Origin of the sequence: Paenibacillus sp. MSJ-34, assembly GCF_018918005.1 — a bacterium.
Taxonomy (GTDB): Bacteria; Bacillota; Bacilli; order Paenibacillales; family Paenibacillaceae; genus MSJ-34.
Genome location: NZ_JAHLPR010000001.1, coordinates 1 through 57,671 on the forward strand (window position 1 = coordinate 1; position 57,671 = coordinate 57,671).

At 52.0% G+C, this 57,671-nt stretch carries 52 protein-coding genes (1 of these 52 running past the window's edge); 47 read left to right on the forward strand and 5 right to left on the reverse strand.

The window, feature by feature from the left end:
- Positions 1–800 precede the first annotated feature (800 nt).
- Positions 801–1,268, forward strand: coding sequence for an N-acetyltransferase (locus KQI79_RS00005; protein ID WP_216536160.1), 468 nt, complete (start codon positions 801–803; stop codon positions 1,266–1,268).
- A gap of 176 nt (positions 1,269–1,444) precedes the next feature.
- On the opposite strand, the gene KQI79_RS00010 is transcribed toward KQI79_RS00005, so the two are convergent.
- Positions 1,445–2,650, reverse strand: coding sequence for a macrolide family glycosyltransferase (locus KQI79_RS00010; RefSeq protein ID WP_216536161.1), 1,206 nt, complete (start codon positions 2,648–2,650; stop codon positions 1,445–1,447).
- Positions 2,593–3,459 carry a helix-turn-helix domain-containing protein gene (locus KQI79_RS00015; RefSeq protein WP_216536162.1) on the reverse strand — a complete coding sequence of 289 codons (867 nt, stop codon included), beginning with the start codon at positions 3,457–3,459 and terminating at the stop codon, positions 2,593–2,595. Before KQI79_RS00015 ends, KQI79_RS00010 begins: the two co-directional genes overlap by 58 nt.
- A gap of 152 nt (positions 3,460–3,611) precedes the next feature.
- Here KQI79_RS00015 and KQI79_RS00020 point away from each other — a divergent pair, with 152 nt between their 5' ends.
- From KQI79_RS00020 to KQI79_RS00070, 11 genes are read left to right on the forward strand one after another with little or no spacing between them, the layout of a single operon-like run.
- A complete protein-coding gene (locus KQI79_RS00020; protein WP_216536163.1) occupies positions 3,612–4,868 on the forward strand; it encodes an AMP-binding protein in 1,257 nt (418 codons plus the stop codon).
- Positions 4,869–4,874: 6 nt separating this feature from the next.
- On the forward strand, positions 4,875–5,135 hold the full coding sequence (locus KQI79_RS00025) for a phosphopantetheine-binding protein (protein WP_216536164.1): 261 nt from the start codon (positions 4,875–4,877) through the stop codon (positions 5,133–5,135).
- 2 nt (positions 5,136–5,137) lie between these two features.
- Complete coding sequence (locus KQI79_RS00030; RefSeq protein WP_216536165.1) at positions 5,138–6,169, forward strand: Gfo/Idh/MocA family protein; 1,032 nt, start codon at positions 5,138–5,140, stop codon at positions 6,167–6,169.
- A complete protein-coding gene (locus KQI79_RS00035; protein ID WP_216536166.1) occupies positions 6,138–7,265 on the forward strand; it encodes a DegT/DnrJ/EryC1/StrS family aminotransferase in 1,128 nt (375 codons plus the stop codon). Before KQI79_RS00030 ends, KQI79_RS00035 begins: the two co-directional genes overlap by 32 nt.
- An 8-nt stretch (positions 7,266–7,273) precedes the next feature.
- Positions 7,274–7,582 carry an acyl carrier protein gene (locus tag KQI79_RS00040; RefSeq protein ID WP_216536167.1) on the forward strand — a complete coding sequence of 103 codons (309 nt, stop codon included), beginning with the start codon at positions 7,274–7,276 and terminating at the stop codon, positions 7,580–7,582.
- A 34-nt stretch (positions 7,583–7,616) separates the two neighbouring features.
- Positions 7,617–9,383: an ABC transporter ATP-binding protein gene (locus KQI79_RS00045; protein ID WP_216536168.1), complete on the forward strand. Its 1,767-nt coding sequence runs from the start codon at positions 7,617–7,619 to the stop codon at positions 9,381–9,383.
- 35 nt (positions 9,384–9,418) lie between these two features.
- On the forward strand, positions 9,419–10,474 hold the full coding sequence (locus tag KQI79_RS00050; RefSeq protein WP_216536169.1) for a BtrH N-terminal domain-containing protein: 1,056 nt from the start codon (positions 9,419–9,421) through the stop codon (positions 10,472–10,474).
- The gene (locus KQI79_RS00055) at positions 10,464–10,742 is read left to right on the forward strand and encodes an acyl carrier protein (RefSeq protein WP_216536170.1); all 279 of its coding nucleotides are present in this window, start codon (positions 10,464–10,466) and stop codon (positions 10,740–10,742) included. Before KQI79_RS00050 ends, KQI79_RS00055 begins: the two co-directional genes overlap by 11 nt.
- 24 nt (positions 10,743–10,766) lie before the next feature.
- Entirely contained in the window at positions 10,767–12,098 is a 1,332-nt protein-coding gene (locus KQI79_RS00060; RefSeq protein ID WP_216536171.1) for an ANL family adenylate-forming protein, read from the forward strand.
- A gap of 44 nt (positions 12,099–12,142) precedes the next feature.
- Positions 12,143–12,676 carry a chorismate pyruvate-lyase family protein gene (locus tag KQI79_RS00065; RefSeq protein WP_216536172.1) on the forward strand — a complete coding sequence of 178 codons (534 nt, stop codon included), beginning with the start codon at positions 12,143–12,145 and terminating at the stop codon, positions 12,674–12,676.
- A 47-nt stretch (positions 12,677–12,723) separates the two neighbouring features.
- Positions 12,724–13,665 (forward strand): BtrH N-terminal domain-containing protein, encoded by a 942-nt coding sequence (locus tag KQI79_RS00070; RefSeq protein ID WP_216536173.1) that lies wholly within the window; start codon positions 12,724–12,726, stop codon positions 13,663–13,665.
- Between the two features lie 35 nt (positions 13,666–13,700).
- On the opposite strand, the gene KQI79_RS00075 is transcribed toward KQI79_RS00070, so the two are convergent.
- Together KQI79_RS00075 and KQI79_RS00080 are read right to left on the reverse strand one after the other, a co-directional pair.
- A complete protein-coding gene (locus tag KQI79_RS00075) occupies positions 13,701–14,702 on the reverse strand; it encodes an N-acetylglucosamine kinase (protein ID WP_216536174.1) in 1,002 nt (333 codons plus the stop codon).
- Positions 14,699–16,003: a 6-phospho-beta-glucosidase gene (locus tag KQI79_RS00080; RefSeq protein WP_216536175.1), complete on the reverse strand. Its 1,305-nt coding sequence runs from the start codon at positions 16,001–16,003 to the stop codon at positions 14,699–14,701. The genes KQI79_RS00075 and KQI79_RS00080 overlap by 4 nt, the downstream gene beginning before the upstream one ends.
- A 268-nt stretch (positions 16,004–16,271) precedes the next feature.
- On the opposite strand from KQI79_RS00080, the gene KQI79_RS00085 reads away from it, so the two are divergent.
- From KQI79_RS00085 to KQI79_RS28430, 19 genes are all read left to right on the forward strand, one after another.
- Complete coding sequence (locus tag KQI79_RS00085; protein ID WP_216536176.1) at positions 16,272–17,135, forward strand: MurR/RpiR family transcriptional regulator; 864 nt, start codon at positions 16,272–16,274, stop codon at positions 17,133–17,135.
- Between the two features lie 201 nt (positions 17,136–17,336).
- Positions 17,337–18,251, forward strand: coding sequence for an N-acetylmuramic acid 6-phosphate etherase (gene murQ / locus KQI79_RS00090; RefSeq protein WP_216536177.1), 915 nt, complete (start codon positions 17,337–17,339; stop codon positions 18,249–18,251).
- A gap of 51 nt (positions 18,252–18,302) precedes the next feature.
- Positions 18,303–19,790 (forward strand): ABC transporter substrate-binding protein, encoded by a 1,488-nt coding sequence (locus KQI79_RS00095; protein WP_216536178.1) that lies wholly within the window; start codon positions 18,303–18,305, stop codon positions 19,788–19,790.
- An 82-nt stretch (positions 19,791–19,872) separates the two neighbouring features.
- The gene (locus tag KQI79_RS00100) at positions 19,873–20,775 is read left to right on the forward strand and encodes a carbohydrate ABC transporter permease (RefSeq protein ID WP_216536179.1); all 903 of its coding nucleotides are present in this window, start codon (positions 19,873–19,875) and stop codon (positions 20,773–20,775) included.
- A gap of 25 nt (positions 20,776–20,800) precedes the next feature.
- Entirely contained in the window at positions 20,801–21,661 is an 861-nt protein-coding gene (locus tag KQI79_RS00105; RefSeq protein WP_216536180.1) for a carbohydrate ABC transporter permease, read from the forward strand.
- A gap of 147 nt (positions 21,662–21,808) precedes the next feature.
- Positions 21,809–22,834: a heat-inducible transcriptional repressor HrcA gene (gene hrcA / locus KQI79_RS00110; protein ID WP_216536181.1), complete on the forward strand. Its 1,026-nt coding sequence runs from the start codon at positions 21,809–21,811 to the stop codon at positions 22,832–22,834.
- 22 nt (positions 22,835–22,856) lie between these two features.
- On the forward strand, positions 22,857–24,413 hold the full coding sequence (locus tag KQI79_RS00115; RefSeq protein WP_216536182.1) for a TCP-1/cpn60 chaperonin family protein: 1,557 nt from the start codon (positions 22,857–22,859) through the stop codon (positions 24,411–24,413).
- A 36-nt stretch (positions 24,414–24,449) separates the two neighbouring features.
- A complete protein-coding gene (grpE, locus tag KQI79_RS00120) occupies positions 24,450–25,019 on the forward strand; it encodes a nucleotide exchange factor GrpE (protein WP_483311359.1) in 570 nt (189 codons plus the stop codon).
- A 44-nt stretch (positions 25,020–25,063) separates the two neighbouring features.
- Positions 25,064–26,917, forward strand: a complete 1,854-nt coding sequence (dnaK, locus tag KQI79_RS00125) for a molecular chaperone DnaK (protein ID WP_216536183.1) — start codon at positions 25,064–25,066, stop codon at positions 26,915–26,917.
- Between the two features lie 99 nt (positions 26,918–27,016).
- Positions 27,017–28,135, forward strand: coding sequence for a molecular chaperone DnaJ (gene dnaJ / locus KQI79_RS00130; protein ID WP_216536184.1), 1,119 nt, complete (start codon positions 27,017–27,019; stop codon positions 28,133–28,135).
- A 157-nt stretch (positions 28,136–28,292) separates the two neighbouring features.
- The gene (locus tag KQI79_RS00135; RefSeq protein WP_216536185.1) at positions 28,293–29,486 is read left to right on the forward strand and encodes an MFS transporter; all 1,194 of its coding nucleotides are present in this window, start codon (positions 28,293–28,295) and stop codon (positions 29,484–29,486) included.
- A gap of 525 nt (positions 29,487–30,011) precedes the next feature.
- Positions 30,012–30,170, forward strand: coding sequence for a YfhD family protein (locus tag KQI79_RS00140; RefSeq protein WP_216536186.1), 159 nt, complete (start codon positions 30,012–30,014; stop codon positions 30,168–30,170).
- Positions 30,171–30,175: 5 nt separating this feature from the next.
- Positions 30,176–30,556: a hypothetical protein gene (locus tag KQI79_RS00145; RefSeq protein WP_216536187.1), complete on the forward strand. Its 381-nt coding sequence runs from the start codon at positions 30,176–30,178 to the stop codon at positions 30,554–30,556.
- 120 nt (positions 30,557–30,676) lie between these two features.
- Positions 30,677–31,654 (forward strand): 50S ribosomal protein L11 methyltransferase, encoded by a 978-nt coding sequence (gene prmA, locus KQI79_RS00150; protein ID WP_216536188.1) that lies wholly within the window; start codon positions 30,677–30,679, stop codon positions 31,652–31,654.
- 8 nt (positions 31,655–31,662) lie between these two features.
- Positions 31,663–32,352, forward strand: a complete 690-nt coding sequence (locus KQI79_RS00155) for a site-2 protease family protein (protein ID WP_216536189.1) — start codon at positions 31,663–31,665, stop codon at positions 32,350–32,352.
- Between the two features lie 95 nt (positions 32,353–32,447).
- Positions 32,448–33,212, forward strand: coding sequence for an RsmE family RNA methyltransferase (locus tag KQI79_RS00160; protein ID WP_216536190.1), 765 nt, complete (start codon positions 32,448–32,450; stop codon positions 33,210–33,212).
- Between the two features lie 4 nt (positions 33,213–33,216).
- Positions 33,217–34,569 (forward strand): tRNA (N(6)-L-threonylcarbamoyladenosine(37)-C(2))-methylthiotransferase MtaB, encoded by a 1,353-nt coding sequence (mtaB, locus tag KQI79_RS00165; RefSeq protein ID WP_216536191.1) that lies wholly within the window; start codon positions 33,217–33,219, stop codon positions 34,567–34,569.
- Positions 34,570–34,641: 72 nt separating this feature from the next.
- A complete protein-coding gene (locus KQI79_RS00170) occupies positions 34,642–35,073 on the forward strand; it encodes an NUDIX hydrolase (protein ID WP_216536192.1) in 432 nt (143 codons plus the stop codon).
- A 5-nt stretch (positions 35,074–35,078) separates the two neighbouring features.
- Positions 35,079–35,387 carry a hypothetical protein gene (locus KQI79_RS28430; protein WP_483311355.1) on the forward strand — a complete coding sequence of 103 codons (309 nt, stop codon included), beginning with the start codon at positions 35,079–35,081 and terminating at the stop codon, positions 35,385–35,387.
- Here KQI79_RS28430 and KQI79_RS00180 read toward each other — a convergent pair.
- On the reverse strand, positions 35,320–36,285 hold the full coding sequence (locus tag KQI79_RS00180; protein ID WP_216536193.1) for a Na/Pi cotransporter family protein: 966 nt from the start codon (positions 36,283–36,285) through the stop codon (positions 35,320–35,322). The genes KQI79_RS28430 and KQI79_RS00180 overlap by 68 nt on opposite strands.
- Positions 36,286–36,385: 100 nt before the next feature.
- Between KQI79_RS00180 and KQI79_RS00185 the strand changes: the two genes are divergently transcribed.
- The 16 genes from KQI79_RS00185 to KQI79_RS00260 form a co-directional block, all read left to right on the forward strand.
- Positions 36,386–37,756: a class I SAM-dependent rRNA methyltransferase gene (locus KQI79_RS00185; protein WP_216536194.1), complete on the forward strand. Its 1,371-nt coding sequence runs from the start codon at positions 36,386–36,388 to the stop codon at positions 37,754–37,756.
- A 106-nt stretch (positions 37,757–37,862) separates the two neighbouring features.
- Positions 37,863–38,684 carry an SPL family radical SAM protein gene (locus tag KQI79_RS00190; RefSeq protein ID WP_216536195.1) on the forward strand — a complete coding sequence of 274 codons (822 nt, stop codon included), beginning with the start codon at positions 37,863–37,865 and terminating at the stop codon, positions 38,682–38,684.
- 727 nt (positions 38,685–39,411) lie between these two features.
- Entirely contained in the window at positions 39,412–42,978 is a 3,567-nt protein-coding gene (gene addB, locus KQI79_RS00195) for a helicase-exonuclease AddAB subunit AddB (protein ID WP_216536355.1), read from the forward strand.
- 40 nt (positions 42,979–43,018) lie between these two features.
- A complete protein-coding gene (gene addA / locus KQI79_RS00200) occupies positions 43,019–47,143 on the forward strand; it encodes a helicase-exonuclease AddAB subunit AddA (protein ID WP_216536196.1) in 4,125 nt (1,374 codons plus the stop codon).
- Between the two features lie 101 nt (positions 47,144–47,244).
- Entirely contained in the window at positions 47,245–47,520 is a 276-nt protein-coding gene (locus KQI79_RS00205; RefSeq protein ID WP_216536197.1) for a hypothetical protein, read from the forward strand.
- A 523-nt stretch (positions 47,521–48,043) separates the two neighbouring features.
- Entirely contained in the window at positions 48,044–48,406 is a 363-nt protein-coding gene (locus tag KQI79_RS00210; protein WP_216536198.1) for a histidine triad nucleotide-binding protein, read from the forward strand.
- A 121-nt stretch (positions 48,407–48,527) separates the two neighbouring features.
- Positions 48,528–48,701, forward strand: coding sequence for a 30S ribosomal protein S21 (rpsU, locus tag KQI79_RS00215; protein WP_005547957.1), 174 nt, complete (start codon positions 48,528–48,530; stop codon positions 48,699–48,701).
- 16 nt (positions 48,702–48,717) lie between these two features.
- Entirely contained in the window at positions 48,718–49,161 is a 444-nt protein-coding gene (locus tag KQI79_RS00220; RefSeq protein ID WP_216536199.1) for a GatB/YqeY domain-containing protein, read from the forward strand.
- Between the two features lie 160 nt (positions 49,162–49,321).
- The gene (locus KQI79_RS00225; protein WP_230191667.1) at positions 49,322–50,689 is read left to right on the forward strand and encodes an NfeD family protein; all 1,368 of its coding nucleotides are present in this window, start codon (positions 49,322–49,324) and stop codon (positions 50,687–50,689) included.
- 47 nt (positions 50,690–50,736) lie between these two features.
- Complete coding sequence (floA, locus tag KQI79_RS00230) at positions 50,737–51,738, forward strand: flotillin-like protein FloA (protein WP_216536200.1); 1,002 nt, start codon at positions 50,737–50,739, stop codon at positions 51,736–51,738.
- 8 nt (positions 51,739–51,746) lie between these two features.
- Positions 51,747–52,220 carry a hypothetical protein gene (locus KQI79_RS00235; protein ID WP_216536201.1) on the forward strand — a complete coding sequence of 158 codons (474 nt, stop codon included), beginning with the start codon at positions 51,747–51,749 and terminating at the stop codon, positions 52,218–52,220.
- 91 nt (positions 52,221–52,311) lie between these two features.
- Positions 52,312–52,986 (forward strand): endonuclease domain-containing protein, encoded by a 675-nt coding sequence (locus KQI79_RS00240; RefSeq protein ID WP_216536202.1) that lies wholly within the window; start codon positions 52,312–52,314, stop codon positions 52,984–52,986.
- Positions 52,987–53,583: 597 nt separating this feature from the next.
- Complete coding sequence (yqfC, locus tag KQI79_RS00245) at positions 53,584–53,877, forward strand: sporulation protein YqfC (RefSeq protein WP_216536203.1); 294 nt, start codon at positions 53,584–53,586, stop codon at positions 53,875–53,877.
- Positions 53,874–55,058 (forward strand): sporulation protein YqfD, encoded by a 1,185-nt coding sequence (gene yqfD / locus KQI79_RS00250; RefSeq protein ID WP_216536204.1) that lies wholly within the window; start codon positions 53,874–53,876, stop codon positions 55,056–55,058. Before yqfC ends, yqfD begins: the two co-directional genes overlap by 4 nt.
- A 31-nt stretch (positions 55,059–55,089) precedes the next feature.
- The gene (locus KQI79_RS00255) at positions 55,090–56,058 is read left to right on the forward strand and encodes a PhoH family protein (RefSeq protein WP_216536205.1); all 969 of its coding nucleotides are present in this window, start codon (positions 55,090–55,092) and stop codon (positions 56,056–56,058) included.
- A gap of 15 nt (positions 56,059–56,073) precedes the next feature.
- Positions 56,074–57,671, forward strand: the 5' portion of a protein-coding gene (locus tag KQI79_RS00260) for an HD family phosphohydrolase (RefSeq protein WP_483311356.1). Its footprint extends 649 nt past the window's final position; only the first 1,598 of its 2,247 coding nucleotides appear in the window; it begins with the start codon at positions 56,074–56,076; the stop codon falls past the right edge of the window.

Consider the following 57,671-nt stretch of genomic DNA (forward strand, 5'->3'; position numbering starts at 1 on the left):
CGATATGGCAGAGTTCCTCGAATGGCGCAAGACCAGGAAAAAAGGTGATTCAAAAGTAGTTCGGATTGGCTAGCACAATCTCAACGAGGATCATTTTACACACAATAATGGACTTGACCAGAATCAGGCCTCTTATCGCCAATTTGTGTATGAAATTTCGTATGAAATCGAGCGATTCGATCCGGGCGTCGCACATTATGTATGATTTTTCGTCTACCTTTGCTGGATCATGGCTCAAATCGTGTTTTGTGTATGAAATTTCGAACAAAATCCACTAATTCGTTACGAAGTATCTAAAAGTCCCTATCAGCGCCCCGAAATTCGCTATTTTCGGCTGCCTACCAAGTTTTTGAGCATATTGGGAACGGTTTTACCTTATTAGCGAATTTCCATTCGTTAATAGAGCATATCCGTTCCTAAAACCGGGTTTTCGAAGCGAAATCGGGGTGAAATAGCGCCCAGCGATGTCTTAAGAAGGCACTTTCGTTCCCAAACCGGAAAAAGTACAACTCAGTTCCACGCAAAAGCGAAGCACACCCACCCAAAAGCGAAGCACACCCCAGCCAAAAGCGTAGCTCACTCCCACGCAAAAGCGCAGCGCATCCCCACTCCGCAGGCGCCGCGGTACGCGATGTTTCCTTTCGTTACAACGACACTTATGCAGTTGCCGCGCGACTTGGCGTGTCCGATTAATTTTCACTGCGGTCACGGACAAATTCATCTTGCGATTTTATACCCTCTGTTGTATATTTATTCATATTACTTGAAAATGAACCGGAGCGTTGCGGGAGGGGAACACCATGCCGGCGATATGCAGAAAAGCAACCACGGACGATGTGGAGGCATTATATCAATTAATAGAAGGGTATGCGGAGAAAGGAATTATGCTGCCGAGGTCGCGCAAAGTGCTGCTGGAGCAGATCGACAACTTCGTCGTCGCTGAGAGCGAAGGAACGGTCGTCGGCTGCGGCTCATTATGCCGGCTAGGCAGCGATTTGGTGGAAATACGGTCGCTCGGCATCGTGGAGACCCACAAGGGACAAGGTCTTGGCACACTGTTAGTGGACTACCTGGTCGAAGAAGCGAGAGCGCAGCAAATTCCGAAAGTGATGGCGCTAACGTATGAAGCGAGATTTTTTCAAAAAAACGGATTCGAAGTCGTGCAAAAAGAAATTTTTCCCGAGAAAGTATGGACGGACTGCGTACATTGCAAAAAACAGCATTGCTGCGACGAAATTGCCGTGTTGAAAATATTGAGTCTGACGTAACGCCATTCTTTGTCGACTTGCATATTTTGGGAGAAACGCGTGACTGCCGGTTTTTTGAGGTTGTAAGAGGAGGGGGATCGCAACGGATGAACATCGCCCTCGGCCCAAGCAAACCGCCCCATCATTAGAACATACGAATGACTAATGATGAAGCGGTCTTTTGGCGTTTCAATCGATTACCGCTTAATGTTATGCGCCTCTTTAAACCTCCGAATTTCCTCAATCGCTTTCTTCTGTCCCCCGGCGGCTCGCAAGCCGTCTCCGATCCGGGCGCTATGAACCGCATATTCGGGCGTTTGCAAAATTTCTTCGACGGCATCGCGCAAACGGTCCGCCGTCATCGTGTGCCGATCCAGCATGATTCCCGCGCCCAACTCCGCGACCCGTTCCCCGACCATAGGTTGATCCGCCGCCATCGGAACGACAATTAGCGGAACATGATAGTATAGCGCCTCGTTGACGCTGTTCATCCCGCCATGCGTAATGAACAAATCCGAACGCTGCAATATTTCCAACTGCGGGGCGAATCGAACGACGGTGAAATGAGGCGGGATTTTCCCTTCAAGCGCATTCAGATCCACTTGATTCCCGACCGACATGATCACTCGCCCGTCGAAGGAAGACAACGCTTCGCAACAAAGCTCATACAACGATCTGACGTCATTGTACACCGTACCCATCGAAATATAGATCGTTCGTTTGTCACGGTCACGCTCCTCGGTTTGACAATTCGCCGCCGAATCAAACCGGTTCGTCAAACATGGGCCGATAAATTTAAACCGGCCATCCAACGTCCCGCCGAAAGGTTGGAATTGTTCGGACGTGAAAACGAGATTGATATTTCCTTCGTTGAAAAATACGTTATGAATTTCGATCCTCCGTTTTAGCCCGAATTTACGCTCGATGCCGGCGGCCAAGACCCTGAACCGTTTCAAGAGGAGCAGATTTTCCTGCAACCGATTGGCTTCCTTGTCCGATTTATTTGTAAACCGTTCGGCATGTATAAAGGATGTGCAGGCAGCGATATGCGGAATGCCCAACAAATCGGCGATCGCGGTTCCGCAGCCGTACATGGAATCGTGAATGAAATAATCGAAGGAATGCCGTTCCGCCAATTCCATAACAATTGGCAGTATCACTTCGTATGACTTCAAAATCTTTAGCACGAAAGACATATATAGCTGGGTATCGAAAGGATTGTCCCGGCTCAGAAAATTATCGTAAGCGACGAATGCAACGTTCAACCGTTCCAGTTGGCTGCGAAATTCATGGCTTGATACATAGGTAACTTCCTCCCCAAGGGCCGCCAATTCTTCCACCAAACCTACAGTCGGATAGACATGCCCGCTGGCCGGGCCATTGACAAATAAAACTTTTGCCATATATTTTCTCCTTTGCCGTCCCGTTTTTGCGAAATGAAGCGTCTGAATTCGAGCGGAGTCATGCCTGTGCCGGATTTCACCATTCTGCTTAAGCGGCTGGGATCGGATATGCCAACGAATTTGCAAATTTCCTTCACGGTATATTCGGTTTGAGCGAGCAATCGCAACGTTCGATTCAGCCTTAACCGATTCAGGAAACGGATCGGGGAGACGGCAAATATTTTGCTGAATTCCTGGCAGAAATAGTTGGGATGGTATCCGATCGATTGTGCGATATCGTGCAGAGACAAATGCGGATTGCCCATATTGACTTTCATATAACGGGTAGCGTAAATTATTGATTTTCCGTTGATGAGATCGAGCGGTTTCCGCTTAATATTTGTATCATGCCGGCGGGTTTGCCGCTCAGAAACGATGTATTGCATAAATTCGGACGCTAAGCAAGCAACGAGACTCGATAGCTTAATTTTACAAGATGCGGATAATGGTTGCGCTTTCAAAGATTCGATCAAACGGAGCATATCACGGACATGCGGCGTTGCTTTCATTTCTACGGGCTGCGCCGTTTCCGTCAATTCCTCCATAGAGAGGAACAATTGCGATTCGAAGGATAGACAGGAGTAGTTAGAACAAGTTGTCTTAACACGAATGGGTATACCGGGCGGGGCGAAGAGGAGTTCCGTTTCTTCTCCGGGGCAATCCAGCCATACGATCTGAAAGTACGGGCTGATCCATTCCGGCGACTCCGGCGAATGGAAGGAAATGAATGTAACCGGAAAGGAATGTAATAGAGCTTCAAGCATAATCATGTCACCTCACCTAGTAAAAATCCTGAAGAATAAACAAGAATCTGAAGAATTGTTTATTGTCGGCCTATAGTACAAAGAGTAAAATTATGTCGTGGAATAGTTTTCTTTAACTACTATACCATCACTTGGTTAATTTGTTAAGAGGTGGAATCATGTTGTCGGTTGATAGTCAGAAATTCGACAAGGCTGCATTCGAAGTCCGTTATCGCGAAATGCGCAACAGAGAAGAATACCGTAATCCGGTAGGCCAAAGATATGCCATATGCCTGCATCATGCCTTCGATCTGATCGCCGCTGTTTTATACATGAAGGAGCGTGACGGTTCGGTTCTACTGATGCATGGCAGCACTCCGTTCGAGTCGGCGCTTGAATTGGCCGAACAATCGGGCTGCTCTTACTTGATCTATCGCAAGTGGGACAACCTATATCGTCTATCTGCATCCGCTGCCGATTACGCGCCTTCGATCTTGCAGTATAGTTCGGGCACATCCCGGGCTCCGTCGCTTATCGCGCGGGAATGGAAACAGGTCGATACCGAAGTGGACGGTTATAACGATTTGTTTGCGGAAACGCCGGTTATGCAGCCCGTTATTCTGGTCTCGGTAACGCATTCCTTCGGCTTGATTACAGGCGTGATGGCTTCCGTTGCAAGGGGGGACGAACCGATTATCGTTGAGGATAAAAATCCGAAATTCGCGCTTCATACGATCAGATCGTTGCGCAGACCCATTGTATATGCCGTTCCTTTTCTTTTTCATGTTATGGATGCGCTTTCGAAAGGAGAGGATCGTTTTTACAAGATGGTCGTATCGGGCTCGCCTCCTTCCGAGGTACTCCTGGATCGGATGAAATCGCGAACGGAGGAAGTGTGGCAGCAATACGGCTGCACCGAGGCCGGCTGCATATCGGTCAGCAAACGTCCATGCTCGGCGACCGATGTGGGGATTCCGTTGAAGCATCTTCGCGTTACGATCGATGCAAGCGGCGGCGGCGGGGAAGGAAAAGGGGAAATCGTGGTTGCGAACGCGAACGGCACAAACCTGGTCAGGACGAAAGATATGGGCTGTTACGATCTTCGTACCGATCGGCTGCATGTATTCGGCAGAATGGACGATTTGATTAACGTTTCGGGTTTCAAAGTCATCCCTGCCGAAGTAGAGTCTGTCATTCTGCAAATGCCCGGCGTGAAGGAATGCATTGTGCATAAAACCGGTCATAACATTTGGGGGGAAGCCGTTCAAGCCCTCATTGTCGGAGACGGATATATTGACGAATCAAGCATACGCTCTTGGTGCATAAAGCGTTTGCCTACCTATAAAGTTCCGAATACGATTCGGATCGTGGGGGAAATTCCGAGAACGGCTGCCGGTAAAATCAGTCGAAAACAATTACAAGAAATGGAGATGTGAATCAATATGACGCGAACAGACATAATCGGCGAATTGCGGACGCTAATGGCGGAGAACCTGGAATTGGACGTGCCCGAATCGCTGGAAGAATCGGCGCGATTGTTTGAAGATTTGGCTATTGACTCTATTATGGTGCTGCAATTAGTGGTCTACATCGAGGAACAATTTGATGTGAGCTTTCCTGAGGAAAGCCTGGATCCGGGAGCTTTTATGACCGTAGGCTCGTTAACCGATCTCATTGAATCGCTCCTTCCGTCGGCGGTGTAGCGATGAGCGGTCCGATTCGACTTGGAATGATCGGCTTCGGCAGAATCGTGGAATTGGTGCATTTGCCTTTGCTCAAACAACTATCCCAATTTCAAGTTTGCGGCATATTCGACATTACGCCGCAACGTTTATCGTTAGCGGCCAAGCGCGGGTTTCCCGTCTATCCGCATTTGGAGCAATTGTTGGAATCCTCCGTAGATGCCGTTTTAATCGCGACGCCGCCGGGCAGCCATTTCGAGCTTGCGCAAGCAAGCATGCGGTTCGGCAAACATATTCTGCTGGAAAAGCCTGTCACCGTTACGGCGGAAGAAGCGATTGAACTGCATCGTACGGCAATGCTGGAACAAAGAATTGTAACCGTTTTCCATAATCGGCGATACGATCAAGATTTCCTATTGGTGAAACGGATGATCGAAGAAGGCAGTTTGGGCGTATTAAAATTCGTGGAAAGAAGACATCATATGTTCGGGTCCGGAGCCGCTTTCGGCGTAAAATCATTTCGCCGGCAATGGCGGAATGAAAAAAGTTACGGGGGCGGGGCGCTTCTGGACTGGGGCGTTCATCTCATCGACCAATTACTGCAGCTCAAGTTGGGCCGGATCTCGGGGGTAAGCGCAACGATGGAACATTTATGGGGCGGCGACGATACGGATGTCGAAGACTATGTTCACGCGCTAATGAAAACCGATCGGAACATTCTCCTCTCCATGGACGTCAATTTCGCTTCCTCAGCCGGGGCGCCGATATGGATTGTAGGCGGGGATCAAGCTACCTTAACCGTAGCATCGAATAACGAAGCTTATCTGTACGAAGCGGGCAAAACCGTCAAGCCCGTTCGATACGAACACCCGTTGCGGGAAGGACCGGAACTGATTTATTCTTCCTTTGCCGATGCTGTGACGAATCAAGGAAAACTTGCCGTTACGCTGGAAGAAGCAATCGAAACGATGAAACTATTGGATCGGATCCGCGTTGTTTCGCAACCGAGTAAGGAGTATCCGGATGAGAATCTTATTTTCAGCGCCACAATATGAATATGAGATGATTCGGGAACAGTGGCTTGAAGCTGTGGCCAAAATCGCAAGGCAAGGCGTTTTCGTCGGCGGTCCTCCGGTTTCCGAATTCGAGGCCGCATTTGCCGCTTATCTTCAAGCGGAAGGAACGGTCGGAGTGGGGAACGGAACCGACGCCATTTATTTGGCTTTGCAAGCTTTAGGCGTGGGGCCGGACGACGAAGTGATTACGGCAGCCAATACATTCGTAGCGACGGTCGGCGCGATTCATCATACCGGAGCGCGTCCCGTGCTAGTCGACTGCAACGAACATTATTTAATCGACCTGGAGCGGGTGAAGGAATGCGTAACGTCCCGGACAAAAGCGATTATTCCCGTTCATTTATACGGTAAAATGGCCGATCTGAAAGAGATTGCGCCGTGGGCGGCCGAGAGAGGAATCGCATTGATCGAAGATTGCGCCCAGGCGGCAGGCGCAAGCCTTGACGGAATAGCGGCGGGACGATGGGGGGTGATGGGCTGCTTCAGCTTTTATCCGGATAAAAACTTGGGGGCGCTTGGCGATGGCGGGGCGGTAGTCTCTTCTTCATTCGAAATGATTGCAAAGCTGCGCAAATTAAGAAACCACGGCGGAGAGGTCCGATATCAGCATGAAATTTGCGGATATAATAGCCGGCTGGATCCCATTCAAGCAAGCGCATTGCAATTGAAATTGCGTTACTTGGACGATTGGAATAACCGCCGGAGGGAGATTGCTCGCCATTACCGCTTTTATTTAGGCGCAGTGGAGTTTCTTACGCTTCCGGAATTCGCGGACGACAATTCCCACGTGTTTCACTTGTATGTTGTAAGGGTCAAGTACGGCTTGCGCGATGCATTGAAGAAACATTTGCAGAAGAAAGGCGTACTGACGGCCGTGCAATATCCGGTCCCGGTTCATCGATTGCCCGCATACGCGCATTTAGGCTATAAGGCGGGCGACTTTCCCCATGCCGAACTTTACGCGGGAGAGATTTTGTCGCTTCCGATGCATGTTGCCATGACCGAGAACGAAGTTCGCTTTATCGCATCCGAAATCCGGACATTTTATGAATCTTGCCAAACTGTGGGGAGGTAGCGACCGAGATGACTTCCATGGAAGAAGAAATCAAACGATTTATCCGTGAGATTGTGGCGGATCTCTCTCATCACGCAAGTCTCGTACAGGGACATGAAGATACCAAATCGATTCAAAGCATGGGCATTGATTCGGTCATGCTGATTCATCTGATCGTTCGTCTCGAACTGTATTTCGATATCGTCTTTGAGGACGAGGAAATGCTCTTGGAAAATTTTGAAACCGTTCAAGCGATATCCGGGCGAATCATACCGAAACTGGGGGGAGCTTTAGGAGACCCGGCAAACAAATGGCTGGATTGCACTTTAGGCGCTTAGAACGCCGAGTGCATTCCAAAAGGGAGATAGATCGATGCAAAGCATACGGATGTACAGACGTTTGATCCAATACATGAACCCCAGACGGGGATTAACGGTTCTGGCCTTTCTATTGAACCTCCTCGGTCTGGCTCTCGGCCTGATTCAACCGTTTCTTGTCTCGCGTTTTATCGATCAAGTGCTGATTGATAAAAAGATGGACTTGCTCTTGCCCATTTTAAGCCTATCGATCGGCCTTTCGCTGGCCGCCGCCGCGTTTACGGTCATTGGATTCAGTATTTTTCGCTATCTGGAGGCCCGGACTACGCTTGATTTAAGAAATGTCGTCCTACGCCACATCAGAAAAATTCCTATCCCGGAAATCGAGAAGACAGGGCCCGGCAAATATATGGCGCTTATGGGGATGGATACTGCGACCGCATCGAAGTTCATGAATGTGACGGTCATTGACCTATGCATATTATGGTCGCAGATGTTACTTTCGTTTGTCATTGTTTTTATGCTGGATTGGAGACTGGGCGTGATAGCAGCGATTTCCATTCCGGTCGTGATGGCGATTCCCCGCCTTTACAGCAAGCCCATTCGCTGGGCGGTCGGCAATCTTCGTACGCACAACGAGGAGATCGGATCCTATCTATATGAGAGCATCCAAGGCTCGAGGGAAATTCGATCGTTCGGTCTGGAAGCATGGGAAGAACAACGCAACGAAATCATTTATAAAGACCTTATTAAAGTAAGCGTCAAAGAGGGTATGTTTCGGCAGCTATCCGGCCAGACGGGAACATTCGTCATTGCCCTGTTCGTCGTGCTCGTCTATGGATTCGGCAGCGGTCAAGCGATGTCCGGCGCTTTAAGCGTTGGGCTGATTATCGCTTCCGCCAACTATATCAATGCCGCGCTAAATCCGATTCAAAGAATGAATTACCTTGTTAGCGACTTGCTGGGCAGCGAGGTTGCCATGGGACGAATCGAAGCTTTCCTCCATACGCCGGCGGAAACGGCGTCAACGATTGAGAGCGATATCGCCGTAGTGGAAGAGAGCGTAAGAGAACATGAGCCATTGATCGAAAGCAAGGATCTCTCCGTTTCGTACGACGGAGTTCCGATTCTGACAGGATTGAATCTGGCAATCCGTCAAGGTCAGATGGCGGCGTTTGTAGGGAAAAGCGGCTCGGGCAAATCGACGTTGTTTAAAACGGTTCAGGGCTTCATGCCGATCGCTTCGGGGAATTTGTCTATCAACCGGATTCCGCTGGAGCAATGGCCGAGAAACGAGATTGCGAGGAAGATCAGCTATGTTTCGCAAGAAACGTTTTTATTCAAAGGCACATTGTTCGAAAATGTCGCGCTCGGCAAACTGGATGCTGCGGAAGATGAAGTTTACCGGGCTTTATGCGAGGTGGATCTGAAATCGTTTGTGGATTCGCTGCCTCACGGAATCCATACGCAGATTGATAATCAAGGGTCCCGCTTGTCCGGAGGGCAGCGGCAACGCTTGGCGATCGCTCGGGCATTGATCGGGAGCCCGGACATTCTTATTTTGGACGAGCCTACTTCGGCGCTTGACCGCCAAACCGAATTGCAGGTGCTTTCCAACATTCGGAAGGCGATGAAGGGAAAAACGATTCTTATATCGACTCATCGGCTGGAAAGCATCCGTTCGGCCGATCTCATTTATGTGTTGGAGCATGGGACCGTTCGCGATTCCGGCGGGCACGACGAATTAATGAAACGGTCCAAACTGTACGCCCAAATGGTAAAAACAAGCGAATTATTGGAGAAAGTGGCGCAAACGGGATGAGGGACCACCCGTTTTTCGGGGAAGGAGAGATGGCGTTGACTGGCGAGGCAACGGAAATGCGCGGCCACAAGCATATCTATTTAGGCTATATGGAATGTTTTTCCTCATGTATTCTAACCTACTTGCATATGACCGGCAGGGACGAACGGATCATGCTGCTTGATTACTGGAATTTGAAATACGATCGGCGAACGCTGTTATCCAGCAAAGACGCCAGACATATTGCGCTGAAATATTTATACGGTATCGAGCTGCAATTCGAAAAAGGCGATACGAACCGTTTGATCCATTGGATTCGCCAAGGTTATTCCGTTATCGCTTTTACTACGGCTTCGGGGCTGGACTATTTCCCTAGAGCGTATGTAACGATGGAATCCGCCGGCTTGAATCATGCGATTCTGATTTACGGTTGGAACGAACGCCAACGAACGTTCCTCATATCCGATCCGGTCGTTCATACATGGGCCGAGCTGACGTTGGAGCAAATGCTGCATGCCGGCATGGCGAGAACCGACAGGGAAGAGCTGCATTTTTTTATATTGTCCGGCGATTCTTCCCCCGTTTCTTCTCCCGACACGAACATATGCCTTGCCTATGCTTCCAATCGGAATCTTAAGCACTATCAGGCTACCGGCAACGTCAACCCCGATGTAAACAAGCCGGCGGATAAATGGAGTTCGATTAGCCTGCTGCTGCAAAATCGGAAAATCGGAATCAATGCGTGGACTTGTTTCGGAAATGACGTAAAAAATTCGTTGGATTGGACTCGTTCCAAACGAACGGCCTGGGTCAAGCAAAACAATCTATCGATTTCCTCCATCAAAAAAATCCGTTCCAAGATTTGGGGCGCTTATCGGGAACTGGCTTCGTTGAGCGACGATGCGGAATTAACGGGACAAAGGCATATGAACCAAATTGCCGCGGCTTGGAACCATTTAAATTTCCTGCTTCTTAAATATAATAACAAGCCGGAAGATCGTTCGGCGATGGCGGCATTAATAAAGCAAATTGAATGTTTGAAGGAATTGGAGCTGCGATTTTTAATGTGGCTGGACGAGGCAATGAGAAGAGGGGATGCCAATGCAAACTGATCTCGATGACAAAATTATAGAGCTTCTGCGTCGCAGTACAAGTGTGGGGCGAAATGCGGCGGAGATTGAGCCGGACACGGATCTGATGAACGATCTGGGCCTGGATTCCATTGCAATGGTTCATTTTCTCGCCGACGCGGAGGAAGAGTTTCAGATTACAGTGAAAGAGGAAGAAATAAGTCTCCCTATATTTAGTAACTTTCGTTCCTTGAAGGGCTATATCATACAAAAAATGGGAGCGAACCGTGGGTCATTTGGAAATGATTGAACACTCGCCGAAGGAGGGTCGATAATGGACTGGCTGCTGCGCAAAATGTCCGGCTTTGAACATCGGAACGCGATGATATTTGAAGATAAGCCGATCCGTTTCAAGGACATCGTTGCCGATTACGGACAATGGCTGCAAACGATCGAGGAACATGAAATTCGGCCGAATGAAGTCATCATGTTGGAAGGAGACTACTCTCCGAACGTATGCGCCGCGATCCTCGCATTTGCGGCCAATGGCAACACCGTCGTTCCGTTAACGGCGGGAACAAGATATAAGCAGGATGAAATGATGAGCATCGCCCAAGTCAATCGATGCATTCGCTTCCAAGGGAATCGCTATTCGGTTTCCAACCCGATCGTTCGCGAGCATTCCCCCTTGCTGGCGAATTTTACTTCACAAGGCAAGGCGGGCTTGATCTTGTTTACATCCGGAACGACCGGACAACCGAAAGCGATGCTTCACGATTTCGCCAAATTTCTTGAACGGTACAAGACGTCAAGAGAAACGTTAAGGACGCTAACATTTCTCCTGTTCGATCATATCGGCGGCCTGAATACGTTATTCCATACATTGGCCAACGGAGGGACGATTATTATTCCTTCGAGCCGCAATCCTAACGATATTTGCGCGCTCATCGAAAAATACAACGTCGAATTGCTGCCTACAACGCCGAGTTTTCTGAATTTGTTATTGTTATCGGAGGCCTATACTCGATACAACATCTCTTCATTAAAGATGATTACTTACGGAACGGAAGTGATTCCCGATGTTACGCTGCAACAAGTGCGAAGGGCGCTGCCTAATATCGAGTTGCGTCAAACCTACGGGCTGTCGGAGATCGGAATATTGCGGGCTAAATCGAGGAGTTCCGATTCGCCTTGGCTTATGATCGGCGGCGAAGGGATCGATACCAAGATCGTGAACGGCATCCTTTACATCCGATCCGAGTTTGCAATGGAAGGATATTTGAACGCTCCGAATCCGTTCGACGAAGACGGATGGTTTCATACCGGAGATCGGGTTTGCGAGGACAACGGATATATTAGGCTGCTTGGCAGGCAGTCGGAAATGATCAATGTCGGGGGAAGAAAAGTATACCCGGTCGAGGTCGAGAATGTTTTGATGCAAATGCCCGAATTGGCCGACGTTGCCGTCAAAGGGGAGCCGAATATGCTGCTGGGGCAAATGGTGACAGCGGTTGTAAAGTTGGCGGTACCGATGACGGGACAGGAATTGAAGGGAAAGGTCCGCATGTTTTGCCGGGATAAGCTTGAAGATTTTCAAATCCCCGTCAAACTGTACATTCAAGAAGAACCGTTATTTACAGATCGGTTTAAAAAAATGCGAAGATAGGATGAATGCGGCGAGTTTAATCAAAGAGATGAGGTGGGTTCGGCATGAATGGGATTTTGGACAAATTAAGCCCATACGGAAGATTGCTCTTATATACGAAGTCTTCCATGACCGATTTGTTGGAGTTATATTACGATTCGCAAGTGAAAGTGAATGTCGTTAATCAGGTTACGGGTCATGTACCGGAGAAAGTGCAACATCTGCTAAGCTCAAAAGCGGACTTCGATTCCGCCGGGAACGTCGCCGTAAGAGAAGTGGACATTTATGTCGCGGGAAACGATCGGACGCCTGTGCTGCATGCCATTTCATTAGTCTATTTGGACAACCTTCCTGCGGAAGCCGTTCAAGACTTGAACGACAGTCAATTGCCTATAGGGCGGGTCATCGACAAATACAAATTGGAGACGATTCGCGATATTCTGGAAACGGGAGTGGCCGGCAGCGAAAGCCTGAATTCCCACTTTCGTTCCACATCCGAATTATTGTTTTTCAAAAAATACAGCATTATCCATCGATCGAAACCGATCTTCCTTATTATCGAATTTTTCCCGTGTCAAGAGCTTGTCGAAATTGCCTGAATCCGGCATGTTAAGTTTGTGCAAACGATTATCGAGGAGATGGACCGATGACGATTCCCATTGCCGCCTATCAAGGATCATTGCATTTGAATTGCCGCAAAATGCAATTCATTAGTTATTTAAGCGCGATCAACGCTCCCGTCGAATTGCTTTTTTATAACGCTATGGAAAAAACGGATGAATTATTTCAGCAAATCGTATGCGAGGGGAAATCAAGGTATCAGTATAATAGCAGCCTGCTCGGCAAAGAAGACTTGGAACTGGTAGGCATTCAAGAAAAAGCGATTTTATGCAAAGACATAAAGCAAGCGGAACGTTCCATTAAGGACATGATTGACAGAGGAAAAGTCGTTTTTATTTGGTTGGATCAATTTTATTTTGCACATCGCGTTTACTATTTAAAAAATCACTTTTTTCATTCATTTATTATTTCGGCATATAAACAAGAGGAACGGGAGACGTTCTATTATTTGCATGATTTTGATCCCGATTTTACCGGGTTTGTGGATGAAAATGCAATGGCGAAAGCGTTGGAATATTCGAAATATCCAATCGAGTTGGTTTATTTGGATTATGATCCGTCTGCCTTGCAATTCGCTCAAATACAATCTCTTTTTCAAGATCGGATGGATCGTAATGACGATACGTTTTCTTTATATGAGTGGATTTTTGCGCAAGTAGACGAGGATATGAATGATGAGACATTAACGAAAATAGATCATGCGTTAGCCATGGTCACGGGATCGAGATATTTGCTCTCCAAATATTTGACTCAAGTGAAATCCGGTCAAGCGGTGATTGCGCAGGCGGAATATATCGCGAACTTTGCCCAGTTGATTAAGAACGTGTTTATCAAATATACGATAACAAGGAAAATAAACAAAGAGAAACTGAAAAAGCTGATTCTCAACTTGAAAATGAATGAAGCGAACCTGAAAAATGAATTGCAAAATAGACAACATAAAATCCTAGTGCCAAAGCGGCACTAGGATTTTATCACCTTCGGCGGGATAGAATTTCCCTATTACAAATGCATTATTGTATCAATGATGTTCCGGCGTATCTCCGAATCAACCGGGCGGCCCCACGCCAGTTCCAGCGCCCATAGGACGGCGCCGGTCGCAGGCGGAACTTGGAGGATGACGAAATGGCAGCGATGCCGGGTCAATTGCTCGACATAGTCGGCATATTTTTCAAACAACAAAGGACTTTCCGCTTTGACCCACACGGAACCGGCCAGAATGACATCGACGTCCGTTCCGAAATCGAGATTGTGCATGCATCCTACGGTGGATTGCGCCAATTGTTTGGCAGTATTGTCGATAATGCCGATGGCTGCGCGATCCCCTTGATCCGCCGCGGAGAACATGATTTGCATCAACTCGGTGTTGGGAAGCGAACGCGCGAGCACGTAATCCATGGTTGCCTCGGCGAAGGCTTCTTTATCCGGGATTTGCAATAGCTCCATGACGGGATCGGTCATGGAGGTTTTCGGTCCCGAGCGATAGTAATAGTCGTATACGGCCCGAAGCACTTTGCGGGCTAAATAGTATCCGCCGGCTTCGTCGCCGAAAAGCTCGCTTCCCATGCCCCCTACTTGCAGACGTTTGCCGCTGGGGGAAATGCCGCCCGTACACGTGCCGGAGCCGTTGATGGAGCAGACGCCGAAGCCCTTGTCGCTGCCTGCTTTAATGCCGAGAAAAGAGTCGTTGTCCAAAGCGTAACGGGCAAAGCCGATCCGCTCTACGATTTCGCACAGGCTGGCTTTCTGCGACGGAAGATCCGCGCCGGCCAGACCGAAGGCGCCGGTGGCGACATGATCCATCGTTAATTGATTGCGCGCAAGCAGAAGCTGTATATTCTCGTTCATGACCCGATATGCGCTGGCATACCCGTCGGAGAAACGTTCATGGCTGCATGTGCCGGCATGAATATGATCGATAAAATCGCCCTGCATGTCGAATAGAAAGTAATCCGTCTTGCTATTGCCCCCATCGACCCCGATTATGTATTTTTTGTCGGTCATGATGGCGTAACTCCATGGAAGAACTGCGGCAAATACGCCTTGTGGGCTTCCTTCAATTCATGGAAACTGGCAATGGCCGCATCGTAATCGCCTACCAGCGGATTCATCAGCAGCGCGCGCATGGCGGCGTCTTCGCTGCCGCTTACCGCGGCGGCGACGGTCTCCCGCTCGTACGCTTTGACCATGCGCATATAATCGATAATATGCCGGTTTGTGAAATCGCGAATCGGGATCGGCTTCGCGCCGTCTTTGCCGACTATGGCGCACACCTCGACGGCGTCGCAGTCTTCCATGAAATCCAACGCGCCGCGATTGAGCACATTGACGACATGCACCTCTTGCTTGTCGTTATAGATCGCGTCGACAAGACTGATCGCTACTTCAGAGTAGTTGGCCCCGCCGCGGGAAGAGAGCTGTTCGGGCTTGCTATGAAGCCTGGAATCGGCGTAAATTTGCAGCAATTCCTCTTCGATTTGCATGCATTTTTCGCCTCGCGACAACTCGCTTTCCATCAAAACTTTCAATTTTTTATTTTTGAAATAATAGTATTCCAAATAAGAGGAAGGGATAGCTCCTACCATTTGCACAAGCTCTTTGCCGAAGCCGCTGGAAGGAATGTTCTTCATCGCTTCGCTGTTGAGTCCCATATGTAACGCTGTCTTCAAATAATCGGTCCCGTCCTGCTCAATCGCGGTAATCCAACTGAGATGATTCAGGCCGACATAAGTAAACTTCGGATCCTTCAACTGAAGTTTTTCGCGAATGCTTTTGAACATATTGAACGGAACGTTGCATAGCCCGAGCATCTTCACTTCGGTATGATTCAGCAGCGCTTCCGTAATGATTCCGGCCGGGTTGGAGAAATTAATGAGCCACGCTTCCGGACATAACGCTTTCATCCGTTCCGCGATTTGCAGCATGACCGGGATGGTGCGCATCGCTTTGAAGAAGCCGCCGATGCCGCAAGTTTCCTGGCCGATCAAGCCGTATTTGAGCGGGATTTTCTCGTCGAGAACTCTTGCGGGCAGCTTGCCTACGCGAATCTGACCCAGCACAAAATCGGCATCCCGGAGCGCTTCGTCCAAGCTTTGCGTCATCACGACGCGGCAAGGGATCTGCTCCGCCCGGATCATGCGCTCGCATAATTTGCCGACGATTTCCTGCTTTCTCTCATCGATATCCATAAGCGCCAATTCGCCTATAGGCAGCGAGTCTTTGCGTTTGATCATGCCTTCGATCAACTCCGGCGTATAGGTGCTGCCCGAGCCGATAATGGCGATCTTCAATTTATTGTTCTTCATCACGTCCACCCTCATGTCCCTTTAGACTGGAATTCCATATCGATTTGGCGCTATTATAGCATGGCGGCCGAATCCTTTACAATAAAATTTAGAATAAAATTTTATTATGATTGATATATTTTGAAATAAAAATTCGGAACCGATGCATATTTTCTTTATTTATTCAACGTTCTCTATCTTGTCATTTGCGAAAAATACGCTTAATATAAAATAGAATTTCAGTTCGGTACGGAAGCGGGGAAATATTCTATGCAAATAGGAGGAAGCTATGGCGATACACGATAATATTTTGATCAAAATTCGGGACATGAAGGATAGCTTGACGCCGGTAGAGAGAATGGTGGCCGAGTATATATTGGCCAATTTGGAGGAAATTCCGCATCTGTCGATTAAAAGCTTGGCGCAATTGAGCAAGACGAGCGACGCGTCCGTCCTTCGTTTCTGCAAAACGATGGGTTACAGTGGTTACCGCAGTTTTATCGTCAGCATTTCCGCTTCTTTAGGTTCGATGGACGAGGAACATAAGAACCAGTACACGGACATCCAGCCGGGAGACGATCTGTCCACGATCATCGCCAATATTTCTCTTAACAATATCAAGTCTATCGAAGATACGCTTAGCGTTATGAATCGCAATGAAGTGGCTCGCGCGGTGAAGATACTGCGAACTTGCAACCGCATCGTCTTTTTCGGCGTCGGCGCTTCCGGGCTCGTATGCAAAGATGCGGAACAGAAATTTTCAAGAATCAATAAAATATGCCATTCGTATACCGACGGACACGGCCAGTTGACTGCCGCTACTTTGATGGGCAAAGGCGACGTGGCGATCTTTATCTCCAATTCCGGCGACACGGTGGAAATTCTCGACTCGCTCGAAATCGCCAAGAAGAACGGCGCAAGCACGATTGCCATTACGAAATACAACAAAAGCGAGTTGGCGGATAAATCGGATATTTTGCTCAGCATCTCTACGCCGGAGATTTCAATCCGCAGCGGCGCAATGGGATCGCGAATCGCGATGCTGACGGTTGTCGACATTTTATTCGCCGGGGTGGCGAGCGCGGAATATCAGAACGTGAAAAAATATTTGACCAAAACCCACAATATATTAGCGAGCAAGCATCGAAAATGAACAATGAAAGACATCGGCTATATCCAAAGACGGTGTCATTTTTTGTCCTAAAAAAGAAATTTAAAACCGATAATTATTTTTATAATAAAATTTTATTTCAAATTGTATTGACGAAATGATAGTGCTTCCATTAATATTAATTCAAACATCTTTATCGAGAGATTGATCAACTCATGCAACATTGAGGGTAGGAGAATAGGTATGAATGAATATTTCGCTGGACTGACAACGGAGAAGATTAACCAGAGTACTCAGATGATAGACGAGTGTACGACAGAGGAAATGCTCCGACTCCTCAACCAGGAAGATGCTAAGGTTCCAGCCGCAGTAGCTGCAGAAATTCCGCAAATTATGAAAGCGGTTGATATTCTGCATCAAGTACTTAAAAACGGCGGCAGAATGTTCTACATAGGCGCTGGGACTTCAGGCAGAATAGGTGTGCTCGACGCATCCGAATGTCCGCCGACGTTCGGCGTTGACCCTAGCATGGTGCAAGGGCATATAGCCGGAGGCGATGTGGCGCTGCGATTGGCTGTCGAGGGTTTCGAAGACAATAAAGAGGAGGGGATAGCGCTCATTGAACGCTGCGGCGTGACGAATCGGGACGCTGTGATCGGAATATCCGCCAGCGGAAGCGCGAATTTCGTCATTGCCGGTTTGCAGAAGGCCGCCGAGATCGGGGCCGAAACGATAGGTGTTACCAATAATAAAAATTCAAAATTGGAGGGTGTCTGCAAAATTTGCATTGCGCCCGTCGTCGGACCGGAGGTCATTGCGGGGTCTACGAGACTGAAGGCAGGCACGGCGCAAAAATTGGTGCTCAACATGCTTACGACCTGCACGATGGTGAAATTGGGAAAAACATATAATAACCTCATGGTAGATTTGAAAGCAAGCAATAACAAATTGTACGACCGCTCGATCCGCATCATCAAAGCTGCTACCGGAGCGGATTCGGAAACGGCGATTCATTTTCTTGAAAAGGCTTCCATGAACTGCAAGCTTGCCATTATGATGATGAAAACCGGGTTGGATGCGGAGAGTGCGGAACGAGCGCTGGGGCAGCATGACGGGAAATTGAAAGCGGCGATTCGTTCTTGCATGAAAGTGCTTTAGGCAGTCATGATTTTTTATATAAATAGATATTTTGAAGAGAGGGTTATTTCGATGAAAAGAAAAATACGTGTTTTCGCATTTATTATGGCTCTCATGATGCTGCTTGGGACGATGGCGGCATGTTCATCCGGCGGAGGCGGCGGCTCCACCACGACGCAAGGCAATGAAAATCCGCCGGCCGCCGCGACGGAACCGGATAATTCGAATTCCGGCGAGACGCCGAAAACGGAAGAGAAAGATACGATTACCGCGCTGCTGCCGCCGGTAACACTTGAATTCCAGGACCGGTTCGAAGAAATTCAAAAGGAATTTACCAAACTATATCCGAACTTGACCTTGAAATTGGAGCCTGCCAGCTGGGACGATATGACGCAGAAGCTCGATACGCAAGTCAATGCGGGCAATCCGCCGGATCTTGCCTTTATTTCGTCCGCGGCGATTGCCAAATACGTTCAGCAAGGCATGCTGATGGATATTTCCGATGCGGCGACGCCGGAAATGTTTGAAGATTTCGACAAAGCTCCGTTAGATTATATGAGAAACGGGGACGGCATTTACGGCTTCCCGGCTTATATGGAAGTTCATGCGATCGGCGGAAACAAAAAGTTTATGGAAGATGCGGGAATCGACTACAAAACCGTGCAGAAAAACGGCTGGACTTATGAAGAATTCCGCGAGGCGATCAAAAAAGGAGTCGTCAAGGACGGCAATAAAACGAGCCGTTACGGATTCGTATTTGCTACGGCCGGCGCCGCCACGGCGAAAGATTATTTGAGCATCTTAGCGAAAAACGCCGGAATGCCGGCCGCATTCGATGAAAACTTGAAATTCGCTTACACCAGCAAAAACTATTTGGTATTATTGAAAGCGATCCGGGAAATGATCGACGACGGTTCGATGCCGAAAGAACTAAGCTCCATCGACGCCGGCAAACGCTGGAACATGTTCCTGACAGGCCAGACGATGATTACGGGCAAAGGACTCGCCACCTTCGAAAACTTGGCCAATAAAAACAACGAAAAGATTAAGGCCAACGACGGCAGCGCGGTGAAAGACAGTATCGAAGTAGAATATATTGTTCTGCCTGTTCCTACGTTCGCGGGACAGAAGCTGCAAGCAAGCACGGTCGTTGACGGATACGTCACTTTCCGCGGCAAGAAGGAACCGACGCCGGAACATAAGGCGAATGTTGTCAAAGCGGCTTATTTCCTGGCTAGCGGCAAAATTGCCGCCCTCACGAATAACGATATCTTCGCGGCTCATATTACGAAGAGCGCCAAAGAAGCCGCCGCAAGCATGGAAACGAATAGAAACCCCGACAATGTCGCTGCAGTCGAATTTATGCTAGCCAATGCAACGCCGGCCCGTCCGGATATTCCGACCGATTTGGGCGCGAAGGCGATCAAAATCGAGGATGAAGTCATCGTTCCGAAATTCCAGGCGCTGCTCGCCAATGAAATTACGCCCGAACAGATGTATGATGCGGTGAAAGAAGCCGCCGTCAAAGCGTTCGGCGAAGACGGAATCGTCAAAGATTAAGATCCGAATCGGATAGCCGCATATCGGATGCGGCTATCCGATCCATGTTCATGAAAAGTGATAAAAAAAGGGGACCGGTGGTATGATTCAACCAATGATATCGACGAGAAAACGGAAAAATAGAGGAGACGTGGCATGGGCCTGGGCGTTTATCGCTGTGGCGTTGGTTGTCTATGCGTTGTTTACGGCGTATCCGGTTGTCAGCGCTTTCATTATCAGTTTTCAGGAATATAATCCGTTAGGGTCCACCTTCACCGGTTTGGCGAATTATGCGAACACGTTTCAAGATTCTTTATTCTGGAAATCGATAGGCAATACGGTCGTTTACACCGCTTTAACCGTGCCGGTCAACCTGATCCTGTCCTTCGGCGTGGCGATTCTGGTTTTGCCTTTGAAGAAATGGGCGCAAACGACGTTCAAGGCCATCTATTACTTGCCTATGGTCGCTTCCGGCGTTACCCTGGCCGTCGTATGGCTTTGGATTTACGACCCGCTGCCTGCCGGCATCCTGAACGAGTTCATCGGGGTATTCGGCGCGGAGAACAAAAACTGGCTCGGCACAAGCGCCTATGCGATGTTCTCGCTTGTTCTGATGTCATGGCTGTCCAGTCACGGCACAAGCATCATTATTTATTTGGCTGCATTGATGGGGATCGACAACAGTTATTATGAAGCCGCCGAACTGGACGGCGCCTCTTTCTTGCAAAAACTATGGTATATCGTTATTCCTTTTCTAAAACCGACGACATTATTTTTGTTGGTAACCGGAGTCATCGGTTCGTTCCAAGTATTTCAGAACGCCTTCCTCATGACGGGCGGCGGGCCCGATAATGCGACAACCATGGTAGGTTTGCTCATTTTCAACAACGCGTTTAAATATTTCGAATTCGGCAAGGCGGCTGCGCAATCGTTGCTGTTGGCGCTCATTATCGCCGGAATCTCATTGGTCCAATTCAAATTCCTCGGCAAAGATGTAGAATATTGATCGGGAAGGAAGGGGAGAACGGCATATGGCCTTGTATCATAATCATGTAGGCAGACCTGCAGTTAAATATATTAGAAACACCGTTATTGTTATCATCCTTCTGCTCTTTGCGTTAGCGACTATTTTTCCTATTTACTTTATGGTGATCTCATCGTTCGGCGATCCCGTTGAAGCGGCAGCAATCAATTATGCAATCTTCCCTGAGAAAATTTCGCTTGCTTCCTATAAATTTTTCTTCGATTACAGCGAACATTCGGTGAGATGGCTTGTTAACTCCCTCATCGTGGCGACCAGCGTTATGGTGACGAACGTCGTCTTCGTCAGTATGGCAGGGTACGCTTTCTCGAAAATTCGCTTCAGGGGAAGCGGCTTGCTGTTTGCGATATTGCTATGCGCCATGATGATCCCGTATCAAGTGACGCAAGTGCCTTTGTACATTTTATTCGTCAATATTTTCGAGCTGCAAAATACGTATGGCGCGTTAATTTTTCCCGGCATTGTTACGGTGTACAATATTTTTCTGGCCAAGCAATTTATGAGCTCCATCCCTTCGGAAATATTGGAATGCGCCAAAGTGGAGGGCTGCAATCAATTTCAAATTTATTTGAAAATTATATTGCCGTTGTCCAAAACGGTCCTCGCCGTGATGGCCATCCTGACCTTTATGGATAGCTGGAACACCTTCTTCTGGCCGCTGCTTGTCACGAATACGATGGATATGCAGACGATTCAGGTCGGGTTAAAAAATTTCCGCTTTGCCAACTCGACGTATTTCGCGCCGATGATGGCCGGGGCTACGATCGCCGCTCTGCCGATGTTCGTGCTCTTCTTCAGTCTGCAAAGATACTTCCTCGAAGGCGTTACGGTAGGGGCGGTCAAAGGATAATCGCCTGATTTATGAAATAGCCGCTGTAAAGATACTGAACCGACTTGACAATCGTCTTGTCAGTTTGGTATTTTTGTATTATCGGTTAGCACTCAGTGGGTAAGAGTGCTAACGAATTGAACGAAACGGGCAGGGGAGGGGTTAGGCATGCTAACGGAACGTCAAAGAATGATTTTAACCGCAATCGTGGACGACTACATTCGTTCTGCAGAGCCGGTAGGCTCCCGAAGCATTTCCAAGCGGGGGGAAGTCGGTTTCAGCCCTGCGACGATTCGCAATGAAATGTCCGACCTGGAAGAACTCGGTTTTCTGGAACAACCGCACACGTCTGCGGGCAGAATTCCTTCTCATAGAGGATACCGCTATTATGTCGATCATTTGGTGAAATTCGGCGAGATCGATGAAGAAGATTTGAACCTGATGAAATCTTTTTTTGCGGAAAAGATAAGTGCGATGGAACAATTGATCCAGCACGCCGCGGCTATTTTGTCCAATATGACTAAATATACGTCGATCGTCCTGGGGCCCGAAGTGTTCGACACTTCGTTGCGCCATTTTCAATTGCTGCCGTTGAGCGAGCATACGGCCGTAGCGATTATCGTGACGAATACGGGCCATGTGGAGAATAAGACGTTAACGTTGCCTGCGGGCGTCTCCGCATCGGAACTGGAGAAAATCGCCAACATATTAAATCATAGGCTGACGGGCGTCCCTTTATATAAATTGAAATCGAAATTAATCAACGAAGTCGGGCGGGAAATGCGCAAATACGTGTCGCATTACGAGGAACTGATCGACGTCGTCGAGCAAGCCTTGGAAGGCGGCGGCGATCATCGCGTCTTCTTGAGCGGAGCGACCAATATGTTGAATCAGCCGGAATTCCGCGACGTCGACAAGGTGAAGACGATTCTCGATTTATTGGAAGAAACGCCGACGATTACGAAAATTATTTCCTCGGTTCCCGACGGCATTCAAGTTCGAATCGGCACGGAAAACAACCACCAGGCATTTAATAACTGTAGTTTGATTACGGCTACGTATACCGTCGAAGGCAAAACGATGGGGACGATCGGCATACTCGGTCCGACGCGAATGGAGTATGGCAAAGTGCTCGGCCTCCTCAATTATTTGTCGAAAGATTTGACAATCGTTTTGGAACGCTGGTTTAAATAAGGTTGAGAGGGGAGCGGCGGGTATGAGTCAAGGGAAACCAAACGCGCTCGATAGCGACGAGCGTTATGCGGCGCTGATTAACAATGCGGGCGCGATCCGGGCCGTATGTTCCGCCGTTGAAGGCACGCTCGGCCCGAAGGGGCTGGATGCGATGCTCGTCGGTACGAACGGGGAGATTATCATTACGAATGACGGGGTCACGATATTGGATAAGATGGATGTGACTCACCCCGCTGCCAAACTGTTGATTCAGGTCGCCCGTTCCCAGCAGCGGGAAGTCGGGGACGGCACGACGACGGCGACCGTGCTCGCGGGCGCCATGGTGCAGGAAGGCGTCTCCCAGGTGACGCGCGGCGTCCCTCCTACCAAAGTCGTGTCCGGTTTGCAGCGCGGCGTCGCTCTGGCGATCGAAGCGCTGCAGCGCCGGGCCCGTCCCGTTACCAGCTTGGACGATCCGCTGTTAAGGCAAACGGCTTACATCGCCGGGCGCGAACAAGCGGACATCGTCCATTTGGTGATGGAAGCGGCGCAGCGGCTCGGCAAGGACAAATTGCTGGACCCGCAATTTCATTTGGCCGACGCCGTATCGGCGCATGAAAAGGCGGACAACGAAGTATGGCCGGGCATACTGCTTCGGTACAAGCCGGTTCACCGCCATGCCGTAACGGCTAGAACGGACGCGCGCGTGTTAGTGCTGCGCGACGCGCTCGAGCCGGAGCAGCTCGGCGAAGAGTTGATGGCGACGGAAGCGGGCTTGGCGCGATATATGGAATTGCGCCAACATTTCGAGGCGCAGCTCGAACGGCTCCGGGCGCTCGATATCGGGCTGATCGTGCTTGAACGGGGCATTCATCCGGATGCCGAGCAGTTCTGCCACGATCATCGAATGATTGTCCTGCAAAGGGTGAACCGGGACGAAATCGCGCGCATATGCCGCCTGACCGGAGCCGTTCCGATGCGCCGTACGGCCTTACATAAGTCGGAAGAAGAAATCGGACGCATGCTAGGCACTGTGGGCAGCGTACACTATGACGAACGGCTCGAACGCGTTCGGCTGGCGGCGAGCGAGCAGCGGATCGAGGGAGCGATAGACGGCCAGACGGTGACGATCATCGTCGGCGCCAGCACCGCCGAAGTGGTAGGCGAGCGCGCGCGGATCGCCGCCGATGCGGCTTCCGCCGTTCAAGCCGCCGTGAAGCGGGGCATTCTGCCCGGCGGAGGCACGACGGAATTGGCCGTCGCCGCCGAGCTCGAGCGTCATCGGGATACGGTCAAAGGAATGGAAACGTTCGGACTGATGGCGGTGGCGCAAGCGCTCAGCAAACCGATGGCGCAAATCGTCTTGAACGCCGGATTTAATCCGCTCGAGAAGGTGGAGGAGGCGCGGGCGGCGCAGCTCGAGCAAAATTGCGATTCGATCGGCGTCGATTGCGATACAGGCGGCTTGATCGATTACGCCGAACTGGGGATCGTCGATCCCGCATTGGTGAAAATACACGCGCTGCAGGCCGCGGGCGAAGTGGCAGCCGCCGTGCTGCGCATTCATAATGTCATCAAAATGCGTCAAGGAGGTGAATGAATCGTGAATCGGAAAGAGAATACGATGGATAAGAAGGTGGACGAGACAATGGAAGAGACGAATGATCAGCAACAAGAAGTTGCTTCTTCACATACAGAATCTCCGGCAGAGGAGCGGACGGAAACGGAAGCGAACGCAGAGCAGCCGACGGAGCAAACGAATGAATTGGAACAGTTGCGCGCATTGGCCGAAGAGAACAATCAACGGCTGCTGAGAGCGCAAGCCGATTTCGATAACTTCCGCAAACGTACGCTGAAGGAAAAAGAAGAATTGGCCAAATACGCTTCGATGAAACTGATCGACCAATTGCTGCCGGTTGTCGACAATTTCGAACGAGCCTTGCAGGCAGGCCAGGACAATCCCGAAATGTCCTCCTTTTCCAAAGGGGTGGACATGATTTTCCGCCAGTTCCTTCAAGTGTTGGAACAGGAAGGACTGCAAGCGATGAACGCGGTCGGCCAGCCTTTCAACCCCGAATTCCATCAGGCGATTATGCAAGTGGAATCGGACGATCATGAAGAAGGCATCGTGGTCGAAGAAGTCCAAAAAGGATATATGTTGAAGGATAAAGTATTGCGCCCGGCTATGGTGAAAGTAAGCGGGTAACCGAGATGTGGAAATAGCTCACAATATATTCAGGAGGTAGTAGTATGGGTAAAGTAATCGGTATCGATTTAGGAACGACAAACTCTTGCGTTGCGGTAATGGAAGGCGGCGAGGCGGTCGTTATTCCGAATCCGGAAGGCAACCGGACGACTCCTTCGGTCGTCGGATTCAAGAAGGACGGCGAGCGTATCGTCGGGGAAACGGCGAAACGCCAGGCGATTACGAATCCCGACCGCACTATCATTTCGATTAAGCGCCACATGGGCACGAATCATAAAGAAACGATCGACGGCAAAGATTATACGCCGCAGGAAATTTCCGCGATTATTCTGCAAAAGCTGAAAAGCGATGCCGAAGCGTATTTGGGCCAACCGGTCACGCAAGCGGTCATTACCGTTCCGGCTTATTTCAACGACAGCCAGCGCCAAGCGACGAAAGACGCCGGCAAAATCGCCGGCCTGGATGTGCTTCGCATCGTGAACGAACCGACGGCGGCCGCTTTGGCATACGGGATGGAAAAAGCGGACGATCAAACGATTCTCGTCTTCGACCTTGGCGGCGGAACGTTCGACGTATCCATTCTGGAGCTTGGCGACGGCTTCTTTGAAGTGAAGGCGACGAGCGGCGACAACCATCTGGGCGGCGACGATTTCGACCAAGCGATTATCGACCATTTGGTAGCCGAGTTTAAAAAGGAACAAGGCATCGACTTAAGCAAAGACAAAGCTGCGGTTCAACGTTTGAAAGACGCGGCGGAAAAAGCGAAGAAAGAATTGTCCGGCGTCATGACGACGACGATCTCGCTTCCGTTCATTACCGTCGTTGACGGAGTTCCGCAACACTTGGAATTGAATTTGACACGCGCCAAATTCGAGGAATTGACCGAATCGCTCGTCGAACGGACAATGGGCCCGACAAGACAAGCGTTAACCGACGCCGGCTTAACGCCGAACGATATTGATAAAGTCGTGTTGGTCGGCGGTTCCACCCGCATTCCGGCCGTACAAGAAGCGATTAAACGTTTGACGGGCAAAGAGCCGCACAAAGGCGTGAACCCGGACGAAGTCGTCGCGCTCGGAGCGGCGGTTCAGGCCGGCGTATTGACAGGGGATGTAAAAGACGTAGTTCTGCTCGACGTGACGCCTCTGTCGCTCGGAATTGAAACGGCCGGCGGCGTATTTACGAAAATGATCGAACGCAACACGACGATTCCGACAAGCAAATCGCAAATTTTCTCCACTTATGCGGACAATCAGCCTAGCGTTGAAATCCACGTATTGCAAGGGGAACGCGAAATGGCTGCGGGCAATAAAACGCTCGGACGCTTCATGTTGGGCGACATTCCGCTCGCACCGCGCGGCGTGCCGCAAATCGAGGTTACTTTCGATATCGACGCGAACGGGATCGTCAACGTATCGGCAACCGATAAAGGAACAGGCAAAAGCCAAAAAATTACGATCACTTCCTCCAGCGGCTTAAGCGACGAAGAAGTCGAGCGCATGATGAAAGACGCCGAGCTGCATGCCGAAGAGGACCGCAAACGCAAAGAGCTCGTCGAAGCGAAAAATAACGCGGACCAACTCGTCTACACGACGGAGAAAACGTTGAAAGATCTCGGAGACAAAGTGGATCAAGGAGAGATCGACAAAGCGAACGCCGCGAAGGACAAAGTGAAAAAAGCGGTCGAATCGGATAACATCGATGAGATCAAATCGGCTTCGGAAGAGTTGACGCAAATCGTGCAGCAATTGTCCGTCAAGCTGTACGAGCAAGCGGCTCAGGCGCAGCAAGCGCAAGGCGGGGCAGACGCGGGGCAAGACGGCGGCGCAGCCAAAGGCAAGGACAATGTCATCGACGCCGATTACGAAGTCGTTGACGATCAGAAAGATCAAAAATAAGTTTCAGCAACGCAAACGTACGTTGAAACGGCATAGTCAAAGCCAGGCGCAAACTTGGCTTTGACTTTCGTTTTGTAATCATAAGATGGGGGTTGACTAATGGCAAACAAGCGGGACTACTACGAAGTGCTCGGCGTCGGGAAGAACGCGTCCGAAGATGAGATTAAGAAAGCGTACCGCAAGTTGGCACGGCAATATCACCCGGACGTCAATAAGGCCGCGGACGCAGAAGAAAAGTTTAAAGAAGTGAAGGAAGCGTACGACGTGCTGAGCGATACGCAAAAACGCGCCACGTACGACCAATACGGCCATATCGATCCGAACCAGGGAATGGGAGGCGGCTTCGGCGGCGCGGATTTCGGCGGCTTCGGCGACATCTTCGACATGTTCTTCGGCGGCGGCGGACGGCGCGATCCGAATGCGCCGCAGCGCGGCAACGATTTGCAATATACGATGACGATCGAGTTCAAGGAAGCGGTATTCGGCAAGGAAACGGACATTAAGATACCGCGTACGGAAAACTGCGACACTTGCTTCGGTACGGGGGCGAAACCGGGCACCAAGCCGGAAACCTGCTCGACATGCCGCGGGACCGGCCAACAGGAAGTGGTGCAGAATACGCCGTTCGGCCGGATGGTCAACCGCAGGGCTTGCTCCACATGCGGCGGAACGGGCAAAATCATCAAAGAACGTTGTACGACATGTCACGGCGCGGGCAAAGTGAAAAAACAACGCACCATTCACGTCAAAATTCCGGCAGGCGTCGACGACGGCGCGCAACTGCGCATGTCCGGCGAAGGGGAGAGCGGTTTGCGCGGCGGACCGCCGGGGGATTTATATATTGTCTTCCGCGTCAAGCCGCATGATTTCTTCGATCGGGAAGGCGACGACATCTATTGCGAAGTGCCGCTCACGTTCGCGCAGGCGGCGCTCGGCGACGAGATTGAGATTCCGACCTTGACCGAGAAGGTGAAGCTGAAGATTCCGGCCGGAACGCAGACAGGAACCTATTTCCGCTTGAAAGGAAAAGGCGTTCCGCGCTTGCGCGGCATCGGGCAAGGCGATCAGCACGTCAAAGTCGTGATCGTTACGCCGACGAAATTAAGCGAGGAGCAGAAGGAATTGCTCCGCCAGTTTGCCGGATTAGACGGCGAACATACGCATGAACAGCAGCAATCATTTTTTGACCGGATGAAAAGAGCGTTTCGCGGCGAATAATTCGCCATCCGTCCCGTTCCACAATGCCATCGTGGAGCGGGATATTTTTTATATGTCGGGCGTTTTCCTAAACAGCAAATTGGAATGATTTGTATTGATTTTCTCGTAAAAAGATTTATAATATGGGGATTACGAATCGAATGCGGGAGCGTAGCCAATGAACAGACTAATTTGGATGGGATGTTTATCGTATTTATTAATCGGATTGGCCCATGTCGTCATCGGATCGGTTTTGGTCGAGATGGTCGGGCGTTACGGCGTCAATTACGGCGTCGGCGGACAACTCGTATTCGCTCAATTCAGCGGTTTCCTTGTGGGAGTGCTGGCGATTCCGTGGTTATCTTCGAGATGGGGCAAGCGCAGCTGTTTAGTCGTCTTGTCCGCTTGCTTAGGCGTTGCCGAACTGGCGTACAGCTTCCTTCCCGCCTGGGAATGGATGTACGCGATCGGATTTGTCGCCGGGTTCGGGTTCGGCGGCATCGAGGCGGTTGTCGGCGCGTTGATCATCGATTATATCGAAGAGAAGAAAGCGGTCGTCATGAGCAGGCTGGAAGTGTTGTTCGGCGTCGGCGCGCTTGTTATGCCGCTGATCGCCAGTTGGTTGATTTTACGGTCGGCCTGGCAGTATTCTTTTATCCTAATTGGCGTATTTTCTTTGATTATGGCTTTATGCTGGGCGCTATTGCCGCTTGGCAAAGTAGACCGCGACATCGCCAAATCGGCCCGCGTTTCCGCGGCTAAGACCGGCACAGCGGCATATGTTCGGCGGGAACTTCCGCTTCTCGTTATATTCGCTTGCTTCTTTCTCGTCTATGTCGGCGTCGAGATGAGCATCGTCAACTTCGTCCCTGCCGTTTTGATCGATCATATTAACATCACGCCGGCCGCCGCATCGCTAAGCGTCACGTTTTTCTGGATTACGATGGCGATCGGGCGCTTATTCGCCGGCTTCATCGCCGAGAAGATCCAATACGCCAATTATTTGCTTTGGAGCACGCTCGGATCGCTCGTCATTTTTATCGCTTTCGGCTTCGCTCCGAACGGATGGAGCTCGTTCGCGGCCATTATGGCGTTGGGCTTGACGATGTCGGGCATTTTCGCGATAGCGCTCATCTACGCCAATGCGCTGCTGCCGGGCAGAACGGAGCGAACGACCAGCATTCTCATCGCTTGCGGCGGGATTGGCGGCGCGCTGCTGCCGCTTGCCACCGGCTGGACGATCGAGCGCCTGACGATGGGCGCCGCGATTGGATTATTGGCAGGAGGATTCGCCATATTGCTCCTGCTTAGCATCGTCGCTTTCCGGTTGAAGAAGCGCGTCGTACCGCAAACGATTACGGAGTCCGCTTAAGCAGACAATCCGGCACTCCCTGAGGGGGCCGGATTGTTTCAATCTTGCCCGTTGCCGATTTGCCCGCCGCCGAATCGCTCGCAGACATGTTGTAAGAAATACAACATTTCGGGCGGAGAGAAGGCGGAATGGGGCGCTATGCTGCATAGAATGCAACATAATCGGGGTTGAAATCGCTTCAAGCCCCGCTCTAAAGGCAAAATGTTGTATAAACTGCAACATTGCCAGCATTTTTATCAGGAGAAGAAACGAAATGTTGTATTTTATACAGTATAGATCCCCGTTTCTGAAGGCAGGCTGAAATTTTGGAACAACGCGGAAGCAAAGCACCCTCAAGCCCTTTCTTCGTTCGCCGAAGTTCGGCCCGCCGTCGAATAAATGCGACGGAAGATCGCCTGCTCAAGCCGGAATCGCCCCGGATGGCGGGCGATCTTCGCCTTCCGGTTAAAATCTTTTTGTTTGAAGCATTCTATAGGATAAGCAAGGCTTACCATCAATAGAATGAAACAGCTAAGGAGAAGACCGATGAACAACAATAACGGAAAAAGACGCGCAAATCCTAACAACCGTTTGCCGGTCGCGAAAAACGAAGATGTCGAGTTTGCGCAAGAGCTCGCGGATCAGGCGGATGTAACGGCGCAGCGCCGCGCGGCGGAAGCGGACCGGCGCCAGGAAGCGGAGTGAGAGCCATGAGCGAAGCGCAGTTGAAAGCGGCGTTCGTGCGGGAGGCCGACGCGGAAGCCGCAGCCAATAAGTTGAAGGCGCTGCGAATCGAGCAAGTGTCGTTCAACCGGACGGGCGGCCGCGCGGACGATGCCGGACTTTCGGACGAAGAAGGGTATTATGCCGCCGCCGCCCTCGGAGGCATGGGCTATATGCCGGGATCGACCGCATCCGCATTGGGCGGAATGATTCCGTTCGCTGCCGTTTCCGAACTGGGAGACGCGCTCGGGGACGACGGCAACGGCGGCGCTCCGCAGCGCCATATCGTACTCTCGGCGAGCGTCAGCGACGAGATGCGTGACAAGGCGGAGCGAATTATCGAACTGGAAGGCGGCACCCTTCTTTAAGCGGTGCTGAAAAGCTGACTTTTGGAACACGCATTTTAACTCCCGACCACGGGAGTTTTTTTGTGAAATATTATATTGTATAGTACAATAAAACGATAAAGCAATTTGGGGGGAACATCGATGTTGTGGCATGAAATAACGATACATACGACCGAGGAAGCGGTGGAGATGATCTCCAATTTTTTGCATGAAGCGGGTGCGGGCGGCGTATCGATTGAAGAATCGGGAACGTTGAACAAAAAGCGGGATACATCGCTCGGGCAATGGTACGAGTTTCCGCTGAACGATATTCCGGAAGGACAAGCAGTCATTCAAGGTTACTTCGCCGAGGAAACCGATATGGACGAAATCGCGGAGCAAATACGGCCTCGCATCGAGCAGCTGCGCGAATTCGACATCGATCCGGGCCAATATACCATTCGTTTTCGCACTGTGAACGAGGAAGATTGGGCGAACGCCTGGAAGCAATATTTCAAGCCGATTCGCGTATCGGATACGTTAACCATTAAGCCGACGTGGGAACAATACGCGCCTAAGAGCCAAGACGAGAAAATGATCGAGCTCGATCCCGGCATGGCGTTCGGAACCGGCACGCATCCGACGACTTCGCTTTGCCTGCGCACATTGGAGAGCGTCATTCAAGGCGGGGAAGAGGTTATCGACGTCGGCACCGGTTCGGGCATTTTGGCGATCGGAGCCGCGAAGCTGGGGGCGAAGCAGGTGCTCGCGCTTGATTTGGACCCGGTGGCGGTGTCGAGCGCCGGGGAGAATGTGCGTTTAAACGGATTGGAACATCAAATTACCGTTCATTTGAGCGATCTGCTTCAAGTGTTGAACGATGCAAACGGCGAGGAAGGTGCCAAGCTCGGCGTTACGCTGCCCGTTCAGGTGGTCGTCGCCAACATTTTGGCCGAGATTATTCTGCTGTTTATTGACGATGTATATCGGGTTCTGCAGCCGGGCGGTACGTACATCGCCTCCGGCATATACAAAAATAAAGAGCAAGTCGTTGCGGACGCTCTGGAAGCAGCGAACTTCACGATCGTGGAACGGTTCCGCGACGAAGACTGGATCGCGTTTGTCGCGAGAAAGAAGTAGGTGAATCTATGGAAATGTTGCAGCAGCTCGTCCGTTTTCCTCTAGAGCATGTACCCTTTATTTTTCTCGTCTTAATGGTCGCATTTACGGTACATGAATTTTCGCATGCTTATTTTGCGTACAAATTCGGCGATCCTACGGCGAAGCTGCTCGGGCGGGTTACGTTAAACCCGCGCGTGCATCTTGACGTGCTCGGTACGATTTTGTTGTTCGTCGCCGGCTTCGGCTGGGCGAAGCCCGTTCCCGTCAATCGGGACAACTTCGCCAATCCGCGCCTGATGGGGATCGTCGTCTCGGCGGCAGGACCGATGAGCAATTTATTCGTCGCGTTCATCGGGACGATGCTCTACTATATTCTATTCCGGTTTCATTTGGCCGAATGGATCTTATCGCAAAATGTCCGCGTATACGAAGCGATCGACATTTTCCTAGGCTATTTGGTCAATATCAATATTTTATTGTTTCTGTTTAATTTGATTCCGCTGCCCCCGCTTGACGGGTACCGGATTTTGGAGGATTTGGCGCCTCGCGGCCTGCGCGGGAAGCTGCAGCAGTTGGAGAAATGGTCTATTTTCATTTTTTTGATTATCGTCTTTATCCCGCCGATCCAGAAGGTGACGCTCGTGCCGCTATTTTCGCTGATTCAGCCGATTCATGTCGGTTTCTACCGTTTCTTCACGACATTGTTCGGCACGTAGATCGTTCTGTGGTAAATGTTATAAACGCTAGATTTTGCGGGGCAAAAGAGTTATGATGTTGTTTGGTGATTTAGAGCGATTAAAGGTTGATGAACATGCAGCGTTATTTTATTGCGCCGGACCAATTCGGCGAACATACGGTGACGATCGTCGGCGACGATGCGCGCCATTTGACGAAAGTGATGCGTGCCCGAAGCGGCGAGAAGATCGTTGTGTGCGACGGGGTATCGCGCGAGGCGGTAGCCGAGATTGCGAATATCGGCACGGGCAGCGTCGAAGCGAAAATTATCGAGCTGCGGCCCGTTACGCAGGAGCCTTGGCTGCAGGTAACGGTTGCGCAAAGCTTGCCCAAAGGCGATAAGATGGAGACCGTCATTCAGAAATGTACGGAAATCGGCGCCGTGCGTTTTATCCCGTTCGTATCCGAACGGACCATCGTCCAGTACGATGCGAAGAAAGAAACGAAGCGTCTGGAGAGATGGAGCAGAATCGCGAAGGAAGCCGCGGAACAAGCGCATCGCGGGCGCATTCCCGAAGTGGAAGAGACGAATGCTTGGAAGCAATTGCTGCATCGTTTCGCGTCGTACGATCTTGTTTTGTTTTGCTATGAAAAAGAACAATCCGGCAAATTGCGCGAATGCATCTCGCCTTTGATCCATAAAAGGGACGGCGGCGGAACGTTAGACGTTCTGCTCGTGATCGGCCCGGAAGGCGGGTTCGCCGAGGGCGAATGCTTGGCCGCGGAAGCGGCAGGGGCGAAGCCGGTAGGGTTGGGAGCGCGAATATTGCGCACGGAAACGGCCGCGATGGTCGGTTTGACGTGCCTATTATATGAATCCGGAGAGATGGGAGGAGTTTGACCAAATGCCGTCGGTAGCATTTTATACATTAGGTTGCAAAGTCAATTTTTACGATACGGAAGCAATATGGCAGTTGTTCAAAAACGAAGGCTACGAGCAAGTCGATTTCGAACAAACGGCCGACGTTTATTTGATCAACACATGCACAGTCACGAATACGGGCGACAAGAAAAGCAGGCAAATTATTCGCCGCGCCGTTCGCCGCAATCCCGACGCGATTATCGCCGTGACGGGCTGCTATGCGCAGACGTCCCCGGCCGAAATTATGGACATCCCGGGTGTCGACCTCGTCATCGGGACCCAAGACCGGGATAAAATGATGCCGTATATCGAGCAAATTCAACGAGAACGCAAACCGGTCAACGCGGTGCGCAACATTATGAAGACGCGCGAATTCGAAGAGCTTGACGTGCCGGATTTTGCGGATCGGACGCGGGCGTTTTTGAAAATTCAGGAAGGCTGCAACAATTTCTGCACGTTTTGTATTATTCCGTGGTCGCGCGGCCTGTCGCGCAGCCGCAATCCGGAAAGCGTCATTGAGCAAGCGAAACAGCTCGTAGCCGCCGGCTACAAGGAAATCGTCCTGACGGGCATCCATACGGGCGGTTACGGCGACGATTTGGAAAATTACCGCCTTGCCAATTTATTGTGGGATTTGGATAAAGTCGACGGGCTGGAGCGCGTGCGCATCAGTTCGATCGAAGCGAGCCAAATTACCGAAGAAGTGCTTGAAGTGCTGAACAAATCGGCCAAAATGTGCCGCCATTTGCACATTCCGCTGCAAGCGGGCGATGACGAAGTGCTGAAGAGAATGCGCCGCAAATATACGGTGGCCGAATTCGCCGAGAAAATCGAACGGATTCGCGAAGCGATGCCGGATGTAGCGATTACGACCGACGTCATCGTCGGGTTTCCGGGGGAAACGGACGAAATGTTCCGGAACGGCTACGAGTTTATGGTAAAAATGAATTTTTCCGAGATGCACGTATTCCCTTATTCGAAACGGACCGGTACGCCGGCGGCGCGGATGGAGGATCAGGTGGACGAAGAAGTGAAGCATGCGCGCGTGCATGAACTGATCGACTTGTCGGAGCGAATGCAGCTTGATTACGCCAAGCGATTCGTCGGACAGGTGGTTGACGTCATTCCGGAACGCGACTATAAAGGGGCGCCGGGAACGGGCAAACTGATGGGTTATTCCGACAATTACTTGCAAGTCGTCTTCGACGGCGACGAGTCGCTCATCGGCAAGCTGTGCCGCGTGAAAATTACCGAGGCGGGAGTCAACGAAAGCGAAGGCCGGTTGGTGCGCGTGATCGACGACGCAGATTACGCTCCGAGGGCGGCCAATAGTTAAACATGGATCTCAACCGCCCCGTCTGGCTAAGACGGGGTGATTGTTATTTCGAGAGGCGAAGGAGGAATTCGAATGCAGGAAATTTCCGCAGGCGGCGTCGTATTCCGCAAACGGGCGGATCGGCTTGAAATTCAACTGATACAGGACCGGTACGGCAAAATTTCTTTGGCTAAAGGGAAAATGGAACCGGGAGAAACGGTGGAGCAAACGGCGCTGCGCGAAATCGCGGAGGAAACCGGGATTACCGGCCGCATTGTCGAGCCGATCGAACGGATTGCCTACCAATACAGCAAGGCGGATGGACAAACGGTCGATAAAATCGTTCATTATTTTTTGGTGGAAGCGGTCGAAGGCTCTTTGCAGGCGCAAACGGAAGAAATTGAGGGCGTAGCGTGGTATGCCCCGGAAGAAGCTTGGGACAAACAGAAGCAACACGGCTATTCGAATAACGATAATGTCTTGCGGAAAGCGTTTGAAAAATTGGGACAAAAGGCGGGACAGTAAAGGATGTGCTTACAAAACAGCTGGAAGCGAAGCGGCACGGCTTCTACAGCGTTTGTGTAAACGCGTCTGGGTGCCGGCACGCCGCGAACTGCCGGTCCGATCCGGGCGCCGTCGCCGCGGCATGCGGGCTTTCCTATCGCGCATATCTGGGGGAAGCGTCCGGCGGCGTGCGCGATACCGACACGGCGGCGCCAACGATCGAAGCGGACGCAATCCGCATCGGCACAAGTTCGGGCGCGGCGATCGTCAACCGAGCTTCTTCCATACCGGGAGGTAGCACAGCGGAAGGGCAAGCAAAGAACATACAATATTGAAGATCGTTTGCGCATGGGCGATTTGCCCGGCGGGATCGGCCGAAATCCAGGCGGAGGCGGCTTGCAAATGTCCGATCAACGGATAGAACAGGATCGCGCCTCCGACGTTGAGGGCGATATGAGACCATGCAACGAAGCTTGCGGATCGGCTCCCCCCGAAGGAGGCCATTAACGCGGTCACGCAAGTGCCGATGTTGGCGCCGAGTACGATCGCAACGCCGAGATCGATAGGAATGGCGCCCATGGCCGCCAGTCCCATCGTCATGCCGATCATCGCCGCGCTGCTGTGGATGATCGCGGTGAGGCAGGCGCCGGCGGCGATGCCCCACAGCAAGCTTTGTCCCGAACGTTCGAGAAACCAGGCGAACATGCCGTAGGATTGCAATACGGAGCCGATGGACTGCATATAGCGGATTCCGATCAGTACGAGCGCGAATCCGGCAACGGCAATCGCCGCATATTGCATCGGCTGAAGCCAATGCGCGATCCGTTCGAACGGACGAGGTGCGATTTCCGCCGCGACGACGGCCAATATCCATAAGGCGACGGCTGCTGACAGGAGCGGCCCGCCCAAATGATTAATATTCAACCCGATTAATTCGGTCGTTAAACAAGTGCCGATATTGCTGCCGAGAATAATGCCGAGCGTGCGCGGAAACGAGAGCAGCCCGGCATTGACAAGTCCGATCGAGATAACGGTAATCGCCGTGCTGCTCTGGAGCAAAGCCGTCGCTCCGGCGCTCACGACCATGCCGTGCACGGGCGTTTGCGTCGAAGAATGGACCAATTGGATCATTCGCGGACCTGCCCATAAATGCAAAGCAAATTCCATCATTTTCATGCCGAACAAAAAAACGGCCAATCCGATGCAGAGGGGTAAAATAATATCATGCAACATTTGCGGGTCTCCTTTGCGGCATAGTTATACATACTTATGAAACAAGCAAGACAACCATGACAAGCATTTCGGCATCGTTCGATGCCGGTTAGGAGGATATATGGCATCCGTCATTTTGCAGCGAAGCCGGAAGAAAAGATTGGAACAAGGGCATCCTTGGATATTCGAGAATGAAATCGAACGGGTGGAAGGGGAGCCGGTTGCCGGCGATTTGGTCGAAGTGTCGAATCATCAAGGGCGATACCTCGCGACAGGTTATTTCAATCCGCAATCGAAAATAACGGTGCGCATCGTCTCGTACGCGCCGATCGAACGGATGGACCGTTCATTTTTTGCCGAACGCTTCCGCCGCTGTCTGGAACATCGTTCGCGCTTTCTCGGCGAGGCGGACGCTTATCGGCTCGTTTACGGGGAAGCCGATTTTTTGCCCGGATTGATCGTGGACCGATTTGCGGATGTGCTGGTCGTGCAACTGCTGACGCTCGGCATGGATCGGCGGCGGGAAGAGATTGTCGGGGCGCTGGTTGACACGGTGCGGCCGAAGGGCATCTATGAGCGCAGCGACGTGGCGATCCGGGAATTGGAAGGCTTGGAGCAGAGAACGGGCGAGTTGTACGGCGAATGTCCGCGCCATGTCACGGTTACCGAGAACGGACTGAAGATCGAGGTAGACATTGTGGAAGGGCAAAAAACGGGCTACTTTTTCGATCAACGCGAAAATCGCGCCTCGATCGCGCCGTTAATGGCCGGCTGGGGAGCGCGCAGCGGGATTGCGCTGCGGGAGGTCGAGGAAGACGGCGTGCTGCAGCGCCGGCCTGTCAATGCGAACGGCAAAACGGTTACGTTCCCTTATTGGGACGGAGCAACCGTTCTGGAATGTTTCTCCCATACGGGCAGCTTTACGCTGCACGCATGCAAATACGGCGCCAAGAAGGTAACCTGTTTGGACATCTCCGAGCATGCGATCGAAAGCGCGCGGCGCAATGTAGAATGGAACGGATTTACGGATCGGGTCGAATTCGTCGTCGCCGACGCATTCGATTATTTGCGCAGCCAGGTGAAAGGCTTGGAGGAACGGACCGAACGCGGGGAGGGACAGCGCGGCAAAGTGGATACTTCCAAGCCGTTGACGGCCGGCGGCGGACGCACTTGGGATGTCGTCATTCTCGATCCGCCCGCGTTTGCCAAGACGAAGAGCGCAGTGGCGGGCGCTTGCCGCGGGTACAAGGACATTAATTTGCATGGCATGAAGCTGGTCAACGAAGGCGGATATTTGGTGACGGCAAGCTGTTCGTACCATATGCGCCCGGACTTGTTCCTGCAGACGATTCAAGAAGCGGCCGCCGACGCGGGCAAAATATTGCGCCTGATCGAATGGCGGGCCGCGGGCAAAGACCATCCGCAAATTCTCGGCGTCAACGAAGGGCATTACTTGAAGTTCGCGATTTTCGAAGTAAGAAGCCGGTTGTAAACGGCGATGCGTCGAAAGCGTCGGTAAGCCGGTAAGGATGTTAGACAATAAGGATGTTAGATGATAACAGACAGTTAGGTTCGAACTTGAATGGGAGGCGGAAAACATGAAAATCGAGGAGACGCGGAAGCCGCCGAGCCGCATTTTGACTGCGACGGGCGGTTTTCTGGCAGGCTATAGCCATTCTCTCAATCCATACGCCGGATGTTCGTACGGATGCTCCTATTGTTATGTGCGCAAGCTGCCGGTCGCCATGTTTCGCGGATTGGAGTGGGGCGAATGGGTCCATGTGAAGGAAGGCGCATCGGAGCGGCTGCGCAAAGAGCTTCTTTCGGCGAAAAAGAAAGGGCCTGTCACGATTTTCATGTCTTCCAGCACCGATCCTTACCAACCGATCGAGCATCGTGAACGATTGACGAGATCGCTGCTGGAGACGTTGGCGGAAAATCCGCCCGAATTTTTATTCGTACAGACGCGCAGTCCGCTCGTTGTAAGAGATATCGATTTATTCGCGCAATTCGGGGACAACATTCGCATTAGCGTGACGATCGAGACCGATTCGGACGAGATGCGGAAGCTGTTTGCGCCGGCGGCGCCACCTATTGCGGCGAGATTTGCCGCTTTGCGGAAATTGTCGGCTGCGGGACTGCAGACCCAAGCGGCGGTCGCCCCGGTGCTTCCAAGCTCCGATCGTTTCGCCTCCAAGCTTGCGGAAGTGACGGAACGGGTGTGCCTGGACGATTATTTCCAAGGCGACGGCAGCTTCGGCAAACGGACGGAGCAGCTCGGCATCCGCGCCATTTACGACCAACACGGCCTGTCGGAATGGTATTCTCCCAAGGCGACGGCCAAAGTGCTGGAACGATTGCAAGCCGTATTCCGCGACGATCAAATCCGTTTGAATCAGGAAGGGTTCGCGCCTTCTTGATCGACCGGAGGCATCCGTCTGCTGGAATCGGTTGCATAATAGATCGTACCTGAACTCCCGTAGATTGTAACGGACTTCGGATACGTTCCCATATGAACGAAACCTGTCAACCCCTAGCTCGTACGACGATTTTTTTACGCTTTAAAGTAAGCCTGTACGTAACGCGCAAAATGACGAGTCGGTTTCGTTCATTGTAACGAATCGACGTGTCAAGGACCTTTCGGCAATGCTAATAAGCGCATCTGTGTGTCCGTGTTAAACGAACAAACGGCTCAAATCCGATTTGTGTACAAAATTTCGAACAAAATCGACTGGTTCGATGCGTGCTCCGCTTGTTTTGTACGATTTTTCGCATACAATTACAGGATGAGGGCACAAATCATCGTTTGTGTATGAAATTTCGAACAAAATCGGCTGATTCGATGCACGCTCCGCTCATGTGTATGATCATTTTGCCCGCTTTTCCAGCAAATCGTTATAATGAACGAAACCGACTCCGATCTAAATGGAGGTCTTTCATTGCCTCAGAATCTACCATCCCGCGAATCTCCTTCGCTCTTATTGACAAACAAACTGCCTGCAACCTTTCGGTCAACCGCTGGATGATTTCCATAGAGTTGCCTTACCAGAATGGAATCCAACTTTCTCCACGCCCAAATACGGTGCATTTTACAGCAATTATGTTAAAATAGGGCTAATCTATTCTATGTCGAAAGAGGGCGGAATGATGTCGATTCAATTTGTCATTGGCCGCTCGGGAAGCGGGAAAACGCGGCATTGCTTGGATCGGATCCGCGATAAGCTGCGAAGCGATCCGGACGGGAAGCCGTTAATTATTCTCGTCCCCGAGCAAGGGACGTTTCAAGTCGAGCATGCGCTCGTCAGCTCGCCGGAATTGCAGGGAACGATCCGGGCGCAAGTGCTCAGCTTCCGCCGTTTGGCGTACCGGGTCATGCAGGAAACCGGGGGAACGGCGTTCGTTCCGATCAATGATGACGGCAAGAAGATGCTGCTGTACAAAATGATTCACCGCTCCAAACGGGAACTGCGTCTTTTCCATACGGCGGCGGATCAGATGGGGTTCATCGACCGCTTGAACGATCTGTTCAATGAATTGAAACGCTATTGCATCGACCCGGAACGTCTGGACGAGCATGCGCAGTTTGCGGCGGAGCATATGAAGGGGCATACGCTGATCCAGGATAAGCTTCACGATATATCGCGAATTTATCGCGAATTTACCGGCGCGCTCTCGCAGCATTACGTCGATTCGGAGGACATGCTCGCCATGCTGGCGCAAGGGATGGAGCATTCGGCATACATACGCGAAGCGGAAATATGGATCGACGGCTTTCACGGTTTTACGCCGCAAGAGCTGCAGGTGCTGGAGCAGTTGATTCGGACCGCTGCCGGCGTAACGGTCACCTGCTGTCTGGACAAGCCGTACGATCACGGGGAGAAGCCTCATGAACTGGAGCTGTTTCACCCGACAGCCACGACGTATATCCAGCTGAAAGAGATGGCGGAACGATCCGGCGTGGCGATCGAGGAACCTGTCGTATTAACGGAGACGCCGCTGCCCCGATTCGCAGACAATGAAGCGCTGGCCCATTTGGAGCGGGCTTACGACCGCCGTATTCCTTGGAAAGCGCCGCATGCGAAGGCATTGACCTTCGGCAGCCCGGAATGCGGAATATCGCTGCATGCCGCGGCAAGCCGCCGGGCGGAAGCGGAGGGCGTCGCGCGCGAGATGCTGCGGCTTTCGCGGGAGCGAGGCGTTCGTTGGCGCGATATGGCCGTTATGGTGCGGAATATCGCCGATTACGAGCCGTTGATCGCAACTGTATTCGCGGATCATGAGATTCCGTATTTTCTCGACCAGAAGAAAAACGTGCTGCACCATCCATTGATCGAATTTATTCGCTCCGCCGTGGAAATTGCGGTTCGCCATTGGCAGTACGACGCGGTGTTCCGCTGCGTGAAGACGGATTTCCTGCTGCCGGAGGACGGTTCGATCGGAAGAGACGATATGGACCGGCTGGAAAACTACGTGCTTGCGGCGGGCATCCGCGGCTCGCGCTGGACGGACGGCAAGCCTTGGCGGCCGCTCTATTCGTCGCTCGATCCTGATCAGCCCGAGGAGCGGGAGCAGGAGGGACAAGCGCCCGAATCGATCGAACGATGCCGCATGCAAATTGTCCGGCCGCTGCATGCGTTCGAGAAAGCGTTGAAACATGCCGCCAACGTTCGCGGAATGTGCGAAGCGGTCTACAGTCTGCTCGTTCGGGTCGAAGCGCCGCAAAGGCTGGACCGGTTGAGCCGCCGCTGTATTGCGGAGGGCCAGCCGCAAAAGGCGAAAGAGCATCGCCAATTATGGGGCGGCGTCTTGGACGTATTGGATCAAATCGTCGAGATGATGGGCGACGAACAACTCGCGCCGGAGTTGTTCGCGGGAATACTGGAAACCGGCTTGGAAAGTTTGAAGCTGGCGCTCGTTCCCCCCGCGCTCGATCAGGTTTTGATCGGAAGCATGGATCGGACGCGTGCCGGGCAGGTGCAATACAGCTTCTTGCTTGGCGTGAACGACGGCGTTATTCCGGCGCGGGCGGTGGAGGACGGAGTGCTGACCGAACAGGAGCGCGAGCGGCTGGCTGGTATCGGTATGGAACTCGCTCCTGGCATTCGCCGCAAGCTGCTAGACGAACGCTTCGTCATCTATAACGCGATTACGGCGCCGAGCCGGCATTTATGGGTCAGCTATCCGCTGGCGGACGAGGAAGGGAAATCGTTGTTGCCGTCGGAGCTGATGCGCCACCTGCGCACGATCTTTCCGGGCATTCGCGAACGATTCCTGGCGGGCGAGCCGCATGCGCAACTGAGCGTGAAAGAACAATTGGATTATATCGCCCATCCGGAACGAGCGCTGTCTTATTTGATTGCGGAACTTCGAGGCTGGCGGCGCGGCATAGCGATGTCCGACGTATGGTGGGAGGCGTACAATTGGTTTTGCAGCCAGCCGGCCTGGCGTCCGAAATTGCGCATGCTGCTGCAGTCGCTGTTTTATAAGAACGGCGCGGAATCTTTGCAGGAGCGGACAAGCCGCAGCTTGTACGGCAAACATTTGCGGGCGAGCGTCTCGCGCATGGAACGGTTCGTCTCGTGTCCGTTCGCGCATTTCGCATCCCATGGACTTCGGTTGAAAGAAAGGCAATTGTACCGGCTGGAAGCGCCGGATATCGGGCAGCTGTTTCACGCGGCGTTAAGCCAAATGGCCGTACGAATGAAGGAGGACAACCGGCGCTGGGGCGATTTGTCGCCGGAAGAGTGCAAGCAGGCCGCAGGGAATGTCGTCGATATGCTGGCTCCGCGTTTGCAGGGCGAAATCTTGAACAGCTCCAAGCGCTATCGCTATATTGCGCGCAAGCTGAAGGATATCGTCGGCCGGGCCGCGATCGTGCTGGGCGAACATGCGCGCCGCGGCTCGTTCGAACCGGTCGGGCTCGAGATCGATTTCGGGCCGGGCAAGCCGTTGCCGCCGCTGCAATTTACGCTCGACAACGGCTGCACGATGGAAATTATCGGCCGCATCGATCGCGTCGACAAGGCGGAAGGCGAACAAGGCGTATTGCTGCGCGTCATCGATTATAAATCGAGCCAGACCGATTTAAGGCTCCATGAAGTTTATTACGGATTGTCGCTGCAAATGCTGACGTATTTGGACGTGCTGCTCACCCACGCCGAGACATGGCTGGGGGAAACGGCGCTGCCTGGGGGCGCGCTCTATTTTCACGTACATAACCCGCTGCTGCAAACCGCGAACGGAATGTCGCGCGATCAGGCGAACGAGCAGTTGTTCAAACGCTTCAAAATGAAAGGGCTCGTGCTTGCGGACCGCGAAGCCGTGTCGCTGATGGACGCGACGCTCGATAAAGGATATTCGCAAGTGATTCCGGTTGCGGTGAAAGCGGATGGCGGCTTTTACAGCAATGCGGCGGTGGCGACGCCGGAACAATGGGATACGCTGCGGCAAGCGGTACGGGGCACGATCCGCCGCATCGGCACCCGAATTACGGACGGCGAGGTTGCGATCGAGCCGTACCGCATCGCGCACAAAACCGCATGCGCCCATTGCTCGTATAAGCCGGTTTGCCAATTCGACGAGTTGATCGAAGGCAATGAGTTCAATTCGCTCTTGAAGCCGGACAAAGAACAAGTGTGGTCGCTGCTGGAAGATGCGGGGAAAGACGGCTCCGCCGCGGCGGCGGAAAGCGCCGAGCGGCCGAAGCGGGAGTAAACCGGCGGTGTCATGTTACAGAAGCGAAGGAGGACCGGCGATGGACATGATCGCAAAACCTGAGAACAGCCAATGGACCGACGACCAGTGGCAAGCGATTGCGCGGCAAGGCGAGAATATTCTGGTTGCGGCGGCGGCGGGATCGGGCAAAACGGCGGTGCTCGTTGAACGGATCATCCGTAAAATATGTTCGGAGGACGAGCCGATCAACGTCGATCAACTGCTCGTGGCGACCTTTACGAAAGCGGCTGCCGCGGAAATGCGCGAACGGATTCGCGAAGCGTTGGAGAAACAGCTCGAGCTGCGGCCGGAAGCGGAGCATTTGCGCCGGCAGCTCGCCTTGATGAACCGCGCCTCGATTACGACGCTGCATTCATTCTGTTTGGAGGTTATCCAGCGTTATTTTCAATTGATCCCTCTCGACCCGGCCTTTCGGATCGCCAACGAGACCGAGGCGGAATTGCTGCGGCAAGAAGTGCTCGAAGAGCTGTTCGAAGACCGTTATGCATCCGAGCCGGAAGAGAGCGGGTTTCGCCGGCTGGTCGACTGGTTTAGCGGGGAGCGCAGCGACGAGGCGATGTTCCGTCTCGTGCAAGGACTGTATGATTTTTCGCGCAGCCATCCGTGGCCGGACGATTGGCTGCGAGCCATGGCGGCGTCTTTCGGCGTCCAAGATGTGGAATCGTTGGGGCGGAGCGCTTGGGCCGCCAGCATTATGGCCGATGTCCGGCTGGCGTTGAACGGCGCGGCCGGCCTGTTGGAACAAGCGAGGCAAATTGCCGGATTGCCCGGCGGCCCTGTTCCTTATACCGAGAATTTAACGGAAGATATGAATGTCGTATCGGCGCTGCGCGCCGCGGCGGAACGGCAGCCGTGGGAGACGATGCACGAAGCGTTCGCCCAAGCCGAATTCGGCAAGCTGAAGGCGTGCAGGGGAGATCAATACGACAAAGAGCTGCAGGACCGGGTCAAGCAATTGCGCGAACAAGCGAAAAAACAAATCGGGGAATTGAAGGAACAGCTGTTCCGGCGGCCGCCTGAGGCGTTTTTGGCGGAAATGCAAACGATAGGCCCGTTAATGGCGGAATTGTCGGAGTTTGTCATCGAATTCGGCAGCCGATACGAACAGGCGAAACGAGATAAAGGTTTTGTCGATTTTTCCGATTTGGAGCATTATTGTTTGAAAATTTTGCGCCATCCGGACTCGACGTTCGAACGAACGCTGCCTTCGGCCGCGGCGCTGGAATACCAGACGCAATTTGCGGAAGTGCTGCTCGACGAATATCAGGACACAAATATGGTGCAGGAAGCGATCGTGGAATTGATTTCCCGGCCCGGGGCGGGCAACCGCTTTATGGTCGGCGACGTGAAGCAGAGCATTTACCGGTTTCGGCTTGCCGAGCCGGGACTGTTTCTGCAGAAATACAAGCAATACCCTACCGTAAGCGAAGGAGTCGGCTTGCGCATCGATTTGGCGCGCAACTTTCGCAGCCGCCAAGAAATTGTCGACAGCGTAAACTGCATATTCCGGCAGACGATGAATGAAAGCGTAGCGGAAATTTCCTACGACGAACGCGCCGAACTCGTATGCGGAGCGAACTATCCGGTCGGGGAGGCGGCATTCGGCCAAAATTACGCGGCGGAGCTTCTGCTCATCGAGCGCGCGGGATCGGGAGATGCCGGCGAAGAGGTCGAACGGGACATCACGGGAGGATCCGAGCCGGAGACGGAAGAAGAAGAGGACGGACAAGGCGCTCCCGCCAAGCTCGATAAGGAGGAGATGGAAACGGCGCGGCTCGAAGCCCGCGCCATAGCGGCCCGGATTCGCAGCCTGACCGGCGAGAACGGGAAGCCGTTCCAGGTGTTCGATAAACAAACGAAATCGATGCGTCCCGTTACGTACCGGGATATCGTCATATTGCTGCGGGCGACGCAGCAATGGGCGCCTCTCATGATCGAGCAGTTGCGGCTCGAAGGCATCCCCGCCTATGCCGAACTGAACACCGGATATTTCCAGGCGACGGAAGTGGAAGTCGTTCTGTCGCTGCTGCAAACGATCGACAATCCGCAGCAGGATATTCCGCTAGCCGGCGTGCTGCGCTCGCCGATGTACGGATTGTCGGCGGAGGAGTTGGCGCAAATCCGCATTCAAGGGAAAGGGATGCCTTTCTATGACGCCGTGCGGCAATGGGTCGACTCGGACGCGATAGCAGCGTCAGGCGGAGTTTCGGAAGAGGCGCGCGCGGATATTGCGTTGGCGGAAGCGGCCGCAGCCGTCGAGGATGCCGGCGCCGCAACGCAGCGTCTTGCCGCAGACGAATTGTCCCGTGCGGCCAAGGAGCGGGCGGCATTCGCTGCGGTTGACGCGGATACGGCCGGCCATGAGAACCTGAGCGGGAAGCTGACGCGGTTTCTGCGGCAGCTCGAAAGATGGCGCGACGAGGCGCGCCAAGGCTCTTTGGCCGAGCTTATTTGGCGCATATACCGGGAGACGGGATATTACGATTGGGTCGGCGGATTGCCGGGCGGGACGCAAAGACAAGCCAATTTAAGAGCGCTCTACGACCGGGCCCGCCAATACGAATCGACCTCGCTGCGCGGATTGTTCCGTTTCTTGCGCTTTATCGAACGAATGCGGGATAGCGGCGGAGACTTGGGTACGGCCAAAGCGCTCGGCGAGCAAGAAGACGTCGTGCGCATTATGACGATCCATAAAAGCAAAGGCTTGGAATTTCCCGTCGTTTTCGTCGCCGGATTAAACAAACGATTTAATCAGCAAGATATTAGCTCCGCCTTTTTGACTCATAAACAGCTTGGATTCGGGCCCAAGTTCGTGGATCAAGAGCTGCGAATCAGCTATCCTACATTGCCGAGTTTGGCGATCGCCCGCCAAATGAAGATGGAACTGCTGGCGGAAGAAATGCGCGTCCTCTATGTTGCGCTGACGAGACCGAAAGAGAAGCTGTATTTGGTCGGTACGGTCAAAAATATGGAGAAAACGGCGCAAGCCTGGGGACAAGCGCTCGACCGCGAGGAGCTGCTGCTCCCGGACTATATGCTGGCGAAAGGACGCAGCTATTTGGATTGGATCGGCCCGTCGCTTGTTCGTCATCGCGACGCCGAACCGTTGCGCCGGTTCGGAGGCATGTCCGGCCCCGGAGCGGCATGCCTTGCCGAGGATCGCTCCTTATGGCGCATCACCGTGCTGCAAGCCGGCGAAGTGCAGCAATGGGACGCTGCGGGAGCCGCAGCCGTCGATCAGGATGAAGAGTATGCGGAGAAGCTGCATGCCGTTATAAATTTGGAGCCGTACGTTGCGGCGCCTATATCGGATCGCGAATCGACAGACCCCTTGGCTGCGGACGATCCAGCGAAGGATCGGACGGAGATCGCGCGCAGGCTCGAATGGACATACCCGCATCGGCGCTGGAGCGGAATCGCCGCAAAGTCGTCGGTGTCGGAGATGAAGAGGCTGCTGGACTGGGAAGACGAAGAAGGAATTCCTAACCTGCTGACGGATATGGCGATGGAGAAGGAAGCGCGGCAAGAAGCTGCGGACGATTCGCTTTCCCTTCATTTGCGGCGGCCGCGTTTTATGGAGAAACGGAAATTGACGCCGGCCGAACGGGGAACGGTGTATCATCTTGTCATGCAGCATATGCCGATTGCGGCGGCTGCGGAGGTGCCTGTCGTCGAGCAAACGATGGATGAGTTGATTCTGAAGAAGATGTTGACGCAAGAGCAGCGGGAGGCGATCGACGCATCCAGTGTGGCCGCGTTTTTCGCGGGCGAAATCGGCCGGAGAATGGCCCGGGCCGAGTGGGTGAAGCGGGAGGTGCCGTTCAGCTGCGGATTGCCGGCGCATATCGTCTATCCTCAAGTCGCTTCGGCGGGCCAGGACGATCCCCGGGCGCAAAATTCGGACCATGAAACGGTGCTGATCCAAGGCGTGATCGACTGTATTTTTGAAAGCGAAGGCTCGTTAGTGCTGTTGGATTATAAAACCGATCGAATCGCCCCGGGCGGGGAAAACGTACAAGCGGCGGCGGAACGCCATCGTTTCCAATTGGAACTGTACGCGCAGGCGATCGGGCAAATCTGGAAGCGGCCCGTACGGGAGAAGATTATATACTTTTTCGACGGTTGCCATATCGTTTCGTTGTAGGGCGCACGACGCTAGCCTATTTCCCTTCGCTCCGGTAGCCGCAGGCCTATAGATGAATATCATAGAGTATCAGAATTCATCTTGGGAGGTTAAACGGTCGTATGGAAAAAAGTCATGCATATGAAATATGCGTCAAACATATTCATCGCTACGTCCGTGTGCAGATGAGGGACGGCTGCTATTACGAAGGGATTATCGAGAAGGTTGACGAGAAATACTTATATTTGGCCGTTCCGATCGGCGGCGAACCGTATCCGATGCCGAGAGCCTTTACTCCTTATGGATACGGATTTTACCCGTATTATCCGATTCGCTTCAGAAGGTTGATTCTTCCCCTTGCGGCTTTGCTGGTGTTATCGTTAATTCCTTATTATTGATTGCGATTTGTTCTGAACCTTTAAGCGTCGAGCTTAAAGGTTTTCTTATAAAGGGGAAGAAGGGGGGAGAAGTCTGTTGTCTGGAAGGGGGGCGAAAATGGCCGATTATCCGTCGCTTATTGGAATTTATCCAACCGAATTACCCTTTTCGACTCCACCCCCCCACTCTCCATTGGAATCTGTCCAATAAAATCTTCTTAAATAGAATGAAAAAACGAAAATTGGCTTGGGTTTATTGGATATTTTCCAACGGTGGCGTATTGTTAATCCTAAAATTTCCAATCATATTGGGCATATTCCAATGATCGACCGCCGCTGTCCGGAAGATTGCCGAAAAGCTGTATTCGACTCACAGCGCCCCGGTTGGCTCGTCTGGATCCGCATGTTAGACGGAGCGAACAGGCAGGACAGCGGTTCTCCCCCTTTTGCTCGATAAGACGTTGCGTCTGCCTTCCTCTTGAATGTGACGATGCAAATTAGGTATGATGGAGGGAAAGAAAATACGAATGGGGGTACATAATTGATGGATTGCATTTTTTGTAAAATTGTCGAAGGTTCGATCCCGTCCCGCAAAGTGTTCGAGAACGAGCTGGTGTTGGCTTTCCACGATATCCAGCCTGCGGCGCCGACGCATGTGCTCATTATTCCGAAGAAGCATATCGCCGCGATGAACGACGTGCAGGACGAAGATTTGGCGTTGATCGGAGAAATTCACCGCGTGGCGAAGCAGATTGCGAAAGAGCTCGGCATCGCGGATTCGGGATACCGTCTCATCAACAATTGCGGCCCGGACAGCGGCCAAGTGGTATTTCACATCCACTACCATCTGCTCGGGGGCGCAAAGCTTGGCGCGCTGGTCGGAACTTCCGCGTCCCATGCGGAGTGATCGGTTCCGAGGAAAACGATGTACGGGCGAGGTTGACACTCTATTTCTTTTTAACATATAATGTAGTTTGATGAACCGTGTTATTCGTCTTGGACGGTCTGGTCGGAGGGAGGGAAAACTGGTGTCTGAAACGAAAGTTCGCAAAAATGAGACAATTGATGCTGCACTTCGTCGCTTTAAGCGCTCCATCGCTAAGGATGGCGTATTGGCTGAGGTGAAGAAACGTAAGCATTATGAAAAGCCAAGCGTAAAGCGCAAGAAAAAGTCCGAGGCTGCTCGTAAGAGAAAGTTTTAGGAGGATCTACACAACGATGAACTTAAGCGAACGATTGAACGAAGATATGAAGCAAGCGATGAAAAGTCAAGACAAGTTCAAACTCTCCACCATTCGAATGGTTCGTTCGGCGATTAAAAATCTTGAAATAGATTTGAAAAGAACTTTGGATGACAATGAAGTGCTTGAAATTCTAGGTCGTGAAATCAAACAGCGAAAAGATGCCCTCCAAGAATTTGAGAAGGCGGGTCGTGACGATCTTGCCGAACCTTTAAAAGCAGAAATCGAAATTATTGGTCAATACCTTCCTGAGCAGCTTTCCGAAGAAGAAATTCAAGTGATCGTACAGCAGACCATCCAGGAAACCGGTGCTTCTTCGAAAGCGGAAATGGGAAAAGTAATGAGCGCCTTGATGCCGAAAGTGAAAGGGCGCGCGGACGGTAAGACGGTGAACCGTTTGGTTCAACAATTTCTGCAATAAACGATTCCAAATTAAAAACACTCCTAGCGATAGGGGTGTTTTTTTCATTTTTTCGCAACTGGACGTTGGAGATTCGCGATGTTGTGATACAATAAACACGAAACGACTTGGGTGATCTTGCGTATTACGTAGTAACTTGAAAGGAGGATCGCGCTTGCATATGATGATGAAACGCCTCGGTTTTGCCGTTGTCGCCGTATTGATGACGCTTCTTGTGACGGCAACCGTTTTTACGGGCCGGCCTGCCGCCGCTTTTGCGGAGGGAGCGAACGGGTCCGTTGACGGATACGTGTATGTGATCCCGGTAAAGCAGGAAATCGATTCCGAATTGCAAAGGTTTATGGAGCGGGCTTTTGCGGAAGCGCATCAAAATAAGGCCGGCCTAATCCTGCTAACGATGGACACGCCCGGAGGCCATTTAACCAATGCTGAGCAGATCGGCGCCTTAGTGGAAAGCTCGAAAATTCCGACCGCTGTATTTATTCAGGGCAAAGCGGCTTCCGCAGGAAGCTATATCGCTTTGAACGCGGATAAAATTATGATGACGCCGGGAAGCGTTATCGGCGCCGCCGCGCTCGTGGACGGCTCGGGCAAGCTTATTGAAGATCCGAAGTTGATCGGGCATTGGTCCGCTGAAATGCAGGCGGCGGCCGAGGCGAACGGACGCAACAAGGCGATCGCCGCAGGCATGGTCGAAGTAAACGCCGTCGTGGAAATGAAAGAAATTAACAAAACGAAACAAAAGGGTGAAATTATTTCGTTAACGGCCGCCGAAGCGCTGCAGGTCGGATTTTCGGACAAAACCGCCAATTCGCTTGAGGAAGCGCTGCAGTGGCTTGGAGCGTCGCCGGATCGGCTCGTTCACGTCGAGTTGACATTTTCGGAGAAATTGGCGGCCTGGCTCACCAGTCCGGTCATTTCGACTCTCTTGTTGTTTCTTGGGATAGCCGGCGTTGCCATTGAGTTGATCGTCCCCGGCTTCGGCGTTCCCGGAATCGTCGGACTGCTGTCGTTCGGCTTATATTTCTTCGGCAATTATGCAGCGGGATTTGCCAAGAACGAATCGCTGCTACTGTTTATCGTCGGCATCGTTCTGCTCGTATGCGAGCTGTTTATCCCCAGCTTCGGCATACTGGGCATACTAGGCTCCGTCAGCTTGATTGCCGGCGTCGTTACGGCGGCCTACAGTACGTCGAACGCGCTCGTATCGCTCAGCATCGCTTTTGCGGCCGCGCTTGTCGTCGTAATCATATTCGCGATTGTGTTTAAACGGCGCGGCGTATGGAATCGATTTATTTTGAAAGACCAGCTAACGAAGGACGCCGGTTATATTCCCGCAGAGTCGAAGGAATCGCTGCTTCACAAAGAAGGGATCAGCGTGACGCCGCTTAGGCCGGCCGGTTCCGCGTTAATCGACGACGAGCGAATCGACGTGGTGACGGACGGAACGTTCGTTCAAGCCAACAAACCGATTATTGTGGTGAAAGTCGAAGGAACCCGCATTGTCGTCAAAGAGCGTAAAGAGTAAGCCGGGAACGGCGTAGAATGAACAATTTTTAGGAGGTATATGTTTGAATGGAGCCGTCAACGATTAGCTTTTTACTTATTGCCGCAGTAGTGATTATCGTTTTGTTCGTGTTTTTAAGCTTTTTCCCGATTATGCTGTGGATTTCGGCGCTTGCGTCCGGCGTGCGCATCGGTATCATTACGCTGGTGGCTATGCGTTTGCGCCGCGTTATTCCGAGCAGAATCGTCAATCCGATGATTAAGGCAACGAAGGCGGGACTTGGTTTATCGATCAACCAGTTGGAAAGCCACTTCCTCGCCGGAGGTAACGTCGACCGCGTCGTCAATGCGTTGATCGCCGCGCAGCGGGCCAATATTCCGCTAGAGTTCGAGCGGGCGGCAGCGATCGATTTGGCGGGCCGCGACGTATTGATGGCGGTGCAGATGAGCGTTAACCCGCGCGTCATCGAGACGCCGACGGTTGCCGCTGTCGCGAAGGACGGCATCGAAGTGAAGGTCAAGGCGCGCGTAACGGTACGCGCTAACATCGACCGCTTGGTCGGGGGCGCCGGGGAAGAAACGATTATCGCCCGCGTCGGCGAGGGAATCGTTACGACCGTCGGTTCCAGCGCATCGCATAAAGACGTATTGGAAAATCCGGATTTGATATCCCGCACCGTTCTCGATAAAGGGCTGGATGCCGGAACGGCGTTCGAAATTTTGTCGATCGATATCGCGGACGTCGACGTAGGCAAAAATATCGGAGCGAACTTGCAAACCGAGCAAGCGGAAGCGGATAAGCGAATCGCGCAAGCGAAGGCGGAGGAGCGCCGCGCGATGGCGGTGGCGCAGGAGCAGGAGATGAGAGCTCGCGTCGTCGAAATGAGAGCGCGAGTGGTCGAATCCGAATCCCAAGTGCCGATTGCGATGGCGGAAGCTTTGCGCACAGGCAAGATTGGCGTAATGGATTACATGAATTTGAAAAACATCGAAGCGGATACGCAAATGAGAGGTTCCTTGGGCAAAATGGGCGAATCGGGCCAAAACAACAGCACGAACGATGAAAGTTAGGCTGCGAGATGGAAAAAATACTCGATTGGATCATTAGCAATCCGTACCTGTTCGTCGTGCTGATCGGCGCGCTGCTCGCATCGTTGTCGAAGAGCAACAAATCGAGAAAACCGACGAACCGTATGCCCACCTTTGGCGGAGACAACGGCCGTATGCAGGAGCCGGACCGGTCCGATGACGCAGGTCCCGGCGGAGAATCGGCGTTTCCCGATCGGTGGGAGAGAGAGCCGGCGGTGCGGCAGCAATCGGTTTTCCGCGACGAGAGACCGAGAGAATTGGAGACGGAGCGCCCTTCGATCTTGTCCCAACCGGTACGAACGTCCGGCCCTATTGCCGCGTTGTCTGACCATGAGGCAACTTCCGGGAGCGTCCGTCCATCCGACATCGCTCCGTCGTCCGAAGAATTGGCCAAAGGAGTGATATGGGCCGAAATTTTAGGCCCGCCTCGCGCCAAGCGCCCTTTCAATGCGAGAAGAAAGTGAGTTTATTTTATAACGTAAAGTGACGAAGAACGTCCTACCATCGTTTTTGATGGATTAGGGCGTTTTTTTATTGTAACGGAGGTGTTTATTTATGGATTTTGAAATTGCCCATGCCGCTTGGATTCGCTCCCATCTCGATCGGAGGGCGGGGGAACGGAAAGGAAGGCTGGAACGCGGACATCGCCATGGGGAACTATCGTTTCTGCTCCATGTATGGTGGCCCCTCGTCGGACATTTCGATCATTTGCATCCCGAATACGAAGTGCTGGATTGGCGGGGGAGGTCTTATTTCGCCGATTTCGCCTGGCTGCCGCATCATACGAAAATCATTTTCGAGATCAAAGGCTTCGGTCCCCATGTGCGCGATATGGATCGAAAGCGTTATTGCGACGAATTGAACCGGGAGACGTTCCTGCAAACGATGGGATTCCGCGTCATTTCCTTCTCTTACGACGATGTGGCGGATCGTCCCGAGCTATGCATGACGCTGCTGCGTATGCTGCTCTCGCGCTATCAAACCTTGCAAGCTTCCGACGTTCTCGCCGACCGCGCCGGCAAAGAAATCGTTTTGCTCGCATTCGAGCTGGCGCGTCCCATTCGCCCTAAGGATGTGGAGAACCATCTGGGAGTGGATCACCGGACAGCGGTCCGACATTTGGACGAGCTTTGCAAGAAAGGCTGGCTGAAGCCGCTTCCGAGCGGGAAAGGGCTGCGTATTTTCAATTACGGATTAGCCCGGACGAACTGGCAGGAGTGGGAGTGGTGACGGCGCGAGAGTACGACGAAGAGAAAGGCGTCGAAGGAAGGATGCGGATGTAGAAGAAGCGGTGAAGAGAAAAGCGTAGAAGGAGCTATGCTATGCGGATGTGGTAAACGAAGCGGGCGAAGCGGTGATTTAATGACTCGGTTGCAGGATCGCCATCGTCGCCGTTTATATCGGGAATCAATTGAGTAACTGCAAAAATCCAGTAATTTGGGTGTGAAAATCGTTTTTAGTACGCAGCAACTGCAAATATCCATCTAATTTTTTCATTTATGCGATTTTATTGTCATTTTGGCAGAAATAAATGGAAAATTGCAGTTACTCAGGCGAATTTCATCTAAATCGGCTTATGTAAATGGATTTTTGCAGTTACATCGGCGAGGGAACGGGGGATAAGCCGTTTTCGCGACGACGGCGACGGCAAACGAGCGGCAGCCGAGCAAAATTAGCACCTGAGCACCAAAGGGGTTGAATCGCCGTCAAGCGCCGCGGCTTCGGGCGAAGCTTCCGCCAAAACGACGAAAGCTTCATAAATCAAATACTCCAAGCATATTTTGTAAAGTACATAATGTATTGCTACAGGGGAGGTCTTACGCGAATATGCGCCGTATCGCTCGCAAATTACGGAAAATGACCGCAGAGCTGCTCGATTTGCCGCAAGACGTCGTCTTCGATTTGCCGCGGTTCACGATGATCGGCAACATGCAGCTGTATATCGAAAACCATCGCGGTGTGCGCCATTTTTCCAGCGAACAATTAAGGCTGACCCTGACTACCGGAGAAGTGGAAATCCAAGGGAGCGATCTGGTGATTCGCTCTATTCTTGCGGAAGAAGTGTTCGTTGAAGGCAAAATCACGAATATTCGATATTATGGAACGGGGGAAGCGAAATGAACTCACCGACATTGGCGAAATTTCGCGGTTATGTAACGATTGCCGTCCGCGGCGAAAATCTTGAAACTTTCGTCAACGAGGCAACGTTTAAACAAATAGAGATCTGGAATATCCGCCGCATTTCGGACCAAGCCGCTTCGATGAATGTACTGCTGCGCGATTTTTTTAAGTTGCGTCCGCTTTTAAAGCAGACAAGCTGTCGAATCCATGTAGAGGAGCGTGTCGGTTTTCCGTTTCTGTTGGACAAACTTGGCAAAAGGAAGGCTTTAATCGCAGGCGGGCTTCTTTTTATGGCCGGATTGTACTTGCTCTCCTCGCTTGTATGGGATATAGAGGTGAGCGGCAATGTCAACATTCCGAAGGAAGAAATTTTGCAAGCCGCGCGCGAGGAAGGCATCTATCCTTTCCAATGGACTTTTCGGCTGGATAGCCAGGAAACGCTTTCGAAATCGCTGGCGCGGCGTTTGCCCGATACGTCATGGGTCGGCGTGGAGAAAAAAGGGACGACCATCTCGATACAGATCGTGGAATCGACCAAGCCCGAGCGGCGACCGTTGCTCAATCCGCGTCATCTCGTATCCAAAGCGGATGCGGTCGTTACGCATATTTATGCCGAGCAAGGCCAAGCGGTAGTCGGCAAACATAGCCGCGTCAAAAAAGGAAGCGTGCTTATATCCGGAATTATCGGCGAAGCGGGCTATCAGCGGACGGTCGTAGCGAAAGGCAGCGTACGAGGGCTCGTATGGCATGAATACAATATTGCTTCCCCGCTCGTCCGCAAGCAAAAAACGTATACCGGCGAATGGCGGGAACGGAAGTATATCGTGGTCGGCAACCGTGCCGTGCAAATATCGGGATACGGCCAACTTCCTTTCGAGCAATTCGAGACGGTGGCCGAACGGGAACAAGCCCGGGTTGGCAACAGGACGCTTCCGTTCGGCATCATGACCGAAAAAATAATGGAGGTTCGGTACGTAGAGCAGCCGCTGAGCGAAGAGGAAGCGAAAAACGTCGGTCTGGAACTGGCAAGAGCCGATATATCGCGAAAAAACGGTGCGGATGCTAAAATAGAAGCGGAAAAAATTTTGCATCAAAAGACGGACAATGGTAAAGTTTATATGAACGTACTTTTTGAAGTGGAGCAGGCGATTGCGGAAGAGCTCCCGTTAGTTCAGGATTAATGACAATCATTGTTAAGGAGACTGAGGTTTTTTGTCAGAAACGAATACGGTAAAAATCCCGCTGCAAAGTCCGGCGGAAGGGCTTTCGCTTTTCGGCCCGCAGGACAAGTTTTTGCGTTTGATCGAAAGCCAGATCGAAGCGAAGATCGGTTCACGCGAAGAGGAAATCGTCATTCAAGGTCCGAAAATGCAAGTCGAATCGCTGCGCCAACTGTTCGAAGTGCTGCTGCAGTTAATTCGCAACGGCTATATTCTTACGGAAAGAGACGTTTTATACGCCTCGGATTTGGCGAAAGAGTTGAAAGCCGATCAATTATTGGATTTATTCAAAGGTGAAATTACGACAACGTTTCGCGGCAAGCCGATTCGCGTCAAAACGATCGGCCAGCGCCACTACGTTTCCACGATTCGCAAGAAAGACATCGTCTTCGGCATCGGTCCCGCGGGAACGGGGAAAACGTATTTGGCGGTCGTTCTTGCCGTCGCCGCTTTGAAGGAAGGCTCGGTCAAGCGGATTGTGCTGACGCGGCCGGCCGTGGAAGCAGGAGAGAATCTAGGCTTTCTTCCCGGCGATTTGCAGGAGAAGGTCGATCCGTATCTGCGCCCGCTGTACGACGCTCTGTACGACGTTATGGGGCCGGATCAAGTGGCGAAGGCGCTGGAGAGGGGCTTGATCGAAATTGCGCCGCTTGCCTATATGCGCGGCCGTACTCTGGACGATTCGTTTATCATTTTGGACGAAGCGCAAAATACGACGCCCGAGCAAATGAAAATGTTTTTGACTCGTTTAGGATTCGGTTCTAAAATGGTCATAACGGGCGACGTTACGCAAATCGATTTGCCCAAGGGCAAAAAATCGGGACTGGTCGAGGCGAGGACGATTCTTCACGAAATCGAAGAGATCGGATTCGTGCAATTTGCGGAGCAGGATGTTGTTCGACATTCTTTAGTACAGAAAATTATAGTCGCTTATGAGAAGGATTCCGAAAAACATGGATAGAGAGGGCTGTTCTCTATGTTCCAACACGACTCTCCCAAGAAGGGAAATACACTTCAATATCGGATGACAGGATGGAAGTATAGCGCGATGGCGCGCTTTCTTCTGTTTTTGTTTTTAACTTTAGTCTTTTACGTGAGTCTCGCCCCGAATTTGGTGCCGGAAAAATACGACATAAAAGTCGGAATGCCGAGCGATAAGCAAATATTGGCCCCGGCGCAAATTCCGAACAATAAAGCGACGCTGAAGGCGCAAGAAGAGGCGGCGGAACGAATTCAGCCGATTTATACGTTTGTCTCGCTGCGAAACGACAATTTGCTCGACACGATTATTACGCGTATTGAAACGTTAAATCAGGACGACTCCATTTCGTTTTCGGAAAAAGTGGAAATATATCGTAAAGATATTCCCGGAAGAGTCGAACAATTCATAACGAATTTCATTTCCGTAAACCGCAACAAATATCCGGACAAATTGCTGGATGAGATGCGGCAGAAAGTTACGGAGCAATCGTATCAAATTCCGGAAGAGACGTTTATTAAAATCGCCCGTTTAACGCAAGACGACATTTCGCAGTTAAAACCGGTGGCCATCGATATCGTTTCCAAGCTGATGAACGACCAAGTGCTGGATGCGCATACGGCGCGCTCGAAAGTGGCGGAAGCGGTTAATACAAGCTCGCTTACAAAGCGCGCGACGCGCGAGGTCGTTCAGGAGCTGGCGCGGTTCGTCATTACGGCGAACAAGTTCTACGACGAAGAGGCGACGAAGGAAGCGAAGGTTCAAGCGCGTGAGAATACGCCGCCCGTCTATATTAAGCAAGGCGACGTTCTCGTTCACAAAGGCGAAGTCATTACGCAGGAGACGTACGCGCTGTTGAACGAACTCGAGCTGCTGAAGAGCGATGTCAATTATTGGCCGCAGCTCGGCGTTACGCTAATGTCCGCTTTATTCTCGCTGGCGTTATATATGTATATCCGTTATACAAGCGCAGGAACAGTATTTAAATATCATAACGCGCAGTTGTTGATGCTCGTGCTGATTTTCTTGTTAAACATCGTAGCGATGCATATCGTCGGATTCGTGCAAACCGAGGAAGCGCCCTATATCGGCTATTTGGCTCCCGTCGCTATGGGAGTTATGCTTGTGACGCTGCTGCTCGACATGTCGCTGGCCTTTGTCTGCGCCATTATTTTCGGCATTTTGGCCAGCATCATTCTAAACGTTCAGCAAGGCGGCATTTTCGACTTCCAGTTCGGATTTGTCGCCGTCGTGGTCTGCTTCGCCTCCATCTTCGTCATTCATAAGGCGAGCCAGCGCTCGATGATTTTGAAGGCCGGAATTATGGCCTGCTTATTCGGCGCTTTGGCGGTCGTGACGCTGGTCATGCTGAACGGAGAACCTCTCGGCAAAATCGAGACGCTGTATGCGGCGGGCTATGCGTTCGTCAGCGGGCTGTTGACCGCTGTGCTGGTGCTCGGTCTCATGCCTTTCTTCGAGATTACGTTCGGCATTCTGTCGGCGCTCAAACTGGTCGAACTGGCCAACCCGAACCATCCGCTGCTGCGCAAGCTGCTGACGGAGACGCCGGGAACGTACCACCATAGCGTGATGGT

Bases quoted from the DNA above. Each gene is read 5' to 3' on its own strand.
- KQI79_RS00190 (WP_216536195.1), top strand. From the start codon at position 37,863: ATGAAAATCGAGGAGACGCGGAAGCCGCCGAGCCGCATTTTGACTGCG.
- KQI79_RS00005 (WP_216536160.1), top strand. From the start codon at position 801: ATGCCGGCGATATGCAGAAAAGCAACCACGGACGATGTGGAGGCATTA.
- KQI79_RS00160 (WP_216536190.1), top strand. From the start codon at position 32,448: ATGCAGCGTTATTTTATTGCGCCGGACCAATTCGGCGAACATACGGTG.
- KQI79_RS00225 (WP_230191667.1), top strand. From the start codon at position 49,322: ATGATGATGAAACGCCTCGGTTTTGCCGTTGTCGCCGTATTGATGACG.
- KQI79_RS00115 (WP_216536182.1), top strand. From the start codon at position 22,857: ATGAGTCAAGGGAAACCAAACGCGCTCGATAGCGACGAGCGTTATGCG.
- KQI79_RS00075 (WP_216536174.1), bottom strand. From the start codon at position 14,702: ATGACCGACAAAAAATACATAATCGGGGTCGATGGGGGCAATAGCAAG.
- KQI79_RS00030 (WP_216536165.1), top strand. From the start codon at position 5,138: ATGAGCGGTCCGATTCGACTTGGAATGATCGGCTTCGGCAGAATCGTG.
- KQI79_RS00210 (WP_216536198.1), top strand. From the start codon at position 48,044: ATGGATTGCATTTTTTGTAAAATTGTCGAAGGTTCGATCCCGTCCCGC.
- yqfD (WP_216536204.1), top strand. From the start codon at position 53,874: ATGAACTCACCGACATTGGCGAAATTTCGCGGTTATGTAACGATTGCC.
- KQI79_RS00180 (WP_216536193.1), bottom strand. From the start codon at position 36,285: ATGTTGCATGATATTATTTTACCCCTCTGCATCGGATTGGCCGTTTTT.
- KQI79_RS00085 (WP_216536176.1), top strand. From the start codon at position 16,272: ATGGCGATACACGATAATATTTTGATCAAAATTCGGGACATGAAGGAT.
- KQI79_RS00135 (WP_216536185.1), top strand. From the start codon at position 28,293: ATGAACAGACTAATTTGGATGGGATGTTTATCGTATTTATTAATCGGA.
- KQI79_RS00015 (WP_216536162.1), bottom strand. From the start codon at position 3,459: ATGATTATGCTTGAAGCTCTATTACATTCCTTTCCGGTTACATTCATT.
- KQI79_RS00205 (WP_216536197.1), top strand. From the start codon at position 47,245: ATGGAAAAAAGTCATGCATATGAAATATGCGTCAAACATATTCATCGC.
- KQI79_RS00040 (WP_216536167.1), top strand. From the start codon at position 7,274: ATGACTTCCATGGAAGAAGAAATCAAACGATTTATCCGTGAGATTGTG.
- KQI79_RS00095 (WP_216536178.1), top strand. From the start codon at position 18,303: ATGAAAAGAAAAATACGTGTTTTCGCATTTATTATGGCTCTCATGATG.
- KQI79_RS00240 (WP_216536202.1), top strand. From the start codon at position 52,312: ATGGATTTTGAAATTGCCCATGCCGCTTGGATTCGCTCCCATCTCGAT.
- hrcA (WP_216536181.1), top strand. From the start codon at position 21,809: ATGCTAACGGAACGTCAAAGAATGATTTTAACCGCAATCGTGGACGAC.
- yqfC (WP_216536203.1), top strand. From the start codon at position 53,584: ATGCGCCGTATCGCTCGCAAATTACGGAAAATGACCGCAGAGCTGCTC.
- KQI79_RS00100 (WP_216536179.1), top strand. From the start codon at position 19,873: ATGATTCAACCAATGATATCGACGAGAAAACGGAAAAATAGAGGAGAC.
- KQI79_RS00170 (WP_216536192.1), top strand. From the start codon at position 34,642: ATGCAGGAAATTTCCGCAGGCGGCGTCGTATTCCGCAAACGGGCGGAT.
- addA (WP_216536196.1), top strand. From the start codon at position 43,019: ATGGACATGATCGCAAAACCTGAGAACAGCCAATGGACCGACGACCAG.
- KQI79_RS00025 (WP_216536164.1), top strand. From the start codon at position 4,875: ATGACGCGAACAGACATAATCGGCGAATTGCGGACGCTAATGGCGGAG.
- KQI79_RS00045 (WP_216536168.1), top strand. From the start codon at position 7,617: ATGCAAAGCATACGGATGTACAGACGTTTGATCCAATACATGAACCCC.
- KQI79_RS00035 (WP_216536166.1), top strand. From the start codon at position 6,138: ATGAGAATCTTATTTTCAGCGCCACAATATGAATATGAGATGATTCGG.
- KQI79_RS00185 (WP_216536194.1), top strand. From the start codon at position 36,386: ATGGCATCCGTCATTTTGCAGCGAAGCCGGAAGAAAAGATTGGAACAA.
- KQI79_RS00010 (WP_216536161.1), bottom strand. From the start codon at position 2,650: ATGGCAAAAGTTTTATTTGTCAATGGCCCGGCCAGCGGGCATGTCTAT.
- addB (WP_216536355.1), top strand. From the start codon at position 39,412: ATGTCGATTCAATTTGTCATTGGCCGCTCGGGAAGCGGGAAAACGCGG.
- KQI79_RS00020 (WP_216536163.1), top strand. From the start codon at position 3,612: ATGTTGTCGGTTGATAGTCAGAAATTCGACAAGGCTGCATTCGAAGTC.
- mtaB (WP_216536191.1), top strand. From the start codon at position 33,217: ATGCCGTCGGTAGCATTTTATACATTAGGTTGCAAAGTCAATTTTTAC.
- KQI79_RS00235 (WP_216536201.1), top strand. From the start codon at position 51,747: ATGGAAAAAATACTCGATTGGATCATTAGCAATCCGTACCTGTTCGTC.
- KQI79_RS00070 (WP_216536173.1), top strand. From the start codon at position 12,724: ATGACGATTCCCATTGCCGCCTATCAAGGATCATTGCATTTGAATTGC.
- KQI79_RS00155 (WP_216536189.1), top strand. From the start codon at position 31,663: ATGGAAATGTTGCAGCAGCTCGTCCGTTTTCCTCTAGAGCATGTACCC.
- KQI79_RS00060 (WP_216536171.1), top strand. From the start codon at position 10,767: ATGGACTGGCTGCTGCGCAAAATGTCCGGCTTTGAACATCGGAACGCG.
- murQ (WP_216536177.1), top strand. From the start codon at position 17,337: ATGAATGAATATTTCGCTGGACTGACAACGGAGAAGATTAACCAGAGT.
- KQI79_RS00105 (WP_216536180.1), top strand. From the start codon at position 20,801: ATGGCCTTGTATCATAATCATGTAGGCAGACCTGCAGTTAAATATATT.
- KQI79_RS00055 (WP_216536170.1), top strand. From the start codon at position 10,464: ATGCAAACTGATCTCGATGACAAAATTATAGAGCTTCTGCGTCGCAGT.
- dnaK (WP_216536183.1), top strand. From the start codon at position 25,064: ATGGGTAAAGTAATCGGTATCGATTTAGGAACGACAAACTCTTGCGTT.
- prmA (WP_216536188.1), top strand. From the start codon at position 30,677: ATGTTGTGGCATGAAATAACGATACATACGACCGAGGAAGCGGTGGAG.
- floA (WP_216536200.1), top strand. From the start codon at position 50,737: ATGGAGCCGTCAACGATTAGCTTTTTACTTATTGCCGCAGTAGTGATT.
- KQI79_RS00065 (WP_216536172.1), top strand. From the start codon at position 12,143: ATGAATGGGATTTTGGACAAATTAAGCCCATACGGAAGATTGCTCTTA.
- KQI79_RS00140 (WP_216536186.1), top strand. From the start codon at position 30,012: ATGAACAACAATAACGGAAAAAGACGCGCAAATCCTAACAACCGTTTG.
- dnaJ (WP_216536184.1), top strand. From the start codon at position 27,017: ATGGCAAACAAGCGGGACTACTACGAAGTGCTCGGCGTCGGGAAGAAC.
- KQI79_RS00145 (WP_216536187.1), top strand. From the start codon at position 30,176: ATGAGCGAAGCGCAGTTGAAAGCGGCGTTCGTGCGGGAGGCCGACGCG.
- KQI79_RS00080 (WP_216536175.1), bottom strand. From the start codon at position 16,003: ATGAAGAACAATAAATTGAAGATCGCCATTATCGGCTCGGGCAGCACC.
- KQI79_RS00220 (WP_216536199.1), top strand. From the start codon at position 48,718: ATGAACTTAAGCGAACGATTGAACGAAGATATGAAGCAAGCGATGAAA.